Raw genomic sequence first — 56,582 nt, forward strand, 5'->3', positions numbered from 1 at the left:
CTCACGTGTGCTTCAAAGGATCGACGCGGTGCACCGTATGTCGCGTCCATGAGTATGTGGGTACCACAACTCAGCATCGTCTCGCTCGAAAGCGCGGTCCATGCCATTCGTATGAATGTGCTCCTCACTGATCTGCCGCTCAGGCCCCAGAAGAGCGAACGCACTCCCAATTCGTACAATCAGGGAGGTTTCACGCGGGCGGCCTGCGACCCTGAGAAGGTGGTGGCGAGCGTGACCATGGACAGTACCGGTGCCGAACTGGATCGCACACTCACCTTGGTGGCGGTCGATCTGCTACAGCACAAGCTGTATGCCACGCGCGCCAAGCGACAAGACACCGAGTGGTTTGGCATTGTGAGTGCCATTCACGGTCAAAGCGCGTTCATCGTGCAGCACACGGTTGCGGACTATCCGCGGGTGTACGAAGTCCGACTTGACCTGCGCGACGTAGATCAGACGAGTTCGGCAGCGCGACTATGAACGCAGTTCCCGGTCGCGCAGTGATCTGCATCGTGCTTGCCGCCTGCACATCTGGTGCCGACCCAGCGGTGCGGGACCCCTGGACCTGGCGTGATTTGCCGGAACCCACGCCGGTTTCGCTCAGTACGGCCGGCACGTTGAAGGTGACGCCTCTCGGGACCTTCGGTTCGGATACCGGCTCGGCGATGCTCGGGGTCATCAGTGCGGTGGCTGCGACGGACAAGGAACTGTTCGTGTTTGATCGTTCGACCTGTGAGGTCGTGGTCTTCGCGCGGTCTACGCGCAGCGTGACACGTCGATTCGGACGATGCGGACGCGGCCCGACGGATATGGAGTTCGCAACTTCGATGGCAGTGTCGAACGACACTCTCGTCCTGACAGATCGGGCGGAAGAGTGGATGGCGCTTTGGAGCACCAGCGGACAACCGTTGGGAACCAATCAGCTCAGTCTGGCCGATTCTGCCTGGCTCAACGCGTTCTACATTTCTTCAATCGATTCCGGACGATACGGCATTTCAGTTGATCTTCTGTCAAATCGAGGCACACCGAACGGAAGGCAGTTTCGCGGACAAGGAGCGGCACATTTTCGCATTGTAGATCGGTCAGGTCGACAGATACAGCCCGGTCTGTTCGTGGATGGACAAGGACCTGAGCGCCAGACAGAGGCGCTCCACCGAGGGCTTGCGACCTGCGCGTCCGTTGACCGAAAGGAAAAACCCTACGTCACCTCGATCAACGGGTGGGTTTCGCAGCTGGCCACCGTGTCGCTAGAAAACGAGGAGCGACCTGTACGCTTCAACCATGTCTATCGGGATTCTCCGATTCGGCCGAAACCCAAGGCCAACTCGAACGGCACTTTCGTCAAAGGAGGCATGTCAGCGATCGTTTGCGATCGGGACCGTGTAATTGCGAGCATGCTGATCGACAGTTCATCAACCATTGGTGAACGACAGGTGACTTGGCTGATGGTAGAACTGGAGGATTTCGAGACTTTCACGGCCAAGGGCACCGTCAGGGACACCGAGTGGTTCGGCGCTCCAAGTGCAATTCGTGGCAACAGCGCCTTTGTCGTCCAGAATCACGTTGCTGACTATCCGCGCGTCTTCGAAGTGCGCATCGAGACCGGCGCACACAACGAAATGCGGGTTCGTCCGTGAGGACAGGGGAACGGCGGCTCGTTTGTATTACCGCGCCGCCACCGCCGGGCCACCCAGTTCGAGCAGCATGGCCACTGCATCCACCGGCAGGCCCGTCTTCCATGCGATTTCGGTGGGCTCGGCACCAGCCGCCGCGAGTGCCTGCACCGCACGCGGCGTGCGCGCGGCACGGCCGGTCATCTTCACGGCCGGCAGGTTGCCGGTCACGGGACGCGTAGCCAGCGACGAGCGAGTGCTGCGTGCGCGACGCGCCGTGATGGCACGCGACATCGCGCGCACCCCGAGGCTCAACACCCAGAGCAGCAGGCCCGCCGCCACCGCGGCGCCGGCATACAGCTTGTACATGAGGGGCACGGCCGGCGAAACCGCCGCGGCGCCCACCACCAGACCCACCAGCGTCACCAGCAGGCTGAGAGCCACGAGCTTGAACGTCTCCCGCATGTTCAAGCCACCTGATCGCGCAGCGGCTTGAGCTCCACGCGCAACTTGCTGAGGGCCTTGCTGCGAATCTGCGACACGCGCGACTCGGTGAGCTCGAGCACCTTGGCAATCTCGTGCAGCTTGAGCTCTTCGAAGTAATACAGCGACAGCACCACGCGCTCCTGCTCCTTGAGACGCAGAATGGCGTCCTTGAGGTGCGACACTTCCTGCTCGTGCGTGAGGCTGTCCTCGACGCCCTGCTCGTCATGCGACGTCAGCGTTTCCGCCGGCACGGGCGTGGTGTTCTCGCGCTCGCCGGGCGCGCGGTCGAGCGGAATGTGGTGCGCGCCTTCCACGTCGGCCTGCCAACGCCACAGCGTGCCCATGTCCACCCCCAACTGCTCGGCCAGCTCACGGTCTTCCGGCGCGCGACCATGCAGACGCTGGAAGCTCTCGCGTGCGGCACCAATTTCGCGCGTCTTGCGGCGAATGCTGCGTGGCACGTGATCCTGCTTGCGCAGCTCGTCGAGAATGGCGCCGCGGATGCGCGGAGCGGCAAAGGTACTGAAGGCCAGGCCGCGCGCGGCGTCGAAGCCCTCGAGCGCGGTCATGAGGCCGATCGTGCCGGCACTCACCAGCTCGTCGAAGTCGGCCCGCACGGCCAGGGTGCGCGAGACCTGTCGCGCCACGTGATGCACCAGTCCGAGATGCTCCTCGAGGAGACGGTCACGGGCCATCTGATTGCCGGCCTGATACGATTGCCAGAGCTTCGCATGCATGGCGGATCCTGCAGAGGTCGCGAGAGTCACGATCAGACACCAGAACGGGAGGGGGAGCGAACTGACAGGGCGCGCATCACGACATCGTGAGCAGCAAGCGCCGCTGGGGAACCAGCCGCCGCGTCGGGGAAAGGCATGCCCCGGCGAAGTGCGGCGTCGAGCGTAGGATCGGCCGGAATGGCTCCGGCCAGGCGCAGCGAAAGTCCAAGGAACTGACGGGCACCGGCATCGATGGCGTCGAAGCAGCGGGCTGCCTCGCTCCCCTCATGCCGATTGACGAGCACGTCCACCGGAAGGGCACGGTGCCGGGTGTGCACCGCCTTGCAGAGGGCATAGGTGGCGGCCAGGGCCACCGGGTCACTGCCGGCCGAGACGGCCACGAGGCGTTCGTTGGCGTGCGGTGCGATGGCGGCGAGCACCGGATCGAGGCGCGCGCCACAGTCCACCACCACCAGATCGGCCTGTTCGGTCAGCGGTGACAGACGACGCATGCAGGCGCGGCGCTCCGCAGCCGTGATGGCCACAGCCGTCGCACCGTCGGCGTCTGCGCCCTGGCGCGGCGCACCGCCGGCCACCAGCGTGAGAGTACTGCTGACGGGAGTGGCCACCTGCGATGGCGTCACGCGGCCGCCACGCAGATCGGTCCAACTGGCCTGTGGTGTCACACCGAGAGTCATGGCCAGCGGTCCCACAAAATCGTCGGCGTCCACGAGCAGCACACGCACGCCGTCGCCGGCAGCGGCCACCGCCAGCAGCGCCGAGAGCAGCGTGGTGCCCGAGCCGCCACGGCCACTGGCCACGAGCAGCGTGGGTGTGCCACCGGCCGACGGGTTGGTTGCCGCGATGCCATCGCGGCCCACGGCATCACGCAGCGCGTCAGCCTGCGACGGAGAGGCGGGCACGGTTCCGCGCGGAGGACTCATGAGTGAGGTGACCATCAGGCCGGCGTCCAGTCAGGCTCGGCGTCGGCCGAGAGACCCCAAGCGCGCAGCAAGCGCGGCACACCGGGCTTGAGATCGGCGGGCACGTCCTGTCCATCGGCCACCCAGCGCGTGGGCATTTCGAGCGACAGTGCGAGATCGGTGATGCCGGTTTCGCGTGGCACTTCGTCGAGCTTGGAGAGCACGAGATGTGTGGCGCCGCAGTGCGTGCGCGTGGCGCGATAGGCGCGGCCGATGTCGATGGCGAGGTCGGCGCGCAGCGAGGCCGGCAGCACGAGATGCACTTCGTCTGGCGCGATGGCGTCGAGCAGTGTGCGCCAGCGCTCGGTGAGCTCGGCGCTGGCCGGGCTGCGGCCCGGCGTATCGATGATGACGACATCGCAGTCGGCCGAGAGCCGCTTGATGGCGGCATCCACTTCGCGCGCGTCGTACACGACTTCGAACGGCACGTCGGCGAGTTCGGCATAGGTGGCGAGCTGCTCCATGCCACCCACCCGATAGGTGTCGATGGTAAGCAGACCAGGACGCGCGGCGCCAAACATGCCGCGGCGCACCGCGAGCTTCGCGGCCGTGGTGGTCTTGCCGGCACCCGTGGGGCCGACGAGGGCAATGCAGTAGGGGCGCCCGTCCGCCTTGCGCAGCACACGCGGCAGCGGTGCGGGCTCGAGACGTGCGCGCACGCGTTCCACGGTGGTGCTGGGTGCAGCCATGACTTCCACCATGGGCACGCCGGCATCACGCACGGTGCGCGTGTGCAGAATCATGACGTCGTCGCCGAGGGTGCGACGGGCGCGATCGGCGACGTGCGACAGGTCGGCGCCGCGGAAGCGCTCGAGAGCGGGATAGTTGGTGTACTCAGGCATTCGGCATCTCCCACGTGGCGACGCTGCTCAGGGTGATCTGGGCGGGCAGCTCGGCCAACGAGACCACGGGCAGGCTGGGCAACACCGGTTCGATCAGGCGTCGCACACCCACGCGCAGTGAGGGCGGTGTGATGAGCGGCAGCGGACGACCATCCACCGCATAGGTGGTGGCGAGGTTGTTGAGATCGCGCAGCATGCCGGCGAGAGACTCCGGCGTGAGCACGGGTGCGGCGGGGTTTGCGCTGCGCGGCGAGAAGAGGCCCACGAGCGCACTCTCGAGCCGTGCCCCGATGGTGATGCCCCGCACGGTGCCGGTGTTGTCGGCGAAGAGTCGCGCGATGACGTTGGTGAGCGCCTTGCGCACCACTTCGGTGAGCGCTTCGGGGTCCTTGGTGCTTTCGGCACCATCGCCCAGGGCTTCGAGAATGGTGACGAGATCGCGAATGGGCACGCGCTCGCGCAGCAGACGCTGCAGCACGCGGTGCAGCACACTGAGCGACACCTTGCCCGGGATGATTTCTTCCACGAGGGCGGGGTGCGACTTCTTGAGCGTCTCCACCATCTCCTGCACTTCCTGACGGCCAAGCAGTTCGGCGGCGCTGCCCTTGAGCGTTTCGAGCAGGTGCGTGGCGACAACGGTGGTCGGTTCGACCACGACGTAGCCGAGTGCTTCGGCCTCGCTGCGGCGTGCGGCGGCCACCCAACGTGCGGGCATGCCGAAGGACGGGTCCACGGTTTCCATCCCGTCGATTTCCGCGACCACGCCACCGGTGTTGAGCGCCATGAGGAAGCGCGGCAGCACTTCGGCGCGCGCCACTTCACTGCCACGCAGCTTGATGACGTACTCGTTGGCCGGCAGACGGATATCGTCGCGAATGCGGATGGGCGGCACGAGGATGCCAAGTTCGAGCGCGGCCTGCTTGCGCAGCAGCGAGATGCGCTCGAGCAGATCACCACCCTGGCCCTCGTCGACGAGCGGAATGAGCGCGTAGCCCACTTCGAGCTCGATGGGATCGATCTGCAGGAGGTCCTGCATGGGATCGGGCGCGGCGGGCGCGTCGGCGATCTCGGTGTCGCTGGGCACGGTGAGCAGCGCCAGTTCGGCGCGGCGCTTCTCGGCCTTGGTGGCCACCTGCGCCACGTAGGCGGCCACGGCCGCCATGGCGAGGAAGGGGAAGGTGGGCAGTGCGGGAATGAGACCGAAGGCGGCCAGCACACCGGCCACGATCCACATGGAACGCGGATGTGCGCCGAGCTGCTTGCTGAGCACCGCACCCATCTTGTCGGTGCTCGTGGCTGCGGTGACCATGAGGCCCGCCGCGGTCGAGATGATGAGCGCGGGCACCTGCGACACCAGGCCATCACCGACGGTGAGGATGGTGTAGGTGCTGGCGGCCTTGCCGATGTCCATGCCGCGCTGGATGACACCGATGAAGATGCCACCGACGACATTGATGATGACGACAAGGATGCCGAGGATGGCGTCGCCCTTCACGTACTTGGAGGCACCGTCCATGGCGCCGTAGAAGTCGGCGGTGCGCGCGATCTCGTCGCGGCGCTGACGCGCTTCCTTCTCGTCGATGAGGCCGGCCGAGAGGTCGGCGTCGATGGCCATCTGCTTGCCCGGCATCGCATCGAGGGTGAAGCGCGCCGCGACTTCGGCGATGCGCCCGGCACCCTTGGTGATGACGATGAAGTTGATGCCGATGAGAATCAGGAAGATGACGACGCCGACGGCGTAGTTGCCGCCGATGACGAACTTGCCGAACGCCTCGATGACCTTGCCCGCGTGCGCTTCGGTAAGAATGAGGCGCGTGGACGAGACATTGAGGCCGATACGGAACAGCGTCAGCAGCAGGATGAGGGCCGGGAAGCTGCTGAAGTCGAGCGGGTTGGTGGTGTAGAGCGCCACCAGCAGCACGGCCAGCGAGACACCGATGCTGGCGGCGAGGCAGAGGTCGAGCAGCGGTGCCGGCAGTGGCACCACGATGAGTGCCAGGATGAGCACGACGACCACGGCCACGCCGATTTCGGCAAGGCGGGCCTTGTTGGCACTGCCGGGCATGGGAAGCGCGGCGCTGGTCACAGTTCAGTCCTCAGCCGGTTCATGCCGCCGCCGTTCCGCGCCAGCCGTTGCCGTATCGCTGGCGCTGCCGCAGCACGAAGGCCAGCACTTCGGCCACCGCCAGATACATCTCCACAGGGATCATGGTGCCCACCTTGGCCACCTTGATGAGCGCGCGCGCCACCGGCTTGTTCTCGATGACGGGCACGCCGTGCTTGAACGCGAGTTCCTTGATGCGCTGCGCGATCTTGCGTTCGCCAAGGGCCACCACGTAGGGCGCCGGCGCGACGTCGGGATCGTACTTGATGGCGATGGCGATGTGCGTCGGGTTCACGATCACGACATCCGCCTTCTGGACCGCCGCAAACATCTGACGGCGAATGCGCTCACGCGCCACCTGACGGCGGCGACTCTTCACTTCCGCATTGCCTTCCTGCTGCTTGTGCTCATCCTTGACCTCCTGCTTGGTCATCTTGAGGTCTTCATTGGTCTTCCAGCGCTGGAAGCCGTAGTCGGCCGCGGCCAGCACGAGGAACATGATGCCGGCATTCTTGAGAATGGCCATGCCGTAGCGGCCCACCACATCGAGCAGCGCCGTGGGCGAAGACTCGAGGGCGAGGGCCTGAATGTCAGGCCAGGCGTTTTGCAGCGTGGCGTACACGGCGTAGCCCACGATGCCCATCTTGACCAGCGACTTGACGAGCTCCACCCACGACTGCTTGCCGAGAATCTGGCCGGCGTTCGAGAGGGGATTGAGGCGCGAGAACTTGGGCTCGAGGGTCTTGAGCGTGAACAGTCCACCAGTCTGCGCCGCCTGGATGGCCACGCCAATGACAGCCATGGCGCAGGTCACGCCGAGCATGGCCACGATGGTGCGGAAGCTGATCGTCTGCAGATGCGTGATCATGCCTTCGCCGCGAAGCACCGAGTCGCCGCTGGTGGCCAGCGTCTGCCCCATGGTGCCGACGAGGAACTGCCAGAGCTCTGGACCGGCAAAGCTGAAGACGAGAATGAAGCCGAGGAGAAAGGCCGCCGTGGCAAACTCGGGGCTCTTGGCGATCTGGCCCTTTTCGCGCGCTTCCTCGAGCCGTTTACCAGTCGGTTCTTCGGTCTTTTCGCCGGATTCGTTTTCCGCCATGGTCAGCGCCTCCCCGCCGGCACGGGCGCAGTGGTGGCACCCGGAGCGGGAGCCATCTGCGCGGCACGTGCAAAGGAGTCCATGGTGCGCGCGAACGGCTGCTGCCAATCGCTGAGCGCATGGGCGATGATGCCAACGGAGCCGGCAAACACGAAGAGGCCGAGTCCGATCTGCAAGGGGAAGGCGATGCTCATGACCTGCAGCTTGGGCGCGGCGCGGCCAAGCACGGCAAGCGCAATGTTTGCGAGCAGCACAGCGGCAATGACGGGCGCGGCAAACTGCACGCCGGCCGCGAAGATCTGCGAGGCGGCCTGGACCAGCACGAGAAAGCCCTGGTCGAGGGCCACCGGCGCGCCGAGCGGCAGCGCCACCAAGCTCATGGCGACGGCCTTGAGCATGAGAATGTGTCCGCCGCTGATGAGCAGCAGCGTGAGCGCCATCAACTGCATGAAGGGCCCCATGACGGCGCCCTGAGTGTTGTTGATGGGATCGAAGATCGCGGCGCCGGAAAGACCAATGGTGGTGGTGATGAGCTCACCGGCGAACTCCGCGCCGGCCACCACGAGTGCGGCGGCATAGCCGAGGGCAAAGCCCATGGCGGTTTCGGCGAGGAAGGTGGCCGGCGTGATGCGCAGCGAGGTGGTGTCGGTCGTAGCCAGCGCCGAGGGCAGCAGGATGACGGCAAACACCACAAGCAGTGCAGTGCGCAGCTGCATGGGCACGGTCTTGGCCGACCACGCCGGGGCAATGAGCAGCAGCCCGCCCACACGCAGCGCGGTGAGCACGAAGGCCGTGGCCACGCCGGGGGCGAAGAAATCGGGGAGACCGAAGAGCAGGCTGCCGTCGTTCACTGGGCGGTGTCCGGTCGGCGGCTCAGGCGACCATCGCGGGAATGCCGCGGATGATCTGGGTGGTGAACTTGATGAGGATCTGGAGCAGCCAGGGCATGCCGACGATGAAGGCGCCGCCGACGAGCACGAGCTTGGGGACGAAGGAGAGCGTCTGCTCCTGGATCTGCGTGACTGACTGGATGATGGAGACCAGCAACCCGATACCCAGCGCGATGAGCAGCAGGGGCGCGGCGACCATGAGGGCGGTCAGGATCGCGTCGCGGGTGAGGTCGATGACGAGTTGGTGAGACATCCGGTCGGTCTGAGAGAGGTGTGACGGGTCGACCGGACATAGAGCAGGGACTGTGCCAGCTTTTTCTGGCTTTGGTTTGATTGGCTAAGTTGTTGAAAGGATTAGTTTTGGGTTCTGAGTTCAGGTTTTGAGTTTTGGGTTTCTGGCCTCGTCAGGCGGCACGAATTGCCGGGGGCGAATTGTCGGCGGGATCACCAAATTGGTGGGCGGCAAGAATTGCACATCGCGGTCTGATGGGGGCCTGGAGTCGAACAGAAGCCGAAAATCGAGGATATGCCGCCGGGAGGCTACATGCTGGGGCGATGGATGCGTGCGCTGTGCCTCGGGATCCTGACGCCGATCGTGCAGCTGGCTGCCCAGTCTGACACGTCCGCGGTGCTCGAACTGCGGGTGCTCGACGCCAGCGATCAGGCGGTGGTCGGCGCCGAGATCCGCGTCGAGTCCTCGAGGGGCAGGACCGTCATGCTGAGGACGGACACCCTCGGGTTGGTACGCTTCTCGGGGCTGACGCCCGGGGCCCTGCAGGTGCAGGCACGCCGCCTTGGAATGGACCGGGCTCGCGTGACCCTGCGTGTGGCGTCGGGGCACAACACCTACAGCCTCAGGCTCGAATCGGCGGCCATTCAGCTGGTCGGGGTGCGCGTCGTCGGCGATCAGGTTGTCAGCCCGCGCCTCGACGATTTCGAACGGCGCCGCGCCAGCGGCGCGGCAAGCGCCGTCATCAGCCGCGAAGACATCGAGCGCGTGAATCCACCGCGCCTCTCGCGCATGCTGCGTGGACTGGGCGGGCTGCAGCTCGCGGACTCCTCGGGATCGATTGTCGCGGTGTCGAGTCGCGGAGCCAAGCCGTCGCGCGCTGCCGATCGCGTCGGATTCGGGCTGGTTCAGTGTGTCATGCGTGTGGTCATCGACGGCATCCTGATGCCGCCGCTGTCGAATATCGACGCCCTCGTTCCGGCTGATGTGCACGGCGTGGAAGTGTTCAACGGCCCGGCGCGTTTGCCGCCCGAGCTTGCGGGGCTGCGCACCGACAACTGGTGCGGCGTCATCGCCATCTGGACGCGCGCGCATTGAACGCGCATTGAACGCGCATTGAGCGCGCATTGAGCGCGCCCGGCTGCATTACTACGGCGAGGTCTCGCCCAATGGCAGGTGCAGCTGTGCGGCGGCAGCCCAGCGCCGCCGCACCTGCAGTTTTTCGAGGATGTTGTGCACGTGATGCTTTACCGTAGCCACGCTGATGTGCAGCGCGGCGCCGATTTCCTTGTTGCTCATGCCGCGGTCAACGAGCGCCAGCACCTGACGCTCACGCGCCGTCAGCCGCGTTGGCGTTGGCGTCGGTGTACTGTCTGATGCCGACGCCCTGACGGTGGATGACAATCCGGTGTGGGCGGCAACGCGCGCCGCGCGACGAAGCAGCGCCGCCGCAACGCGGGGCGAGCAGATCAGCTCGTCACGAATGACGCTGTCGATCGCGAGTCGCAGATCGGCAGGGCCGCTCTCACGCACGAGAAACCCGGCGGCTCCGGCCTCGACACATGCCAGCACGTCGGCCTCGTTGTCGTCCACGCCAAAGGCGATGATGCGGGCGCGCGGAAACAGCGCCGACACCTGACGCATGCGCTCGAGCATCTGCGGGCTGCCGATATCAGCAAGCACGACATCGGGCGCCGTGTCGGCCCAGTCGTCAGGCAGGGTCAGCGGGGAGGCGAAACGCACGGCGCTGAATCCCTCGCCGTCGAGCGCTCTGGCGATGGCATCGCGCAGCAGACGCACGGCGCTCAGCACCAGAATGCGTGGCGGTGCGCTCCGCTCCAGTTCGGCATCTCGCGAGAAGACCATAGGCAGATCCATGTGGCGTGCGCGGCATTGGACGCCAGGAACGTCGCAGGCATTGGCTCATGCAGCGGGCGCAGGCGCGCGTCCCAATATGGGCGCGACCGACATCGACGCCAGCAAAGAATGCGTCACACATCACAGCCGCGATGCAGATCCGGTGCACAACGATCCACACCTTCAGGATCAGTTCGCGCCTCAATCCAAATTGGTGCTTTCGGATCATGGTGACAGCGCAATGGGTGACGAATGTTGTCGGCCCACTCAATTCAAATCGGAGGCAGGATGGCCACTACCACTCGAACTTCGCGTACACATGAGGCTGTGAACTCCAATACCGTCGCGGAAGACGACGGCGGATCCGCTTTTGTCAGTACCGCAACCGCGACCGCACCCTCGATGAGTACGCCCACCAATCGTCTGTCCACGACCTTCGCGCAGATGACCGGTGAAACGGCTGAGGAGATCACCGGCAGCTACACACCACCGTCTGTCGAGTCTGGCGCGAAGACGGTCGATGATTCGGCCGCGCATCGACCCGTGTCGGGAACCGGCAACGCCACGGAATTCGATCCGGCGCCCACCTCAACCGAATCGATGGGTGAGGAGTCGGGACTGGAATCGGTGGAGGGCGTCGATGCGCGCGCGCTCACGGAGTCGCGCGTCATGGACGAGAGCGCAATCCCCGACGCGTTCACCGCGGATGCCGCACTCGATGACAAGGAATTCCTTCCCATTCTGACCAAGCTCGCGCCGGTGTTGTTGTCCACGGTGCTGCCGGTCATCAAGAAGCGCGTGCTCAATCGCCGCACATTGGGGCGCGTGGCCTCCGTGGTTGGCACGGCCACGAAGTTGCTGGGCGGCAAGGCGCAGGAAAGCGAAGCGGTGGAGTCCGATGAGGATCTCGAAGCTGAAATGGAGGCCGCGGCGGAACAGCTCGAGGTCATCATCGGCACCGACGATCGCACCCGCATTCGCAACACCACCGACATTCCGTGGCGGCGGATCTGTCATCTCACCATTCGCGCGCGCAATGGCTCGCAGTATGTTGGCACCGGTTTCATGATCGGCAAGCGCACGGTCATCACGGCCGGGCACTGCGTATACATCCACTCGGCAGGTGGCTGGCCCTCGTACATCGACGTGGCGCCTGGACGCAATGGCGGACTCCGCCCCTACGGCTCAGTGCGCGCGGTAACCTTCCGCTCGGTCACCGGTTGGGTGAGCAATTCGAGTCGTGACTACGACTATGGCGCGATCATTCTTCCCGCGAATACGCCCGCACCAATCCAGGCGCTTGGTGGATTCGGGTTCGGGCACTGGAACGATGCGTCGCTGCTCAATCGCATGGTGAACCTGTCAGGGTATCCGGGCGATGGTGGCAAGCTCGGGCCCGAACGGGAGACGGGCAGCCAATGGTGGATGGCCCGCGCCATCAAGTCGGTATCGGCGCGCAGCTTCGCGTATGACATCGATACGGTTGGTGGTCAGAGCGGCTCGCCCGTGTGGACGGTCATCAACGGTCAGCGCATTGCGCTGGGTATTCACACCAACGGTTACGTTGGTGGCAACTCGGCCACGCGCATCACGCAGCCGGTGTTCGAGAATCTCAAGGCCTGGCGGACGCAGGGCGGATCGTGAGTGATCCGGTATCATCGTCGCTGATGGACGACTCGCAACGAGCCGGCATGGTCATTGGCCGCGTTTTGGCTGATGGCCATGCCGCCGTGGAGGCGACGGTGATGATTGTCGAAGGCGACACGCCTCATCCGGACATTGCCTCCATCACTGATGAAACCGGCGCATTTCAACTCGGTGGTCTTGCGGCGGGTTGGTACAATCTCGAGGCCCGACTCGGGCCGTTCACCGGACGCCGCAGTGTGCAACTCGGCGCCGGTGAATCCGCATGGGTGGAATTTGAGTTGCGTTGAGTGCACGCAACCGCCGTGCTACTTGAAGCTTTGCACCAGGCTGGTGATGGTGAGACTCCACCCGTCCACGAGCACAAAGAGCAGCAGCTTGAAGGGCAATGAAATCATGGCCGGCGGGAGCATGAACATGCCCATGCTCATGAGCACCGAGGCAACGACGGCGTCGATGATGATGAACGGCAGGTAAATGGCGAAGCCGATCTGAAAGGCCGTGCGCAACTCGCTCGCCACAAAGGCCGACATGAGCACATGCAGTGGCACGTCGTCGACCGTGGCGGGGCGTGGCATGCGGCTCATCTCGATGAAGGCCTTGAGGTCCGACTCACGCGTCTGCTTGAGCATGAAGGCTCTGAGCGGCTGCACACCGGTCTTCATCATCTCCACCTGCGTCATCTGCCCATCGAGCCAGGGCGTGACGGCCGTGCGATTCACTTCGGCGAGCGTGGGGCCCATGACAAAGCCTGTGAGCAGCAGCGCCATGCCGGCCAGCAACTGACCCGGCGGCGCCGTCTGTGTACCCATGGCCTGCTTGAGGAAGTGCAGTACGATGAGGATGCGGGTGAAACCCGTCATCATCAGGATCAGTGTGGGGAGCAGCGTGAGCAGCCCCATCATGACCACGATGCCCACCGTGCCATTGAGACGCAGGCCTTCGCCTTCGCCGTTGCCGCCCAGCTGGATGTCCATCTGCGGCATCATGCGCATGACGGCATCATCGGCAGCGATTGGCGCCGGCGTGGCCGCGGCCGCATTGCCATTGGGCGTGGCAGCGGGCGCGGTGACCATGTTGTTGGTGGGCCGCGTGCTGGCCGTGCCTTGATTGGCGACCGTCGCTCCGTTGCCGGTGCGCGGCTGGGTCTGCGCAGCGGTTTGTGCGGCGCCAGGGGCAGTCGCGGCGCGAGCCGGTGTGGCGGTGCGCAAGGGCTGACGCCCGGCGGCGGCCGGGATGGTGGGCGCGGCCGGCGCGACGGGCGGCTGCAATGCCGGCTGGGTCGCAGTCTGGGTCGCGGTCTGGGTCGCGGTCTGGGCGCTGAGGGCTGGTGCGGCGGTGAGCACCATCGCGCCCACGAGCACGGCCAGTTTGGTGGCGCCGCTCAGCGAGACGCCGAGCATGCTGCGGAAGTCGCGGTCGTTTGAACTGCGGGACGGAGCAGTGAGAAACCGAGGGATTTCGGCGTCTACAGAACTGCAAACTGCGATAGCCTTGACCACAGAAGCCGGTGCGACGGAAGCCATTGGGGCAGCAGCCTCGACGCGAACTGCAGTCGGGGTCGGGGTCGGGGTTTGGGTCTGGGTCTGAGTCGGGGTCACCGCCGACGCGGACATCCCCAATTCCCTGCGCAGCGACTGACCCAGCATCGCGCCGAAGTTCGTCGCGAACCCCGCGGGGGCGATGGGCGCAAACGCCGCCGTGGCCTCGGCGCTCGACTCGAGCGGCATGGGCACCAGGCTCGTCGCAATCACGCGCTGCCGATCGGCTTCATCCAACTCGAACAGCGGACGCACACCGCCGTCACCAACACTGAGTGCCATCACCTTCTCGCCCACGCGCACCACCGCGAGCCCCGTCTTGGGACCGAGTGGCACACGCTGCACGACTTCCACCGGCACTCGCGTGCGCGCGCGCAACGGCCCGGCTCCCCAGCGCTTGAGGCCCCAGAGGCACAAGGCCCCGAGCCCCAGCACAAAGGCCAGCGCAGCAACGACTCCGAGTCCGGCGATGAACATGCGAGCGAGATCCGTGGATCAGGTGGTAGGCGGGACGTAGTCGCTGACGAAGGTCGTCATGCGTGTCACGCCGCGTTGGCCGCGCCAGCGGCCGCAGGATTGGCCAGCACACGCGTGATGCGCACACCGAAATGCTCGCCAAGCACCACCACTTCGCCTTCCGCGAAGCGACGATCGCCGACGTAGATGTCGATGGGCTCACCGGCCAGGCGATCGAGCTGAATGACCGAGCCGCGACCGAGGCGGAGAATTTCCTGCACCGTCATGCTCGTGCGGCCGAGCTCGATGGACACGGGCAGTGTGAGATCGAGCAGCATGCCGATGGGCACCTCGGTGCTGCCGAGCATGGTCTGCTCGAAGTCGGTGAGTTGCGGCGCACGGGCGGTCGATGCCGAGAGCGGCGCGGCCGATTCTTCCTTGAGCGACGAGAGCGGCTGACCGGCAGCCTTGGCCGCCTGCGCGCTGGCCACCAGCGCGTCGATTTCAGCGGGATTCATGCGGAAGTCCGGGAGTCGGGGGTCGAAGCGGTGGGCAGGGCATCGACGATGCGCACTGCCAGGTTGCCGTTCACGCGGCCGGCGTGGCCGATGAAGCGTTCCTGCAGACCGGCACGCACGAGAACGCGGGCGTCCTTGGGAATGCCGGTGGGGATGATGCTGCCCTCGGCGATGTTCGCGAGGTCACGCATGGAGAGCTGGAAGTCGGGGAGGCGCGCGGTGAGCGGCACCTTGGTGGCGCGCAGCGCGGCTTCACTGCGCAGGCGCGTCGTTTCGCGCTCCTGCTCGTTGGTGGTGAGCAGCGCGAGACGCTGCTGACCACTCGAGGTGAAGAACTTGTCGAGCACCGAGAAGGGAAGGCAGAGCAGCAGCAGGCTGCTCACGTTGCCCGTGCTGAACTCCACGTTGGCCACCAGCACCGGATCTTCACGGTTGACGACCTGGAGGATTTCCGGCGACGATTCGAAGCCCGTGATGTTGATATCCATGGGCACATGGTCCTGCCAGATTTCCTGCAGAAGCGCGGCAACCTTGTCGGCCACGCTGCGCACGGCCATGCGCTCGATGGGCGTGAGGGCGCGCGTGAGGGCGCTGCCACCGCCTTCGCCACCGAAGAGCCGGTCCACGATGTAGGTGCTGAACTCGGGACCCACGTCGATGACGCCCTTCTGCCCCGTGCCCGCAATGTCGAAGATGAAGGACGAGCAGGGCATGGGCAGCGAGAGCGTGAACTCACCGAAGGAGAACTGCTCCACGCTCTGCAGGCGCACTTCGATCTGTCCGCGCACGCGCGAGATGAGCCAGGCTTCGAGGCCCTTCACCAGACGCTCGTACATGGCTTCCAGCGTGCGCAGGCGCTCCTTGGAGACGCGGTGCGGACGCCGGAAGTCGTAGACCTGCACATCGAGGCCCTGCGTGGCGAACGACGCCGTGTTGCGCGACGTGCCGCCGCCACCGAGCAGGCGGTCGATGTCGGTTTGTGAGAGGGTTTCCGAGCTCATCGCGGTATCGGGAGGAAGGGCCGCTTACTGAACGACGAACTGCGGGAAGTAGAGGCTCTTGACGGCCTTCTTGCCGAAGCGGGCGGTCACGGCCGTGTGCAATTCCTTCTTGAAGGCCTCACGCCGCGAGATGTCGGTGAGTTCGTCCACCGACTTGGTGCCCAGCGAGGTGAGGATGATGTCGCGCAATTCGGCGTCGCGATTCTTGAAGTCTTCGGCGGCCTTGGCCGAGCCGACTTCCATGGCCACGGTGAGCAGCAGGAAGCGGCTACCGCCTGAGCCGGCCGGGTTGAGCACCAGATTCTCGAGCAGGTGCACCGGGGTGGCGGCGCCTTCCGCGGTGGAGTCTTCTGCCGCCGCCTCGTCTTCGGCGCCGGCGGAATCGGCATGCGCGACCACGGGGGTGACTTCCTTGCCGAGCTTCTTGGCCACCATGGGGCCCAGGAAGGCGGCGCCGGTGCCACCACCGACGGCCAGGCCCACGGCCACCATGCCGATGAGCAGGGGCAGCTTGGGCTTGCTGGCGGGGGCGGCTTCTTCAGCGACCTGAGCGTCTTCGTTGGCCATGGGAACGTTCGGAAAAAGGGTGATCCTGACGTTCCCCCATAAAGCAGCCCCCGTGCCAGCGTGGAGCCGGCCCGGGGGCGAGATGTATAAGCTATTGAAATTGAACGCTTTAGCGCAACTTCCGGAGGGCGGTTTGGCGAGGGAACCTCCGGCCGGACACCCGGCAAAACCGGGCAGGTCTGGCGCGGTGCGGCACCTTTTGCCTAGTCGCCCTCAGTCCTTAGCGTTTGATCTGCATCAGCTCCTGCAGGATTTCGTCGGAGGTGGAGACCACCTTGCCGTTGGCCTGGAAGCCGCGCTGGGCCACGATCATGTTCGTGAATTCCTGCGCCAGGTCCACGTTCGACATTTCCAGGGCGCCGCTGGTCATCTGCGACTGGGAGCCTTCGAGGGCGAAGCCGAGCACGGCGCCGCCGGAGTTGGCCGACTCCTGGTACATGTTGTCGCCGATGCGCTGGAGACCGGACGGGTTGTTGAAGTCGGCGAGCACGATGCGGGCCAGCGGCGAGGTGGTGCCGTTGGTGAAGAAGCCCGTGATCAGACCGAAACGGTCGATGGAGAAGTTCTGCAGCGTACCGGCCGTGAAGCCGTTCTGGTCGCGCAGCACGGCGGTGGAGGCCGTGGAGGCGAACTGCGTCAGACCGTTCACGCCGCCGCCGAGCTTGAGGTCGATGCGCACGGCATTGGCACCCGGCACGGCGAAGTTCAGCGTGGCCGAGATGTTGGTGTTGAGGATACCGGCGTTGTCGAACGTGAACGTGCCGCTGTTCTCGCTGGCCGTGGCCGTGTCCGGGCTCATGAAGTAGCCGACCTTGATCTGCGAGTTGATCGGCATGTTGGCCGTGAACGTGATCTCGCCCGATCCCGGATCGAAGGTGAAGTCGGCCGGTGAGTTGTACTCAACGCCCGTGGTGCTGTACACCTTCACGTTGGCGGGCAGGATTTCGTAGCCGGCCGGCGGCGTGGGCAGCGCGATGTTGCTCGGCGGCGAGTTGCCGTCGGTCTGCACGTCGAACTGCTGCGACGACGCGATGGGATCAATGCGCCAGTCCCAGGAGTTCGGGCCGGTCTTCCACATCTGCAGCTTGATGTCGTGCTTGGTGCCCTGCGAGTCGTAGACGGCAATCTGCGATTCCGTCCAGGCCTTCTCGTTGATGGGCAGCGAGCGATCGAGCGGGTCGTTGAAGTCACCCTGGAAGATGGGCGCCGAGGCGTTCAGGTTGCCGGCGAGCGTCGCTTCCGTGGTGGGGTTGGCGGAGACCTTCTGGCCGAAGGGCAGCTTGATGTCCTGGATGCCGTCCTGGATCTGGCCGTTGTCGTACATGCGGCCCTGGACGATGAAGCCGTTGGCCGGCGAGACCAGCTGGCCGAGCGCGTCCACCTGGAAGTTGCCGGCGCGCGTGTAGAACGACTGGTTGCCCTTGCGCACGACGAAGAACGAGTCGCCCTGAATGGCGATGTCCGTGTTGAGACCGGTGGTCTCGAGATTGCCCTGGTTGAAGATCTGGTCGATGGACCCGATCTGCATGCCGAGACCGATCTGGATGGGGTTGATACCACCCTGATCGCCGGGCGGACGGCTGGCGCCCTGCAGGAGCTGGGCGAAGCCTTCCTTGAAGGTCACGCGGCCGGCCTTGAAGGCCACCGTGTTGACGTTGGCGATGTTGTTACCGATCACGTCCATGCGCACCTGGTTGTTGCGCAGGCCGGACACACCGGCGTAGAGGGAACGAAGCATGTTGTGGTCCTCGGGTCAGGCGCGATCAGGCGCGGATCTGGGTGAGTCGGGACATCGGAACCGACACCTTGTCGCCGATGGTCAGGATGGGGTTACCGTCTTGGTAGCGCATGCCGGTAATCCGTCCGGCGGTGTACGTCGTGGTTTCCGACCACGGGCCGCCATCCTTTGCGACCTGGAACTTGTAGGTGTAGGTGCCGGGCTCGAGCTTCGGGTCCCAGACATAGTCGCCCAGCTTGAACGAATGCTGCCCCGCCTTGATGTCACCCACGATGGCCATCCCGACGGTTTCGCCCTTGTCATTGGTCATCACGATGCGGCCCGTGCCGCTGCGTCCTGCGGTGTCAATGAAGATCTCGCCATTGCCATCCTTGTCGACGAAGGCGTTGTTGCCGGGCGTGACGCCCACCTTGCCGACGGTGGCCATGGCCATCTGGCCCTCGATGAGCTGCGCGAGTTCATCGGCCCGCTCGTTCTGCGTTTCCTCGAGCGATTCGATGGCATCGGTCATCGCCGCTTGCGCGGCCTTCGTCTCATCCATGGTCTTGTTCATGGCGATGAGCTGCTCGACGGTGGAGAACTGCGCGAGCTGCGCGGCCATGTCCTTGCCGTCCATGGGGTTGAGCGGGTCCTGATTCTTCAGCTGCGCCACCAGCATCTTGAGGAACTCATCGCGCCCCATGGTGCCGTTGGTGGGCAGCGACGTGCGCGGCGCGGAGGGCTCGGCCGGCTCCTTGGGGGGCTCGGCTCCGGGCACCGGCGACTGCGTCTGCTGCTTGTCGGTCTCCTCGTTGGCCGTGGTGTTGTAGGCCGGCGTGGAGAACATGCTGCGGACAGCGGTGATCATCACTCGTTTCCGAAGAGGGTGAACGCGGGACGCGGCGCTCCCTGCCGCTGCTGCTGCTGCTCCTGTCGATCATCACGGGCACGCGACGACGAATCGCGGCGGGCCTCGTCCTGGTACTCCCGGGCGGGTGTGCGCTCGCGCGCACTGTTGCCCGACTGCTGATCCGGCGTGCTGCTCTGGCCGGTGTGCCCAACCCGCTGTGCCTCACGCTCGCCGGAGACGGCGCGCGAGAGCTCCACGGAGTCGGTGCTGCCGTTGCTGCGGATACGCAGGCGATCGCTCTCGAGGCCGTGACGACCCAGAGCATCCTGCAGGTCGGCGGTGCGCAGCCGCATGCGGTCGGCCGTGCTCGCGTCGGTGGTGATCTGCGTCTGCACCGTGTTGCCGCGCACATCGATGGTGATGCGCTCCTCGATGCCGGGCGCACTCTCCACGTTGAGCGTCATGCGATTGAGTGGCGTGGCCGGGGCATCCGCGCGCATCTGCTGGATGTCGGAGACGCGCTCGGCCTGCGTGGACGCCGGGCTGCCACCCACCTGCGCGGCGCGGTCGGCGCCGGTCACGCCTGTGTGTCCGGGTGTGCCGGAAGGTCCGCCAAAGGCGCCGAAGGCTGCCTGGTCATTGCCGCGGCCTTCGCCAAGTTGTGCGTCCTTGCCCAGCGCCTTGCCGTTGTTGAGCGGCTTGCCCGATTCATCGCGCTCACCGCGGCCAAAGGCATGGCCGTGACCCTGATGACCATTTGAGGAGGCTGCCTGCAGCGTGGCCGTGCCCGAGGCAAACGCCTCCGCGCCCGTCGCCGCTGCGGCGCCCTGATCGGCCACCCGCGCCACGCCAGCGACACCGGCCACGCGGGCCACCGAGGCCACGCCGCGGCCATTGGCCGTGTCCTGCGGAATGCGCGCATCGACCTTCGCACGCGCTTCGGCGGCGCGATCCACCGGCGAGGAGGCCGAAGGCAACTCGAGATGCCCGGGGTCCTTCATGCCCAGCGTGCGCAGCCCTTCCTCACGCGCGATGCGCTGGAGGCGGGCAAAGCCGGCGGCGTTGTCCCACGAACCATCGATCATGACGTCCACGGCTTCGCCGCGCGTGTGCGCGGAGTCGCGGGTCCAGGTCACGACCGGGCCGGAACGCGTGCGACCCTGCGCAAACAACCAGTCCTGTCGCTCCTGCGACCGCGTGGTTTCCACGAGCGTCACGTCGTGTCCGTATTCGTTCTTCATGCGCTCCATGACGCGCTCCACACGCGCGCGCAGCTCGGGGCTCAGGCCCTCGAGCGAGCGGTCGGCGGTGGCCACGTCGAGCGAGGTGACTTCGGCGGCGGTGTCGGCGCGCAGGATGCCATTGCGCAGGGCCGCGGCGCGGCTGCTGGCAGCGGCGGGCAATGCGGCGTTGGTCCGGGCATCCGTCACCGGATCGAGTGCGGCCCCGGCTTCGTTCATGAGGGCGCGCGCGGCGAGGCGCGCGCCTTCTGGCGTGCCGGCCTTGGCAATGAGTGCATCGAGCTGTGCGCGTGTGTTTGCGCCGCGCGTGTCGCCGAGCGCCAGCAGTTGTTCGAGCGAACTGCCGCGGCTCGAGGCCACACGCGAGAGCACTTCGAGGGCCTTGTCGTTGTCCATGCCCTGCAGGCGCGACGCCGCACGGGCCAATCCATCGAGTGAACCCTGCACGCCCTCACGCGCCTCGTTTCCGCGGGCTTCGCGGGCGCGGGCGTAGGCCGGCAGGTCCACGACATCGCTCGTCGGGTCCGCATCGCTCTGCTTCTGCAGCATTCCGTAGCGCATGGCATCGCTGGCTGCGCCCGCACCACCAGAGGCCATGGCGGAGGCTGCGTCTGAGGCGTTGGCGGCCGTGCCGGGTTCAGCGACCTGCATGGCAACGGGCGACGCAATGTCCTGGGAGGGCGTATTGCCGGCCGCTTCTTCGAGCAGACGGTCGACGAGTGACGCACTCTCGTCGGGCAACTGTTGCAGGAACTCGTTCCGCACCTGCTGCCCGGCGCCCGCCAGCAGCGCGAGCAGCGCGGCAAACTCGGGGCTCTTGCTGCGGATGCGGCGGTCGCTGCCTTCCTCGCGATCATCGACGCGGGAGTCGCTGCCCGTGTCGTCCGAAGCGCGTACGTCAGTCGAACGGACGTCGTTGCCTGCCAGGTCACGCACACGCGCGTTGCGCGGTGCCGTCGCGCGCGCCGGCTCGGCGCTGCTGCGATTGGTGGCGGTGAAAATGTTCATGGCGCTCACGGCGTGACCGCTCCTGGCGCCTTGACAGCACCCTTGGTGATGGCGGCGGCGCGAGCTGCCGGAAACGCGGCGAGAATGGCGGCGGCCTGCCGGTCATTCATCATGGCCAGGATGGCGCGCACATCGCTGTCGGTCATCTGATCGAGCACCTTGGCGGCATCCTTGGCATTCATGGCGCCGAAGATCTTGGCCAGACGCTGCTCGGGCAGTGCGGTCTGCAGCGCGGCATCCCGCGCATCTTTCACGATGGTGGCGGCCCGCGTGGTGGACGCGGAGGGGGCGGCAGTGTTGGCAGCTGGTGCGCCAGCCGGTGCGCCAGCCGGCGTGCTTGCTGGCGGCGTTGAAGGCGCGGCAGCAGCGGTCTTTGCGGCCGCCATGCCCTGCGCCACGGTGTTGGGGGCCGGCTTGGCACCGGCGTTCTTGAGGGCCTCGCGGGCTTCAATGAGCGCGCGCAGTGAATCGGCCGGCGTCAGCGGCAGTGCGGCATGCGCGCTGTCGACCGCGGTGGAATCGGCCAGTACGCTATCCGCGTGCGCGGCGTCGTTGTGTGCGGCCTCCGCGTCGGCGGCCTTGGCCAGCGAGTCTGCCGGCAAGGTCTTCAGGCTGTCGGCAATTCGCGCCGAGTCGGCGGCGTACTTTGCCGAGGCCTGCATATAGGCGTAGCCCGACCCGCCGCCAAGGCCGGCCAGCACTCCGATGACAATGGGGATGAGCAACTGCTTCATCGCGCGGTTCCATCACGGTGGTTCGTGCCATCGGCGGAGGTGCCGGGAGGCGCGTCCTTCGTATCGAGCTTGCGAGCGAACTGCATCAGAGCGACTTCGTCCATCCGTACGCGGTCCTTCTGTGCCTCGTCCGATCGCCAGGCCTCGGCGTGCCGTTCCCTGAGGCGATCAAGCACGCGGCGATCACGTGCGGCTTCCTCGAGCAACGATTGGGCCTGGTGCACACCGGCGTCCGCGTGTTTCACCACGTCGTCGGCGACAATCAGTCGTTCATCGAGAGAAGCGAGAACCGTGCCAAGCTGGTGGAGGTGCCCGATACGGGGGGCGGCACGGGTCGTGGAATGCAGCTGGGCGTGTGAATCGGCGCGCAGCGAGGCAATGGCGTCCTTGGCACGCTGCGCTTCGTCCGCGGCGGCCTGGGCGGCCGCCAGTTCCCGCGCTTTGGCCTGCTCATGCTGCTCCCGCAGTTCGAGAATGCGCTGCAGGCGGAACTTGAAGCTCACGGACGTCTCCGCACGGCCGACTCGATCTGTTCGGCGATCTGGGCCAGCGCCTGGTAGGTGTCACCGTAGTGCGTGATCTCGTCCGGCCGCTGCTGCAGGAACTCCAGCACGTGCTGGCGATACACAATGGCCGCGTCCACGTAGGGATCGCTGCCACGCTGGTAGGCGCCCACCATGATGAGATCTTCCTTCTCGCGGTATGCGGCCTCGAGCCGCAGCATGGCACTGCCGGCGCGCTTCTGGACCTCATTGGTGATGAGGTCCTTCACACGACTCTTGGAGTCGAGCACGTCGATGGCGGGGAAGTGGTTCTGTGCCGCCAGGCGACGCGTGAGCACGATGTGCCCGTCGAGGATGGAGCGGGTGGCGTCGGCCACGGGCTCGTTGAAATCGTCGCCGTCCACCAGCACGGTGTAGATGCCCGTGATGCCGCCGCGCTCGCCGTTGCCGGCGCGCTCGAGCAGACGTGGCAGATTGGCAAACACGGACGGCGGATAGCCCTTGGTGGTGGGCGGTTCGCCGGTGGCGAGACCGATTTCACGCCAGGCCATGGCCACACGCGTGACGGAGTCCACCATGAGCAACACCTGCTTGCCCTGATCGCGGAAGTACTCGGCAATGGCCGTGGCCACGAGTGCACCACGGGCGCGCACGAGCGCGGCCTGATCGCCGGTGGCCACAATGACCACCGAGCGGGCCAAGCCTTCCGGACCCAGCGAGTGTTCGAGAAACTCACGCACTTCCCGACCACGTTCGCCGAGCAGCGCAATCACGTTCACGTCGGCCTGCGCGTGACGCGCAATCATGCCGAGCATGGTGGACTTGCCCACGCCGGAACCGGCGAAGATACCGACGCGCTGACCACGACCGATGGTGAGCAGGCCGTCGATGGCGCGCACACCGGTTTCGAGCGGACGATCGATGGTTTCGCGCACCAGCGGATTCGGCGGCTCGGCGCTGAGCGGCACACGCTCCACCGTGTCGACTTTGCCCTTGCCGTCGATGGGATGACCAAGGCCATTGAGCACGCGGCCCAGAAGACCGGGTCCCACATCCACGCCGAAGGTACGGCCAAGCGGCTGCACGCTGGCACCAGCATGCAGGCCGTCGAGTTCGCCGAGCGGCATGAGCAGCACGTGACGCTCGTTGAAGCCCACGACTTCGGCGAGCACGGAGCGATCGCGCGAATGACTGGTAATGCGGCAGAGTGAACCGAGGCCCACATCAATGCCGGTGGCTTCGACGACGAGGCCCACCACGCGGGTGACCTTGCCGTAGCTGCCGAAACGTTCGGTGCGCGCGAGGCGCTCGCTGAGTTCGTCGAGCGCGCTGGGTTCGCCGCGCAGATAGCTGGCAAAGGCGGCAGACATCAGGCCTGGATTCCGCCAAGGCTGCGGTAGGCGCGTTCGAGGGCCGTGTCCACGCGCCCATCGATGATGCGCTCACGGCCTTCGGTGAGACAGCCACCGCGGGCCACGTTGACGTCGGACATCCAGCGCAGGCCACGCTGCGTGCCGAACTCCTGTTCGATCACGCGGCGGCAGGCTGCAAAGTCGTCCGGATTGAGACGAATGGTGATTTCCTGATCGATCGGATACTGCTGCACCGCGTGCGACACGAGGTCGGCCACGAGCGACGGGTCGGCCTCGATCTCGCGTTGCAGCACATGCTGCGCCACAATGACCGCGAGCGCGGCAATGTTCTCTTCGATGTTCGACACCCAGCGCGCTTCGTGCATGGCAATCGACTCGGCCGCCTCGCGCACCGCTTGCAGTGCGGCGCCGATGGTGGGTTCGAGCGACGCACGCGCGGCCTGTTCGCCGTCGGCGCGACCACGCGCGTAGGCCTCGGCCTCGATGCGCGTGCGTTCCGCGGCCATGCGCATGGCGAAGCCGGCTTCGATGGCTTCGAGTGAGACCTGTGGTGCGGGCGCCGGTGCCTCGGGGGCCGGAGCGTCCGGCCCACCGAAGTACACATCGGCCGCAAATTCGTCGAGCGACCAGGGCGAAGCGTTGGCAGCAGCAGAGGGCATGCGCGGCGGCTCAGATGATGACATCGTCGGTGCCGGCGCTCAACACGATCTCGCCGGTCTCCTCGAGGGCGCGGACCTTGGACACGATGTCCGTCTGCGCCGCCTCGACGTCGCGCATCTTGACCGGGCCCAGGAACTCCATCTCTTCCTTGAGGCCGGCCACCGCACGCTGCGACATGGTGGCCATGATCTTCTGCTTGAGCTCGGGGCTGGCCGCCTTGAGTGCCAGCGCGAGCTGCTTGACATCGACTTCGCGCAGCAGGCGCTGCAGGGACTTGTCGTCGAGCGAGGTGAGATCCTCGAAGACGAACATGAGGTTCTTGATCTGATCGCTGAGGTGCGGATCCTTCTCGGCCACCAGGTCGAGCACTTCCTTCTCGAGCGACGAGCTGACGAGGTTGAGCACCGCGGCCACGGCCGCCGGTCCACCCACGCTGGACATGCCCTGCGAGAACGCGAGGTCCGCCTCGTTGCCGATGGCGCGCTCGACGAGCGAGATCATTTCGGGCGACACCTTCTCCATGCGCGCAATGCGGAACATCACCTCACCACCGAGTTCGGGTTCGAACTCGCGGATGATGGCGGCCACGTGCGAGGGGTCGAGGTGCGCCATGATGAGCGCAATGGTCTGCGGATGTTCACCGCGCAGCGTGTTGCCGAGCTGCTGCGGATCGGCGCGGCGCAGACGACCAAAGCGATCGCTGTCGGCCAACTGGCCCTGGATACGCTTGAGGATCTGCTGCGCTTTGGCCGGACCGAAAGCCTTTTCGAGCACGTCCTTGGCGAACTCCACCCCACCGGTGCTGATGGAGTCCACGCCCAGCGTGGTCTCGAGCCAGTCGGCGAGTACCGAGTCCACCGTGGAAGGCGGCACGCGGTCGAGCTGGGCCATTTCCAGGGCCACGATTTCCGCTTCTTCCGGATGCAGGCCCGACGTGAGCTTGGCGGCGTGTTCGGAGCCGATGGCCATGCAGAGAATGGCGACCTTCTGGCGTCCGGTGAGACGCTCAGGGGCCCAGCGATCGGCGTTGGCGTTCTTGGAGAGGGCGATCATGCTCATTACTGACGCAACCAGTTGCGGGTCACCCGCAGCGCCGCATCAGGACGCTGCTCGACGGTGGCGATGGCCTGCTCACGCTCGGGTGTGGTTGGTGGGGGCGGCAGGCGGATGGCGCGGCGCTGCTCCTCGACGTAGGCGTTCTCGTCCATCATGTCGGCCTCGTTGTTCATGCCCGAGGGCAATCCCTGCATGGCGGCCTGCATCTGCGTGCTGGCGGGCAGCTCTGCGTACTGCGGACCGGCGGGCAGGGTGGCCGCGTTGTTGCCGGCGAGCTTCTTGGACTTCTTGGGGCGGAGCGCCAGGACCATGACCAGCGCGACGAGGACGAGGCCAGCGATGGCCGCAATGGCCACAACGGGCTTGGGGTTGGCCTGAATGCGTCCCAGCATGTCCTGCGGCGCCGGCGTGCTGTCCACGCGCGCCACCACCGTCTTGGGCATGTCGAAGGGTGCACTCACCACGGACACCATGTCACCGCGCGCGGAATCGACACCGAGCGCCGTGCGCACCAGCGATTCGATCTGCGCGAGCTCTTCCGGCGTGCGCGGCGTGAACACCGGCTCGGCGGTGGCCGAGGTGTCGGCCGCGTTGCGCGTCATCTTGTCGGCCACGAGCACGGCGACGGTGAGCTTCTGCACGTTGCCGATGGCACCGCTGAAGGTCTCGACGCTCTTGGTGTTTTCGTAGGTGACGGCCGACTGCGTGTAGCCCGCGCCCTGCTGCGGCGTGCTGGGCGCCACTTCCGACTTCTGCTCAACCGCAATGGCCTGGCGGTCGGGATCGACGGCCTGAACGGTGCGCTCGACCTTGTCGAAGTTGATGCTGGCCGAGACCTGCACGCGCGCATTGCCCGAGCCCACGAGGCTCGTGAGCAGATCACGGGCCTTGGCTTCCATGTGCCCTTCAACTTCCTTCTGCACCGTGAGCTGGCGACTGGTGAGACCGGCGACCGAGCCTTCGTCCTGCATGGTGAGGGCGCGGCCGCGCTCGTCCACCACGGTGACGTGTTCCGGGGTGAGTCCGCCAACCGATGACGCGACGAGACTGGCGATGCCCTGCACGGTCTCCGGCGCCGGTGAGTTGCCGTTGCTCATGCGGAGCGTAACCGAGGCCTTGCTGGGGCGCTGGTTCTGCGTGAAGAGCTGTTCGTCCTCGAGGGCGAGGTGCACCTGCACCGTCTTCACGTTCTGCATCTTGCCAATGGTGCGCTCGAGTTCTCCCTCGAGAGCGCGGCGGTAATTGACCTTCTGCGTGAAGTCCGTCATGCCCCAGGAGGGCTTGTCGAACAACTCGAGGCCCGGACGACCACCGCCCGGCAATTCACCGGCGGCGAGATCCACGCGCGCGCGCGCCACGTCCTGGCTCTGCACGAAAATGGTGGTGCCGGAGGCGTCGAGTTCGTGCACGATGCCCGCTTCCTGCAGCTTGTCGGTCATGGCCTTCACACTCTCCACCGGCACATTGGCGAAGAGCGGCACCATGACGGGGCGCGTGGCCCACTGCGACACGTAGTACACACCGGCCGCGATGACGAGGCCAATGGCAATGATGGCCGTCTGCCGCGGGCCGCCGAAGCGGCTGGTGATCGATTCGAGGAGGGGATTCATCGCGGGTGGCTCAGGACTGCATGCTGATCACGGAGCGATACGCCTCGACGACCTTGTTGCGCAGCTCGATGAGCATGTCGAGGGCGATGCCGGCTTCTTCGCTGGCGGCCATGACCTGATGCAGCTCCACGTTTTCGCCATTGGCGAAGCGCTGCGTCAGATCGCCGGCGTTGTCGCGCGTGTCGGAGACTTCGTTGATGACGCGGGTGAGCGTCTTGCCGAAGGAGTTGTCGCTCGTGCCGGTGACCGGCACCTGCACACTCTGGCCGCGATCCTGCCCGAATTCGGGGAGGCTGCGGGTCAGGAGATCGAGACGGGTCTGCATGGTCGGGTCGAGGAAACGCGTGAGCGACGGAGAATCAGGCGCGGACGTCGAGACGGATGCCGCGGGCGGCGGGCGGAGCGGGCGGTTCGGCCGTGGCGGCCTTGTAGCGACCGTAGGTGAGCGGGCCCATGCTCGCCGTCTTGGCGAAGAAGTTCCGCTCTTCGGTGGTGAGCACGCTCCAGAACGCGGGGTCGGTGCCGGCCGGCGCTTCGGCCGACACGGGTGACTGCGTGGCCTGCTGACCGGCGATGGGCGTTTGCGGCTTGAGCGCGTTGGCGTTGGCCTGAGCGTTCGCGCGCGCGAGCCCCTGCTGCGAGGCGAGGGCTGCACGATCCAATCCCTGTCCATTCGCGGCGCCGCTGCGCGCGGCATCGCTGCGCGTGGCGCCGAGGTTGGGAAGCAGCGGAGAGTTGTTGATGCCGTTGATGCTCATGGGATCGTGACGAGTCGAAGCGGGAAGGAGACGTGTGGCGGACCGGGGACCGAAGTGCTGTCGGAGAGGAGGAGGAGGAGGTGACCCCACATCGATCCCCGGACCCGCTGCACGTGTCTACATCAGTGAGAAGTCGATCAGATATCGAGCGCCGCGCGGAGCATCGACTTGGCGGTCTGGAAGACGGCCGCGTTGGCTTCGTAGATGCGCTTGGCATCCATGAGCTTCACGAGCTCCTGCGTGGTATCGATGTCGGGGTAGCGCACATACCCGTTGGCGTCGGCGTCGGGATGACCGGGCTCGTACACGAGACGGCCTTCGCCCTGGTCTTCGGCCACACCGGCCACACGCACGCCGTATTCGCCGCCGAAAGCGCCGGGGCCTGTGCCGCCCGCCGTGGGCAGCACCGGCACTTCAATGGCGCGCGGGGCGTCGCCGGTCATCGCGGCCGCGCCGCTGCCCACCACACGCCCCGAGCCGCCGGGCGCGGTGGCATCCGGCAGACCGAGGTCGAAGGTGGCGTTCTGCGCCGTGGCGGCTTCGAGCACCACTTCGCGGCGCTTGTAGGGCTGACCGTCGGCGCCGCGCGTGACGTCGGCGTTGGCGATGTTCTGGGCAATCGTTTCCATGCGCTGCCGCTGGGCGCTGAGACCGCTGGCGGCAATGCCCATGCTGCGGAACATCGGGCGCATGACGGGCTGGTTGGGCACCGGGAGCAGGCCGGGCGCCTTGATCGGTCCAATCGGCATCAGCTGCCACCTCCGCCGCCCTTGATGGCGGTGCGCAGGCTGGCGTAGGTCTTTTCGAGCAGGCGCGACGTCGCGAGGAAACGCAACTGTTCGTCGGCCAGCGCGACCATCTCGTCTTCCACGTTGACCGGGTTGGCTGCCGTGGTGCCGTTGCCAGTGCGGGCTTCGAGGGCGAAGCCGTCACCGTTCTGAAGCGTCGCCTTGGAGACGCGATCGGCGATGCCCCGCGAACGTTCGACGCTCTGGTCGAGCGCCGACTTCAGCGAGGTCGCGCGGGTGGTGCGATCGATGAGTCCGAAGAGCATCAGCAGGTCCGGGTGAAAGAGCGAGGGAATCCGGACCTCTCAAAAGCAAACCCCAGGCCAAAGAACTGCGGCTTGGAGTTTTGAGTGTTGATGTTTGAGCTAAGTTGTTGTTTTTGTTGGGGTTGGGGTTCTGGTCGGGGTTGGGGTTGGGGGCGTTCCAGGGTTCAGGGGGCACGACAAAAACCGGCCGGCAGGAATTTTCTGCCGGTCGGTTGGTGACCCAAGTTGCCGATTTAGGTTGGGACTGGCGACGCGAGCCGCTCGCGCCGATCCGACGACCTATTCGTCGTCGCTTTCCTTGCCGGGGCCATTGAGCTTGTTGCGCAGGGTGCGCACGCTGATGCCCAGCAGTTCGGCGGCCTTCGTGCGGTTATTATCGGCAGCTGCCAGCGCATGCTGAATAAGCACCCGTTCGGCATCGGCCACATTGAGCGACGCGAGGGCAATGGAGCCCGACGCCGGCGTAGCCGTTCCGCCTGCCGTGCCGTTTGCGGCGGACGCGACGCCCGGAGCGCCGGGCGCGGCGGCGGCCCCACTGACAGCCAGTACCGGCACGGCACCCTGGCCGGGCGTGGCAAAGGCCCGGGGTCGCATGTTGGCCGACCCCAGGGAATGGGCCAGACCGAAGCGGGTGCCTTCGAGGCAGTGCGGCTGGATGATGGGGTCGGGGGTCAGGATGACCGCCCGTTCAATGACATGCTGCAGTTCACGCACATTACCGGGCCAGGGATAGGACTGCAGCGCAGCGAGTGCCTCAGGCGAGAGCCCCTCGATCTTCTTGCCCATTTCCGCAGCCACCCGCATGGCAAAGCGCAGAGCCAGCAGCGGGATATCCTCCGGCCGCTCGCGCAGGGGCGGAATGAGGACCGGGATGGTGGACAACCTATAATAGAGGTCCTGCCGGAAGGTTCCGTGATCCGCCTCCATGGCCAGATCGCGGTTCGTGGTGGCAATGATACGGACATCCACCTTGATGGGTGCCGTTCCACCAACCCGCTCAAACTCCTGTTCCTGCAGGACGCGCAGCAGTTTGGCCTGCAGGTCGAGCCGCATTTCGGAGATTTCGTCGAGCAGCAGCGTACCACGGTTGGCCCGCTCAAAGGCGCCTTCCACCCGCTTGATGGCACCGGTGAACGCGCCCTTTTCGTGACCAAAGAGCGCCGATTCCACGAGGCCTTCAGGCAAGGCCGCGCAGTTGAGCTTGATGAAGGGCTTGTCGCGGCGTTCCGACTGATCGTGAATGGCGCGGGCGAAGAGCTCCTTGCCGGTGCCCGACTCTCCCTGCAGCAGCACCGTGGCGCGGGTGGGCGCGGCCATGGACACGGTCTGCATGATGCGCCGGATGGCGGCCGAATCACCCAGAATCTGGCGCTCGTTGCGGAACTGCATGACCTCCTTGCGGAGGGCCTCGTTCTCGCGGCGCAGGCGGACAAACTCCAGCGCCTGGTCCACCGCCAGTTCAAGCTGCTGCGGGCGGACCGGCTTGGTGATGTAGTCAATCGCGCCGGCTTTGATGGAGGCGACGGCGTGCTCGATGCTGGCGTGTCCCGTCAGCATGATGAGCGGGATGTCGTAGCCTTCCCGGGTCAGGAGCTGAATGAACTCGAGACCGGTGAGCCCCGGCATACGGTAGTCCGAGATGATGAGGTCAACGCCTCCTCGTTCAAGGACTTGCAGGGCCTCGGGCACCGAGCGCGCCCCCACGGCGGTATGTCCGGCCTGCGCCAGCGAATCCTCGAGGATGAGGCCTACCGCTGGTTCGTCGTCGACGTACAGGATCGTGGCCATGCGCGGCGAATGGGGACGTTTTTGCCGAGCAGCCGCCGGGCGGCAGGGGAGGTCCCTGGCTCGGCGCACTGCACGTGAGGGCGGTGCCGGCGTGGTGACGTTGCCGCCGGTTGTGCGTCACTGCGATAGGAGTGCCAGCTTCGCACCCGGCAAAATTAGCCGCTTTACCTGAAAAACGCGAAAGGTGGGCCGAAGAGCTCGCTCAGATGCGTCCATTTATGGTCGAGACCGCTAAAGGGACGCGCTGGCCATCCGATACTCAGCAGGAGCGAGACGGTCTCGCGGGATGCCTCGACGGGGGCATTCGGCGGCCAATCCACCCGGGGTCGTATGCGCGTCACCAACACCATCATCACCCGCACCAGTCAGCTTCGCCTGCAGCAGGGTCTGCAGGGGATCGACCGCGTGCGTGACGACATTGCCACCGGCATTCGCATTCGGCGCATGTCCGACGATGCCACGGCCGGCGGCGAGCTGGTGCGCATTGGCAGTTCCATGCGCGCGCTCAATCAGTTCCGGCGCAATGCGCAGATGGGCTTTGCCCGCGCGACCGCCGAAGAAACCGTGCTCGGGCAGTTCTCCGACACGCTGACCCGCGCCGCCGAGCTGGGAGTCACCGCTGCCAACGGCACCACGGACAACTCCACGCGTCAGGTCATCAAGGCCGAGATCGATCAGCTGCTCGATCTGTCCGCGCGACTCGGCAACACGCGCTTTGGCGACGAGTATCTGTTTGGCGGCACCCGCTCCACCGAGAAGCCCTTCACCGAACCGCCCCCCGCCACCGGCTCCTTCTCGGCGCTGATGTTGGCCGGCAATCCCGTGGATCCAAGCGGCAACACGACGCTTGAAATCGGCGACAACAAGTTTGTCACGCCGAACCACAACGGTACGCAGGTGTTTCTCGACACGGACGCCCTGGCCGCGCTGCGCGAGATGTCCGACGCGATCGGTGCCAACGACGTCCCGCGCATCACCGCGGCCACGCAGCGCCTGCGCAACGCCCACTCGAGCGTGCAGGCGCTCATCGGCACGCAGGGCGCGCGCATCAACGAGATGGAAGATGCGCTGGTGAACATCGAAAACACCGAGTTCGACCTGAAGACCTTCCGCTCCGACCTGCGGGATACGGAAGTGGACAAGGCCATGGTGGAGCTCGTGGGCAAGCAGACTCTGTATCAGGCCGCCATGAGTGCCACGTCGCGCATTCTCGGGCTCAGCCTCGCCAATTACCTGTAAGGACATGGAATCCGCCGTCATGGTCGCTCCGCAGGATCTGGTCGCCATCGCGCACCCCTTCGGCACGATCGAAGTTTCCCGTGACGCCCTCATGACCTTCCCGGTCGGTGGGATGTTCGGCTTCGACAAGCTCACCACATTCGCGCTGGTCCCCGCCGCCCGTCAGGGGCTGTGGTGGCTGATGTCGCCCACCTCGCCGCCGACGACCTTCGTACTGGCCGACCCCTTCGTCTGCTTTCCCGACTATGCCCTCGACCTCGGCGATCTCGAGAAGTCGCAGCTCGAGATCGAGCGACCGGAGGATGTGCTGGCGCTGGTGATGCTCACGATTCCCGAGGGCGGCGCCCCCATCACGGCCAACCTGCGCGCCCCCATCGTGTTCAATGTGACGCGGCGTCTGGCGGCCCAGGTGCTGAGCCGCGACGAGTCGCACGGGCTGGCCACCGCCATCGACCTCACGGTCTATCCGCGCAGCACCAACGGTCTGGACATGACCTGAAGTCGGGTCCCGGATGTAGATTTGCGCCAACGCGCGTCCACCTCCGTCCCGCCGTCATGTCCGACACACTCCCGCCCCGACGCGAAGACTTCCGGGCATCCGATGCCCGTCTGGATGGTGCCAGCCTGCTGATCACCGGCGGCACCGGATCGTTCGGGGTGCAGTTTCTGCGCACGGTGCTCACGCGCTACGCGCCTCGCCGCGTGATCGTGTACAGCCGCGATGAGCTCAAGCAGTACATGATGCAGCAGGCCGAGCCCTTCAAGTCGCGGGCGTCCATCATGCGCTGGTTCATCGGCGATGTGCGCGATGCAGACCGCCTGCGCCGCGCCATGGAGGACGTGGATGTGGTGGTGCACGCCGCAGCGCTCAAGCAGGTGCCGGCCGCCGAGTACAATCCCTTCGAGGCCGTGAAGACGAATGTGCTGGGAGCCCAGCATGTGATCGATGCCTCGCTCGAAGCGCAGGTCTCGCGCGTGGTGGCGCTGAGCACCGACAAGGCGGCCGCCCCCATCAACCTGTATGGCGCCACCAAGCTCGTGTCGGACAAGCTGTTTGTGGCCGCCAACAACTATCGCGGCAAGCGTCCGAGTCGCTTCTCGGTCGTGCGCTACGGCAACGTGATGGGCAGCCGGGGCTCGGTCATTCCGCACTTTCTTGCGCAGCGCGCCAGTGGTGTGCTGCCGGTGACCCACGAAGACATGACCCGCTTCAGCATCTCGCTGCAGGAGGGCGTGGAGCATGTGCTGTACGCCCTCGCGCGCGCCTGGGGTGGTGAGGTCTTCGTGCCCAAGATTCCGAGCTATCGCATTCTGGATGTGGCACGCGCTATTGCGCCCGAGGCGCGGGTGGAGATCGTGGGCATCCGGCCGGGCGAAAAGCTGCACGAGGAGATGATCACGGCAAACGACGCGTTGGGCACCATCGAGTTCGATCGCTACTTCGTGATTCTGCCGTCCACCGAACTCTGGGACGTGGAGCAGTTCCGTCTCACGAGTGACAGCTCACCAGGTCGACGCTGCGAACTGGGCTTCAGCTATGACAGTGGTACCAATCCGCATTTCCTCACGGTGGAGGAGCTGCGGGCGCAAATTCTTGCCAGTGGGGCCCTGCATGGATGACGACAGCATTCCGTATGGGCGTCACGAGGTGGACGCGGACGATCTCGCCGCCGTGGCGGCGGTGCTGCAGGGCGACTGGCTGACGACGGGCCCGGCCGTCGAGCGCTTCGAACGGGCTTTCGCCGAATTTGTCGGGGTGGACCATGCGGTGGCGGTCAGTAGTGGAACCGCAGCGCTGCATCTGGCCATGCTGGCGGGTGGTATAGGCCCCGGGGATGAGGTCATCGTTCCGACGCTCACCTTTGCAGCCACGGCCAATTGCGTGCGCTATGTCGGTGGAACCGTCGTGTTCGCCGACATCGATGGTCACACGCTGACCGTCGACCCGGACCACGTGGCCTCGCTGATCACACCGCGTACGCGCGCCATCGTGGCAGTGGACTACGCGGGACTGCCGGCCGATCTCACCGCATTGCGTACCATGGCGGATCGGCATGGTCTCCTCTTTGTCGAAGACGGATGTCACGCGCTGGGGGCATGGTGCGACGGGCGGCGCGTTGGCAGTGTGGCGGACCTGACCTGCTTCAGCTTTCATCCGGTGAAGCACATCACCACCGCAGAAGGCGGCATGATCACGACGGCCAACCCCGAGATGGCCGCACTGCTGCGCACGCTGCGCAATCATGGCATCCCGACGGATCACCGGGCCCGTGAGCGGGCCGGCGTGTGGGAATACGACATGACGGCGCTGGGATACAACTATCGTCTGAGCGACCTGCAATGCGCCCTTGGCTTCAGTCAGCTCGCAAAACTGCCGGCGTGGCTGGCACGTCGTGCGACACTGGCGGCGCGCTACGATGAAGCCTTCGCCGAAGATCCTCGTGTTTTCCGTCAGTCTGCCGCTACCGGTCGCACACACGCACATCACCTGTATCCGCTGCGTGTGGCAGGGCGAGAGCCCGCCGACATGCGCGCGGCCGTGTTTCACGCGCTGCGCCAGCGTGGTGTGCGGGTGAACGTGCACTATCGACCCGTCTATCTGCATTCCTACTATCAGGCGTTGGGATATCGCGCTGGTCTTTGTCCGGTTGCTGAGCACGCTTACGCTGGTCTGCTGTCCTTGCCGATGTGGCATGGACTGCGCGATGTGCAGCAGGCGCAGGTCATCGACCGGGTCCGGGATGCGCTGACGTCGGTGCTGCATGCCGGAGTCTGAGCTCACTGCGGTTGCCGGCCAGCGACTCGCGGTCATTCCGGCACGCGGCGGCAGCCAGCGAATCCCGCGAAAGAACATCAGGGCGTTCTGCGGGCGGCCCATGATCGTGTGGGCCATCGAATCCGCACTGGCGAGCGGGTGCTTCGATCACGTGATCGTCTCGACTGACGATGAGGACATCGCGGAGGTGGCGCTGTCCGTCGGTGCGGAGGTCCCGTTCCGCCGACCCCCGGCACTGGCTGATCATCACACGCCCACCCGGCCCGTGGTGAATCACGCCATCGTCGAGGCACAACGCCTGTACGGCGAGATCCACCACGTTTGCTGTCTCTACGCCACGGCGCCCTTCGTTCGCGCGAGCGATCTGCAGCGCGGGCTCGCGTTGCTGCAGCAGTCGGACATGGATTTCGTCTTCACGGTGACAACGTTTCCCTTTCCCATCCAACGGGCGTTGCGACTCCTTCCCACTGGCGGAGTCGGCATGTGGCATCCGGAGCATGCCAACACGCGGTCCCAGGACCTGGAGACCGCCTATCATGACGCCGGACAGTTCTATTGGGGACAGGCGGCGGCGTTTCTCCAGGGCAGGGACATGTATGCGGCACGCGCGCTTCCCTTGGTGATGCCACGCTATCGTGTCGAAGACATCGACACCCCTGAGGATTGGCGGCGGGCGGAGTTGCTGATGCAGGCCATGCAGCAGGACCTCACCGCCTTTCCCTGACGGATCATCGTGTCGGATACCGCACAGGTTGGACTGCTGGTTGGTGCCGGGCCGGAGCAGCTGGCGGCGCTGTCCGTGGCCAGAGCGCAGGGCTGTCGGCTCGTGGCGGTTGATGGAGATCCACACGCACCCGGCCTGGCGCTGGCCGATGTTCCCGTAGTGGTCGATCTTCGGGACATTGACGCGGTGGTCGACGTGGCACGCCGCCATGCCGTGCAGTTCACGGTCCCCACACCAATCGGCGCACGTCTCGTCACCCAGGCAGCGGTGCACGATGCGCTCGGTCTCCGCGGGGTTGGCGTGCAGGCAGCGCGATTGTGCACGGACAAGCGGCAGTTTCACCAAGCCATGACGGCTGCACGGGTGGTCGTGCCCGCCCAGATCGCGCTGCCCAGCGCCGAAATGCTCGCAGAGGCGTCGTGGAGCGACCTGTGTGAGCAGCTCGGAACATCGGTGCTGGTGGTGAAACCGCCACGCGGTTCGGGCAGTCGTGATGTGCTGGTGGTGGAACACGAGTCCGATTGGCGATCCATGACGACGCAGGTCTGTGCGGCCTTCCCCGAGGACGGACTGCTGGTGCAGGCATTCGTCGACGGCCTGGTGCTTGGCGTGGATGGTGCGGTCATCGACGGTCGGGTGACGGTGACCCTGCTGCGCGAGAAGCGCATGAGTCCCTGGCCGCATCGCGTGGAGTTGGCATACCGCGGGCCGGCGAGGCTCGAGCCGTCCGTGGCGCAGCGCGTGGTTGCACTCGTGACGGCAGGCGTTGACGCGCTCGCGGTCCAGGATGCGCCCTTGCACGCGGATGTGGTTGTGACGCCGGCAGGTCAGCCGGTGCTCATCGAGATGGCCATGCGTCCGTCGGGTCTGCGAATCGCGAGCAGTCTCATTCCAGCCTGCACGGGCATATCGTTCCTCGGTGAAGCGCTGTCGCTGCACCGTTTCGGGTATGGGCGCTTCGCAGCGCAGGCCATGCGTCCCACGCTGCTGCACTACTGGCACCATCCGGGAGGACGCGTGCTGCGTGTGCCAACGCCGCGTGAGCTGCTCGATATCCCGCAGGTGCTCTCAGCCGAAGTAGGCTGGCAACCCGGGCAGCAGGTCATGATGCCGACCACAGTGGCCGAGTTGCTGCGCGGTGGCCATCTTCTGGTCGCCGCTGATGACTGGGCATCGGTCGAGGGCAGTCTGGCGGCGGCTCTGTCACTTTTCGAGGTAGCGGCCGATGGTTGAACTGAACGCGCGCGACGATGCCACGCGACGGGCCTGGGCCGGCGCGCTGCAGTCGCACCAATTGCTGTATCCGGATGAACGCGTGGTGTCGTTCCTCGCCCGCCGGTTCGCCGCCACGGCCGACAACCGGGCGCGGCACGCGCTCGATATCGGGTGCGGAAGTGGCCGGCACGTTCAACTGCTGCTCGACTATGGCTTCCAGACGGCAGGCATTGACTATACGCCTGACGCCGTCGCGATGGTGAACGCCGCGTTCGGTTCGCATCCGCAATTCCGCGGCGTGGTTCACGGTGATTTTCGTTCCCACTCGTTCGCGCAGAAATTTCACGCGATTGTGTCATGGGGGGTGGTGTTTCTCGTCCCCCCAAGTGAGATGGTCGCGGCACTACAGTCCATGGCCGCGCTGCTGGCACCGGAGGGGCGGCTATTGGTCAACTTCCGCACGCGGGAGAATTCGCACTACGGACTGGGTCAGGAGGTTGAGCCGGGCTGCTTCCTTCTCGACCACCGTGCAGGGGCATATGCTGGCATGTGCTACAGCTTTCTCGATCTGCCCGATGTGGAGTCGCTCGTGGACAAGGTCGGAACGCTCGACATTGTCCATGTCGAGCAGACCACATTCCGCAAGCGAAACCTGACCGAGCTGCATAGCTGGCTTCAGGTGGAGCTGGCGTCGCGCAGGCCCTGACATGATGCGCTGGCTGGCCTGCGTGGCGCTCTCCGATGCCATCGGCATCGGCCACCTCGTGCGTGTGCGTGCCCTGGCGGCCCAGCTGGACCTGCGCCTGGATCGTGTGCTGGTGTGGACAGATTGGTCGCGCGAGCGATTGCTGCGAGTTGCTCCCGACCTTCCGCTGGAGTGTGTCGACCTCGGCAACCTTGAGTGGCCCGGCGGTCCCATGCCCGATGGCATGGTGATGGACATGCCCGACCCGCCATTCTCCTTGCTGGCTGCCACGCAGCACGTGCCACGCAAGCTGCTGCTGGGTTGCCGCGACGCGCGCACACACTGGGCAGACTTGACGGTGAATGTGGCGGAGGGGGATGATCTCGTGCAGGCGGAGCCTGCCTGGCCTGACCCCATCTGGCGCGGTGCACGCTTTGCCATGCTGCGCGCACGCTTCCTGTCCGGACGGAAGCGCCCCTATACGCCATCCGGTGCAATCCTGGTGGCCATTGGCGGCACCGATGCGGCGCGTCTCACCTTGCCGCTGGTGGAGATGTTGCTGGAGCCCGCGTCACTTGCGACACACGCCATCGATGTGGTGTGCGCGGCCAGTCATCCGGACGCCGACGGGCTGGCGCACCTTGCCGCCACATCGTCTCGCGTACGCATTCTGGCCCCTGCCGAGGCCATCGCAGATTGGATGGAGCGGTCGGGGGCCGCGGTCGTAGCGCCGGGAAATCTGCTATTCGAATGTATGGCCCTCGAGGTGCCGGCGGTGGCCATTGCGCAGCATGCGCGACAGGCGGATGACTTTCGCGCCTATCCCTGGCTGGTCACTGGCGGAGACATCGGCCGGGTTCCGGGCATGCTGCACGATCTGTTGCAGGAGTCACGGACCGCGTGGACGCAGTACGCGCGCGCCGCCGCCGTCGGTCAGTCCCTGCCCATGCTGAAGCGCTGGATTCATGCTCCGTTGTTCCCCCTTCACTCCAACGCGCACAGCGCGGATTCCACGCCATGATACTCGCCGGGCGCAGCATCGGCCCTGACAACTCGCCGTACATCATTGCCGAGATGTCGGGCAATCACAACCAGTCGCTGGACCGGGCCCTCGCCATCGTGGATGCGGCGGCAGCGGCAGGTGCGCACGCCATCAAGCTGCAGACCTATACCGCCGACACGATGACGCTCGATCTCGCAGCCGGCGAGTTCACCATTCGCGATCCCAATTCGTTGTGGGTCGGGCGTTCGCTGCATGATCTGTATCAGGAGGCACACACGCCATGGGACTGGCACGCGCCCATCATGGCGCGGGCCAAGGCAAAGGGATTGGCGTGCTTCAGTTCGCCATTTGATGAATCGGCCGTCGACTTTCTCGAGACGCTCGACGCCCCGGCGTACAAGATCGCCTCCTTCGAGTGTATTGATCTGCCCCTCATCCGTCGGGCGGCGTCGACGGGAAAGCCTCTCATCATCTCCACAGGCATGGCCACTGTTTCGGAAGTGGCCGAAGCCGTGGACACGGCACGTGCAGCCGGTTGCACCGAACTGGCACTGCTGCGCTGCACCAGCACCTATCCTGCCTCCCCCGAGCACTCGCATCTGCGCAGCATTCCGCATCTTCGCGCGCTCTTTGGCTGTGAGGTGGGACTGAGTGATCACACACTCGGCATCGGGGTCGCGGTGGCCTCAGTGGCTTGCGGCGCGACCGTTATTGAGAAGCATTTCACGCTCGCCCGTGCAGACGGCGGAGTGGATGCGGTCTTCTCGCTGGAACCATCGGAACTGCAGCAGTTGGTGGTGGAAACCGAGCGCGCGTGGCAGGCGCTCGGGCAAGTGCACTACGGACCCACTCCGGCGGAGGTCGGGGCACGCAGCCGCCGGCGCTCGCTGTACGTCGCCGCGGATCTTGTCGCCGGCTCGATACTCACGCCGGAGAACCTGCGCCGGGTGCGACCGGGGCTCGGTCTTGCGCCGCGATACTACGATCAGGTGCTGGGGCGCCGGGTCAACCGCGATGTGGCCAAGGGCACGCCGCTGCAGTGGGATCTGCTGGACTGACACGTCAGCGATGCGCCGACGAGCGGCGCAGCACTTCGCGCCGTTCCGCAGACTGCAGGGCGTGGCGCAGCAGTGGAATCGGCAGTTTTCTCGCGGCACCGATGAAGTCCAGTGCCGTCCGGCGTGCGGCGAGATCGTCACGTCTGGCGCCATCCGCGAACAGTGTCTCGAATATGGCGCTGTAGCTGGGTGGCGCGTACACCACCCAGTCCTCGTAGCCGGGATCGGTTCGACACTGCAGATTGCCCGCCGACCAGTAGGTGAATGAGCATCCGGTGTACATGGCGTAGGCCATGTGGGTGCCGTGCGAGTTGCTCATGACGTGCTCGTGCGAGCTGAGCAGGTGCCACAGCCGAAGGAGAAAGAGCGGATCGTGCTGGTGACCCGCTGAAACAACCTCGATGCCGCGCTCGAGAAACGGACGGTGATGTCCACGCAAGATGTCGAGATAGTAGCAGCAGGCACGGGTGGGACCGAAGTGCGCGGGCAGCCGCGCGAGATGATCGGCGATGATGTCGTACTCGGCTTCGGCAGTGGAGAAGCGCGTGGAGTGTGAGGGGAAGTAGAGGGTCCCACTGCGCGGGCCGGATACGGCTCCCACGAGATCCGGCGCATAAGTGAATGGCGCCGCGCCGCGGATCAGCGCACGTTGTCCGCTGCGTGAGAGGGCGTCGTCGTACTCCCGCTGGTACGAGTAGGCTGTGGCAATGTCGGCGGACGTCTCCGCCTGATTGGGCGTGCCCCGGTAGGTCACGCCGTGTGGCAACGTGATGCAAAGCGGTCGATCAGGCGCGAGGCCAGTGACCGCCTTGAGTAGCGCGGCGTGTCCGTAGAATCCGTTCCATGGGAACAGCTCGATCGTGTCTGCTTCGCGCTCCGCACAGAGGCGCGAAAGGTCCCGCTGATCCTGCCATGCGGCTTCACGCGTCAACACGATGCGCCTCCGTGAGCAGCAGATGGGCCCGCGGTGCCTCGGGTATAGGCAATCGGACATACTGCCGATCGCCCCACATCAGGGCCGTGATGTGGAGCTCTCTGGGCTTCGTGGCTTCGATCATCTGTTGAAAGCCTGGCTCGGACCATAGGCTGGGCACGTCCGTGCCCGACCAGAGAATCGCGCAGGGGGTTTGGCTGGACGAAAGCGCGTCCATGCATGACATGGCATCCGCCACCCCCATCAGAGTGAGCGGCGCGTGCAGCAGCACCGGACTGACCTGGCGCGTCACCACGCGGCGGAGCTCGAGGAAATGTTGGACAACGTGCAGACGGGATGCGGACGGACCCGCCGCGCGCTGCCATTGCGCACAGTGGAGGGCCGTGGGGGCCATCGCGGCCACGGCAGCACAGTGCGGCACCTGCAAGGCCTGCATGAGACGACGACCATCGTCGGGATGGAGATCCACGAAAACCTGCGGTGCCTCGAGTTGTTCGAGGTACTGCACCACGCGTGCATCGGCGACGGGGTCGAGCAGCAACTCGTGAAGCCAGCGCTCGAACGCTCCATCCTCAAGCTGCTGGGCATTGGGCTCGAGGAAACCAGCCGCTGCGCCATCTGGCCCCGGACGCAGTACCGGCGCCAGGAGGGTCCGCCGTTCGGCGAGCGCGCGACGCAGGTCCCGATCGATGGCGTCGAGCCATGGCCAGGGCTCACCAGCGCTCCCTGGCCGAGTGCGGTCTTCCGACGATTGCGGCGTTGCTTCAATGGGGTTGGTCGCCAGATCTCGCGCCAGTCTGGCCGCCTGCGTGAGGCCAAGCACCGAATAGGCCCGTGAGGCCTCGTGCCAGTGTTCGACATCTACGGGCAGATCGGTCAACCATTCCGGCGCGCCGATGGTGCCCTCTGTGGCATGCCGACGCGTCACACCCGAGAGAGCCATGACGGACCTCGGATCCGGAAGCTCGACATCCAGCAGCGCGACCACCTGTTCGGCGGCTGTGGTGTTGTCCAGGCGGCGCAGCGCTGCGACCAACTCGCTGGCCTGGACCACATCAAGCGGAAACTCACCCGACTGGCTTCGCAGTACCACGCCCATGGGATTGTCGAGACCGCGCTCAGTGGCCAGCAGAGCGTGATGCAGACTGAGGTCACGCAGCCCCACTTCGCGTGCCCGATCCAACAGGTTCCGCAGTGCCAGGAGGTCTGCCCGTTGCCCGTAGTCGAGAGTGGCGTCGGCGATTTGCCCAAGCATCGAGGCAAGACGGGGAGGCGTGGTTGCGTCCCGCAGTGGTGTCAGCCCGTCGCTGAGCGTGCGCCACAGACTTTCGCGCATTGCCCGTTGGTGTCGGGGTGCCCGTGGCAGAGCGTGGGCCAATGGACCGGCAAGGTGGTGCAGGCGGAGCATGTCGCACAACACTGCTGGCAGCAGGTCCAGCGAGAGTTCGCGTTCGAGCCCGTCGGGCGTGGCCGTCGAGAGCACCGGCAGGTGTCGCTGCAGCATGCGCAAGGCGCGGGCCCAGGTATCGCACAGGGCGAAGGGCAGCCCTCTCATGTGATCCGTGTCGAACGCCGCGCGGGTGCACACGAGCGTGGAGACGGCGGCTCCTTCCTCAACGCAGAGTGCGGCGAGTGCATGAGCGGGCGCGCTGGTCGAAGCTGTCGGAGTCGGAATTGCGCTGGCGGTCACTCCGATATGCACATCGCGCGCCGTGTCACGCAGACCTGCAATCGCCTCCGTCAGGTGGGTCATGGGCCACACGGCCCCACTCGCGATCCACGCGACATGGCGCCCACGCACCGCCTCGCGAAGCCGCTGCTCGTCTTTTACTGCCGAACCCGTTCGGTCCAGCAGGCGAATGCGCGCATCGGCGAGAAAGGAGGCCAGCGTGGCAGCCTGAACAGGGTCGCGCCACAGCAGCAACTCCCAGCGCTGTTCCGATTGTGCCAGAATGCTTGCCACCGTCGCTGGCGCGGCGGCCGACGGAACCGAGGAGTCGAGGATCACGGAAACCTGTGGTTGGTTGTCCGTCATGGCTGGCTGTACATGGCGAGTCGTGGAGTGTGGACGTTGCAAAGTACGAGCCGAATCGCCCCCAGGCGACCAGCCGAACACGCGCTGCCCGCGTATCTTTGAGATTCACCCACTCGAGGCCATGTACCGTGTCATCCATCCCCTCCGCCCAGGTCAACGCCGACGGCCAGCCGCGCTTCCACCTGCCGGCGCCCACTGCCACGGATGGCTGGGCTGAAGCCGTGGCCGAGGAGGCCGACGGAGGCGTGGCCGCCGACATACGCATTTTCCTCGATGCGCAGTTGGGCGAGGGTGACGTGTTGGTGGATCTCGACCCGGGCTTCGGATTTGTGGCGCTTGGCGCCGCGACCGCGCCCGGTGGCCTGCCCACGGTGCTGGTGCGGACAGCCGACAGCGATCGGCTGACGCAGTTGCGGGCTGCGGCGGACGAGGTGGCGGCGGTGATCGAGGACGCGCCGGCCGATCGGGCGGCGCTCGTGAAGCTGGTGGACACGCGGCTCGACGAGCAGGGCCGATTGTTTGTGCATGTCAACAGCGCCGAGGCGGCATCCACGCTGACCACCTTCCGCGAGCACGCCGAGAGCGGCCGGCTGGTGGCGCTGTGCATCGGCGACGCGCACCGCAGCCCGTCGTGGGCGAACGCGCGGCAGGCACTCACTAAGGCCGGCTATGTCGCCTGCGGTATCGTGGAACAGCAGGGGCAGGCCGTGCTCACGCCGCAGGGTGATCGACCCACGGCGCCGGTGATTGCGCTGCCGTCGGAACTCGTGAATGGCGGCTGAGGCGGACGTGCGGGCGCGCCGGACGCCCGGCGTGTCGTTCTGTCTGATCACGGATGGCCGGCGACCAGCAATGCTAGCCGAGGCCATCGCCAGCATTCGGGCGCTGGAGCTGCCGCAGTACGAGGTGCTGGTGGCCGGCAATGTCCCGGAGGGTCTCGGTGACGACGTGCGCGTGCTCATGGCCCCGGCGCTTGCTGCCGAAGGCAAGCTGGGCGCCATGCGCAATCTCGCCTGCCGCGCCGCAGGCTTCGATCAGCTCGTGGTGAGCGACGATGACATGCTGTTCCATCCCGAGATGGCCGTCGTATTGCGCGAGCGCGATCCGGCCGTCGATGTGCTCTGCGTACGATTGCTCAATCCCGATGGCACACGCTACTGGGACTGGGCCACGCATGGCGGGCCATCGGGGCATCGACTGCTCGCGTATGACGAAGTGGACGACCACGTCTACGTGACGGGTGGTTTCGCCATCCTCTGGGCGCGGGTGCACGACCAGGTGCCGTGGGACGACGCACGTGGCTTCTACCAGGGGGAGGACCTCGATTGGTCGGCGCGTGTGCGGGCGGCAGGTTTCCGCATTGGTCTCGATACGCGCGGCCAGGTAACGCACCGTGATGCGCGGTATACGCGCGCAGGCGACCACGTGGTGTTTCGCCAGGACTTCAGCCTCCGCGAGCGCCTGGCGCCCGGCATCGAAGTCAATGGCGTCTTTCGCGAAGATGCGGGTGGCCAGCGCGGCTGCAAATGGATGAGCACGCAGGCTGAGGTGCATGCGCCGCCCCGATCAGCAGATCGTCAGGTGGTGCAGTTCGTGGTGTCGTCGTTGGCCCCCGGCCTCACGGACACGCCGTTTGGCGTGCTGGTCGAGGTGAACGGGCAGGCACAGGGTGTGCTGACGTTCTCCGGCGTGCAGTCGGTGCCGGTGCGCATCGCGTTGCGGGACGATCAGCCGACGGTCGTGCGCCTGACGAGCGAAAAGGGCGTGGCGGCCACCGCTGTGGGGATTCCCGATCCGCGACCGGCGAGTGTTCTGCTGCACGACGCATCGTTCACGGCGCGCTGAACTCTGCAGACGTCGGTGGGGCCGCACGGTCTATCGCGCGCAGCGCAGCGGGTGAGACCGGCGAAACCACCGCCACGCCAACCGCGGCGGCGCGGGCATGCGTGGCGATATCCCGTGCCGCCACCAGCACCCGATCCGCCGCCCGCAGCAGCGAGGCGATGACCGCCTCGTCGAGCATGTCGGGAACGAGCAGCACATCCATGGCGTCGGCGTCGGCGAGGCCGAGTTCCTTCCGGAGGGCGGCGAGCTCGTGGCCTACCCGATCGGCCGCAAATCCCTGCGCCGGATCGAGCGCGAGCACCAGCGACACGTCGTCCGATTGACGATAGGCCTGCAGACAGGCGCGCACTAAATCGCGCCACTCATCACTGTGCCACTGCGGCTGAAAAAACAGCACCGTGCCGCGCGGCTGATCGAGCGGAAAGACCGGGCCGTCCTTGGAGAATGCAGCCGAAGCGGCAAAGCGTGCGGGGGCGTGTCCCGTCAGTGCCCTGACATGCTGCTGCACCGCCCGCGCGCTGTGATCGTAGCTGAAATGGTCCACGATGCGTTGCCGCGCGCGCGCGCCCATGGCCCGCGCTTCGTCAGGCGACGCCACCAGCTCGCGCATGTGGCGTGCGAGGACCTCGGTGTCCGGCTCCGCCCACCAGAACGGCGCCAGGCCCGGCTCGGCGCCGACAATGTGCGCCGGCACCTCCGCGCGCGTGTAAGGAATGAAGCGGGCCGTGTGCTCGTCACAGAGATCAAGCATGGGCCCCACCTGCGTGACAATGACCGGCAGGCCGCTGGCCATGGCTTCGGCAATCGGCAGGCCAAATCCCTCACCGCGAAACGGCGCCACGAACACATCGCACGCGCGATACAGCGCCGCCACCGCGTCGTCATCGAGCGTATCCCCGATGAACTCGATTTCGGGTCCACCGGTGGCCGCGACCAGCGCCGGCAGTTCGGCAAAGTCCTTCTGCCCCTGATTGCCGTGATACGCCCAGCGCGCGCTCAAGCCCTTGATGACCAGGCACACATCATCAGCCTGCGTGAATGTGCGCAGGTACGTTTGCACGAGGACATCCATGCCCTTGCGCGGGATGATGCCGCCCACGGCCAGCAATTTCGTGCGCTTGCGCGTCTGCAGCGGAAAGCGCGGACCGTCCGGAGTGAAGCGCTGGCTGTCCACACCGAGCGGCACCACCTGCACCTTCTCTGGCGGCACGCCGCTCGCAATGGCACACTCGCGCTGCCAGGAGCAGTACACCCAGAGCGCATCCGCCTGATCGCGCAGCACCGGAATCCACTCGGCGGGAAGTCCAGCGTACTCCCAGGGTTGCATGAGCACCCACGCGCCCTCGCTTGGCGCGTGCAGCACGGGAGGCCATTGATGCGCCACATGCACATCGGCGGGGCGCGGAGCCGGTGCTCCCATGCGGGCCGCGAGTGCCGCATGCGCCGAGGTCGGCGCGATGTCGGGCAGAAAGTCGTGGCGATACGTCGGGCGTGGTACGAGAGTCATGCCGCCCTGTCGCAACAGGGCCGACCCGACCTCGCGATTGACCACCCCAAGACTCGAGTGCGTGAAGAATGGGCCTTCCCAGCGTACCACGGGGCCTGTGGACGCAGCAGGCTGAGTGGCCAGGGCACGCTGCGGCGTGCGGACTGCGGCCAGGCTGGGGCGTGCCGACAGCTCCACCAGCCGCTCCTGCACTGCCGCTCCCACCCGATCCCAGGTCCACTGCGTGGTCATGTCTTCGCGCGCCCGACGACCGAGTTGCGCGGCACGTTCCGGATCATCCACCACGATCCGCAGCAAGGCGCTCAGGTGTCGCGCATCGGGTCTCGCCCAACGCTGGCCGGACAGATCGCCGACAAAGGGATCCACGGCGGGCACCATGCGCTCGACCTCGCACAATAGACTGTTCTCGTCATGCATGAAATCGAGGTGGGCGCTCCAGCGTGTGGCGATGGTGAGCAGGCCCGCGGCCATCGCCTCCATGTAGGGGTAGCCCCAGCCTTCACCGCTGGTGGCCGCGACATAGGCGTGGGCCGCCGCGTAGAGGCGCGGCATGTCGCTCTCCGGCAGCGCGTGGCCAATCACGAGAATGGGGGCCAGCTCGCGCCGCGTACGACCAATGGACGCCAGAAACTCGTCGATGTCGTGATTGATGGCCGGTCCGTGGTCGCGCTCGCTGCTGCCGGGCACCGAACTGCGGAACACCAGGCACACATCGTCCTGGGCGGTGAAGGCGTCGGCCCAGGCGCGGAGCAGCGTCTGCCACTCCTTTCGCGGCTTCCACTCGATGGTGGACAGGAACACGGTGCGGCGGGCGTCGGCAATTGCGAGCGGCGCCACGGGGGTGCTGAAGCGCGTGGTGTCGATGGCGCCGGGAATGCGAACCAGTCGCGCCCGCACACCCGCCTTGCGAAACGTCTGCTCGTTGAAGGACGACGGCACCCAGATCTCGTCCATCTGATTGCAGCGCGCCACCATGCTCGCCGGCAAGCCATCGGTCTCGAACATCGTGCGCGCGACCATGTAGTCGGCGGCCGTGAGGCGCTCGAGAAACATCGGCGGCAGGTGCAGCACCCCAATGCAGTGCTCGGGGTCGGGCAGGGCCAGCAGGTGATCGACCCGGTCGCGCAGGGCGGCCGGCGAGGCCGCACGAAATCGTTCGGAGTGGTTGCCCACGCGGCGCAGCAGCGGGGCGATGCCGCGTTGATCAAGGGCGCGCACGAACCCCCGTGCTTCCGTCCCGTAGCCGCTCGGATCGTAGAACGCACCCGCCCACAGCACCGGCGCAACGGACGGCACGTCTACCATCCCGACTGGCGCATCGGCTGTCAGAGTCTTTGACTCGATCCCTGGCAGATCGTCAAGCGGAGGCGCCGCCGGCATCGCGCGAATGGCAAACTCACGCGTCGTGCGCGCGGCCCGCTCGCCTTCCCGCGGCGTCGCACCGCGCGACGGCTTTGCATCGGTCTGCTTACCGATCTGCCTGTCAATCTGTTTGATGACGAGCGCATCAGCCAACGGATAGGCGTGCGCCCATCCCGCCGCCTCGAGCGCGTACAACAGCAGTTGCAGTGCCGCCTCGTCGCCCATTGGGGCGGCGCCCTCCGGCAACTGCCAGGCATCAACGGGCATCTGCTGGCGCAGCGCCCGCAGCAAACCGGCGCGCACTGCGAGTGGCGCGAACTCGCCAATCAGTGATGGCAGCTGACGAAACCGTCGCTCGGTCCACAGGCGAGGCGGAAACGAGGCCTGGGGCCACGAGGGCGTGCGTGGTTCGGTGAGACAGGCCCCGAAGGTGACCCACACATCGGGCTGTTCGCCAAAGACGTGCGCGAGCCGCGTGAGCACGCCGGCATGGGCCAGTCGTTCCTGCACGCCGAGCGGAATCACAATGTCGTCGGCGCCCAGTTGCAGGGCCGCGTGTCGCGCGAGTGGTGAGCTGGCGAGATCGGGGAGAAGATTCCGCGTGGCGCCTGCCTCACGTGCCCCCGCGCCGCGATGCAGCCGCACACGTGCATCCTGTTCGGCGGCCTTGCTCAGCGCCCGGCGCAGCTTGTCGTTGCTGGAGTGGTCGTCGAGCAGCAACAGGGCATTGCCGTATCGCTGCTCGCGAAAGGCATTCAAAAATGCGGACAGCTGCGGCTGATCGTCGTCCTCCACTCGCGTCACGATGACAAAGCGCTCGCGCCAGCTGCCTCCCTGCGCGGCATTGCGTGGCGAGTGCTGGCCCGGCCCGCGGCAGATGACCACCAGCGTATCGTCGATCGCGCCCTGCACCGGATGCCGCGACCAGTACTCGCGGTCCTCGTTGGGCGGTTCTCCCCACGTGGGCGTGAGCGTTTCGCGTCGCGCCATGGTGCCCTGCGGCAGGGGATGATGTGCGGCACTCGGGCGGCCGGTGCAGTCTGGCCCGGCCATGCCACAGGTCTGAATCCGGCACCGGACCGACTGCAGACCAAGATCGAGCGCGCCGGCGAGCCTCTCGATGTAGTCGGGGGCGTAGTCGTCGTCGTCGTCCACGAAGGCCACATAGTCACCCGTGGCCATGCGGAGCCCGTGATTGCGCGCGGCGCCCTGGCGACCGGTGGTGCAACTGGTGACCCGGATGCGCGGATCCGCTGGCAGCGTCGCGCGCACTGCGTCCTCGGCGCCTGCAGCGGGGTCGTTGTTCACCACAATCAGCTCGAACGGCGGGCGTGTCTGGCCGGTGGTCAGCTGACGCACCGTTTCCGGCAGGCAGTGCAGCCGTCGGAAGCTGGCCATGATCAGGCTGACTCGGCCCGGCCCGTTCGACAGGGCCGGCGCGGGAGGCGTGGGAGCGGTGGGCGAGGTGGGCGAGGTGGGCGAGGTGGGCGTCACGGCAAACCGGCGTGATGGGGGGGACGGCGGGCTCAGCGCCCCGTCGTTGGGCCGTAAGCAAACAGGGTCTCGCGGCGCCACAAGGCCAGCAGCTCCGGAACTCGTGCCACAACCGCTGGCCAGCTGGCGGGTGTGGACTCCCGCAGCAGCCGCATCGAGGGGTACCAGGCCGACCGCTCGCCGGATGGGCCCCAGCGCCAGTCGGGCGTGTAGGGCAGCAGCACCAGGGTTGGAAGGCCAAGCGCCCCGGCCAGGTGGGCCCCACCCGTGTCTACGGAAACCACCCCATCCAATTGCGACATCAAGAGTGCGGTATCAAGCCAGTTATACGACAACTGTGGCACAGCCAGCGAAAAACCGGCGATTGGCGGCTTGTCCGGCAGCAGCCAGGTCCACTGCACATCGGGCAGCTCGAGCAGTGCCGCCAGGGCCGGCTGGTCCAGGTCCCGGAGGTTGGTGGCCAGAAAATCCGGATTTCCTGAGGGAATGAGGCCGAGGCGCAGCGGTCGATTCTCCGCCGGTCGAGGCTCACCCGAGGTTTTGTGAGGTGCGTCGTTGAGGGAGGTCCGCAGATAGGGGACCCGCCCGGCCAGAGTCTCTCCCTCGGTTCCCAGCCGTAACGGCAGGGAGAGCAGCGGCACGGCGAGCTCGGTGGCCGGCCCCGCTCCGGGGGCAAACGCCGGAAGTCCCGAGGCCTGCAACAGGGACAGCGTGGATTCCGGCGCCTCGAGCACGACCTCGCCCGCACCGCGTTCGGCCAGCAGCGGCACGAATCGTACAAAATGAAAGAGGTCGCCCACCCCCTGCTCCATGAGCACGCGGATGGAGCGGCCCGCGAGCGCCTCGCCGCGCCACCAACTGCAACCAGATGAAAGCGGGGGCACCCCGCGGTGCTCAAAGTCCTCCCAGCCGTGACGGGTGGGACCCTGAATGAGCCGGGTAAGGGCGCGCTGCATTCGAGTCGGGCCATGCAGGGGCCGCACGGCTTCCGCCTTCTTGAGCCAGGCCAGTGCCTCATCGAATCGCAGCTGGGCGTGACGCACCTGCGCGGCCGTCAGCAGCAGCGCCGGATTCTTCCTGTCCTTGGCCACTGCCTGCTCAGCCAGTCGCCACGCCTGGTCCAGCGCGCCAAGTGCGCGATGGGCCGATGCCATGGCGCCCAGCATCGCCGGATGCCCGGGGCGAGTGCGCGCCACCACCTCCAGCAGGGTCAGGGCCTCGGCGGGTGCGCCCACATCCAGGCAAAGGGCCGCGAGTTCGTAAGCGACGGTGTCCGTCGTGGCGGCAAGATTGGCCACCGCCAGGGATCGCTGCAGCACGGCGCGCGCGCGCGCGCGGCGACCTGCCAGTTGCCAGGCCGCTGCCGCCAGACGGGCCACGCCGAGGTCCTGCGGCAGCAGGTCGGATACGGTCTCGAAAGCCCGCGCCGCGTCCTGATGGCGGCCGGCGCTCATGGCCGATTCGCCCGCCGCCAGCTGCGCGGCAAGCTCCGGTGGGCTGGCGGCCGCAGCGTTCATGGCCACCGGCGTGATGGACCGGGCCACCGGCGGCAGGACGGTGCCGACGGTGTGAGGGAAAGGGCCGGAACGACCGGAAAAAAGCGGAGCGCTCTCAAGTTCTGCGGGCCTCGGACGACACTGAAAACCGACCGCGATTCGATAGTCGGATCCGGAGAGGCACGGATGCCTCAGATATCAACATCACGGAGGATAGACTCATGCGTATCAACACCAACGTCGGCGCCCTCACGGCTTCCCGCAACGCGTTCGTGAACAACATGGCCACCGAGAGCAGCATGCGTAAGCTGAGCTCGGGTCTGCGCATCAGCCGTGCGGCTGACGACGCGGCCGGTCTGGCCATCGCGAACAAGCTGCGCGCGCAGTCCCGTGGTCTTTCGGCCGCGGCGACGAACGCCGAGCAGGGCAACGCCATGTTGCAGATCGCCGAAGGTGCCGCCCAGACCATCGAGCGCATCATCGAGCGTCAGAAGGAACTGCTCGTGCAGGCGGCCTCGGGCCAGAACGCCTCGGTGTCCTCGACGCTGACCACGGAGGTCTCGACCCTCTCCAGCGAAATCACCCGTATCCGTGGTGCCGCCACGTTCCAGGGCACCAACGTGTTCGCCAGCGTTTCGCTGGCTGTGGATGACACCGGCGCGGCGTTCTCGGTGAACGCCACGCTGGGCGCGACGGCCAACCCGACCACGGTGGCCAACGCGGACTCGAACCTGGACACGGTCAACAGCACGCTGGCCGCGATCGGTGCCGGTCAGAACCGTCTCGACTACACGGTGCAGAACCTCAAGTCGGCGATTGTGAATGTGAAGGCAGCCGAGTCGGTCATCCGCGACGTCGACATGGCAGAAGAAATGGCCAACTTCACGAAGAACAACATCCTCACGCAGGCGGCGCAGGCCATGCTGTCGCAGGCGAACCAGGGTGCTCAGAGCGTGCTCAGCATCCTCCGCTAATAGCGGAACCACGCACTGAATCGTGATGGACCCCGGGGTCGGCGTAACAGCCGGCCCCGGGGATTGGCCATAGCAGGGCCTTACGCGTCACCAGGAAGGAACCATGACCACCCCGCTCAATTTCGGTGGACTCAGCAGCGGCGTTCAGTGGAACAACATCGTCGATACGACGATCAAGGCCCTGGAAGCCCGAACGGTCACACCAATCACCGATCGGATCACGCTCCGGAACAAGCAGAAGGACGCGTGGACCAAGCTGCAGTCGCTCGTCGAAACGCTCAACAGCGCCGCCCTCGGTGTCCGACGGGCGGGATTTGGCGGTTATGCGACCACCGTCCCGACCAGCGCCACCAGCGGACGCAGTCTGCTGACGGCGGCGGCCAGCGCCTCGGCCACTCCGGGCCGCTATCGCGTGGAAGTGGTACAGCTGGCCGATACGGCCAAGCTCTCCGGCGGCTCGGTGGCCGACACCTCGGCTGCTCGCAATCTGAGTGGCACCTTCGCCATCAACGGGGTCAATGTCAGCATTGACGCAGCAGATTCGCTGGCGGGCATAAGAGACAAGATCAATGCGGCCAATGCCGGTGTCACCGCTTCTGTGGTGTCGGAAGGGGGGACGTCCGGTCGCCTCGTGCTTACGGCCAACACCGCGGGGGCCACAGGCCTCACGGTCACCGATGGCACCGGGGCCCTGGGCCGTGAACTTGGTTTCCTCGATTCCCGATCCAAGCCCATATCGTCAGCCACCGTGGCCGCGGCGGCGGCACTGGGTCTGGCCGTGTCGCCTCCCCCCGCGTCCATTCGTGTGGGGAACGTCACCATCACGGCGGATCTTCAGAACGAGTCCATTGCCACCATTGCCGCCAAGATCAACGCGGCCGGTGGCTCGGCGTCGGTTGAGCAGGAACAGTACGGCGACGAAACGCGCTACCGCCTCGTGACCGACGGCAACGTGCGGGCGGTGGACGGCGACGCCAATTCGCAGGCCGTCATTGATGCGCTGGGCATGGCGGCGGGCGCCTATGGTTCCATCCGGCAGACGGTGCAGTCGGCGGCGTTCACCGATGGCGCAGACGCAGCCGTCACCTCGGCCACGTCGCTCACGGCCCTCAAGGTGAACGGCGTCTCGGCAGGTCTCGCGGCCGGCGATGCCATCAACATCCGCGGCACACGCGGGGACGGCACGGCCGTCACCTACGGTCTGGTCATCCAGCCCGGTGACACCATGCAGACCCTGCTCGATCGCATCAACGATGCCACGAGCGGCTTTGGCTCGGGCACGCGCACCGCCACGGCCGGCCTCGGCCCCGATGGACGCATCCGTCTCACGGACGATACCGGCGGCACCTCGCGTCTGTCCCTGTCGCTCTCGGTAACCAAGGCGGATGGTTCCACCGCCACACTGGGCACCAGCAGCACCGCCGTCGCGGGCCGCACCCGTGAAGCGCAGCAGGGCCGCGACGCTGTCATTCGCGTGGACGGCCAGGAGTACACGCGCACCAGCAACAGCATCACGGATGCAATTGCGGGTGTCACGCTCACGCTGCAGAACTCCGAGCCGGGCACCTTCATCGACGTGGAGGTGGCGCGCGATGAGAAGGGCGCCGTGGACGCAGCCAAGAAGCTGGTGGACGGCTACAACGCCATCAAGGACTTCTTCGACGAGCAGCGGGTGCCCGACGCACCGCTGTACGCCGACGGGTCGCTGCGCCGCGTCATGAATTCCTTCACTGACGCCCTGCGGACCCAGGCGTCCGGCAACGGCACCTACACCAGCGCCACGCTGGCGGGTCTGGTGCTCGATCGCACCGGCAAGCTGACCTTCAACGAAGACACCTTCAAGAAGGCCTACACCGAGAAGCCGGCGGAAATCGAAACGCTCTTCGGCATCGGCGGACTGGGCACCGCCTTCGTGACCGCCACCGACAACGCCACCCGCTTCGGCGAAGGCGCGATCAGCGTCAACATCCAGAACATCATCGAGAACGTCGCGTCGCTGAAGGACAGGGAAGTACTGGCGACCCGCCGCCTGGATGACCGGCGCCTGCGTCTCATTGAGCAGTACACGCGCATGGAAGAGGCGATGTCCCGCCTGCAGTCCCAGAGCAATTCGCTGATTGCCAGTGTACAGGGACTTCAGGGCGGCCAGCGCTAGCCGATACTAGTAGGGGAAGGGCAGCTCGCCCACCGTCGTTTCACCTTGCTTCCGCCACGCGTCACATGTCATACGGCACCATGCAGGCGAACTACCGCGAGATGGAGATTCACGCCGCCTCGCCCGAGAAGTTGCTCTGCATCGTCTTCGAACAGCTGGTCGTGAACCTCGAGCGCGCGCGCATCGCCATTGAGCGCAAGGACATCGAATTGCGGGTGGTGTCGTTGCGCCGCGCCCGCGAACTGGTGACCGAGCTCCTCACCACACTCGACGTGGAGAAGGGTGGCCAGTTGGGTGTGGATCTCGCCGGGATCTACCAGGTCATGCTCTATGAGCTGGTGGACGTGGGCATCCGCGGCGACCTCAAGGTCATGAAGCAGCTCATCAACATTGCCACGGCGTTGCGCGACGGGTTCACCGGCGCCGCGCAGCAACTGGCAGCGCAGCGGCTCAAGACGGCCTGATGCGCCCCGACTTTCAGCAGGCCCTGCTGGCCATGCAAAGCGCCCGCAACGCCAGTCCGGCGCCATCACGTCGTAGGGAGGCCGCGCGCGAGGCGCTGGCCCTTTGCGCCGGTGCCGACGCGCTGGCGCGGGAGGCGGCCGCCACGGCGCTGGCTGATGAACACCGCCTGCTGGCCCTGCTCGAGCAACGCGACGAAATGCTGCAGGACCTGGCCGAGCAGTTGCTCATCCTGCGCACGGAACGTCCCACCGCCGACAGTATGCTCTACGCCGCCACCGAGCGGGTGGTGGACGATGCCGACGCGCTGATCGCGGAGGTTTGTTCGGCCGTGAGCACGTCGCACCAGGTGACGCTGGACCTCGCGGCCAAGGTGGCGCGCCGCACCGAGGAGATCCGCGCCGAGCTGGACGCCGTGCAGCGCACCTCGGTGGCGAGCGTCGGCTACGGGGCCGTGGCCGCCCCGCGCCTCGTGGACCGGTTCCGCTAAGGCGCTCGCTGAGCCTTCAGCCTGCGTGACCACCCTCCTCCTCCCTCGAGGGCGGTCAGGCAGACGGAGATCCGACCATGACCCACGATCCGGACGTCTTTGGACAGCTGTTGCAGGAGAAGTTGCAGGAACTCGACAACGCGGCGGCCGAGGAAGCGGCGCTGGCGGTCGATGAGATTGAGCAGTTGCGGTTGCAGGCCGCGCACCTCGTCACAGGGGTGACCGGCCACCCGTGGCCCACCGGGGCCGCGGTGCACTACCAGCAGGACCCGGGGGCGCCCACCGCGGCGCCGCCAACCCTCGATATCCGTTGGCCGGCCCGTCCCCCGCGACCGCGGTGACGGACTGGAGATGTCGAGATCTCGTCGGGCGACAGGGACGTCGCGTTCCGCACAACGGAAAACTGGTTCAAGGTAAAGTTACGGACCGACGCTGCCGATAGTCCCCAGTAGGAGGAGGAACCCCTATGAAGATCAACAGCTACATCGACTCTCTGCGCATTACGCCGACGAGCTCCCCGGCCGTCCAGCGTCCCGTTCAGGAAGTCCAGCAGGTCCCGGCCCCCAAGCCGGTGAAGTCGGACTCGGTCCAGATCTCGGACGAAGCGCGGCGCATGAGCGCGGCGCCCCGCGAGTCGCTCGATCCCGAGCGCATCGCCGAGCTTCGGCAGAAAGTCTATTCGGGCGCCTACAACACCCTGGATGTGGTGGACCAGGTCGCCCGACGCATCCTGACCCGCGGCGATCTCTAACGCCGCTCCCTTGATTCCGGCGACCCCAGGAGATTGGCGGTTATGAAGTTCCTCGTCGTAGACGACTCGGCGACCATGCGTCGCATCGTCATCAACTCGCTGCAGCGCATCGGCTACAACGACACCGTCGAAGCCGGCGACGGTCAGGAAGCCCTGGCCAAGTTCGACGCGTCCATCGCGTTCGTCATCACCGACTGGAACATGCCGAACATGAGCGGGACGGAGTTTACCAAGGTGCTGCGTTCGCGGGACGATGGACGTTCGGTGCCCGTGTTGATGGTGACGGCGCGTTCGGTCAAGGAGGACATCCTCACGGCCATGGAAGCGGGCGTCAACAACTACATCGTCAAGCCCTTCACGCCGCAGGTGCTCAAGGAGAAGATCGATGCGCTCCTGCCTGCTGCGGCCGCCTGAGGATCGATCAATGTCCAGTCCCCGCGCCCATGAAGTGCTGTACGAATCGGAGGCGGCCCTCCGCCTCGTCGATCAGGAATTGAGCGGTATGCACGACGCGCGCGATGCAGCGCCGCCGCCGACTCCCACTATTTCGCTTTCGGACTTGCCCAACATCCTGGAGCAGGCCAACGCGCAGATTCTGAATGTGCTCGCCCGTCTCCGGGAGAGCCGCGCGGCCCTGCAAACGACGGCGCTCGAGCGCCTGCAGACCACTCATGAGAAGATCCGCGAAGTCACCTCGGCCACCGAGGACGCCGCGATCAACATCATGGACGCCTGTGACCGGGCGACGCAGATGGTGGACGAACTCGACACCATCGATCAGGCGGAGACTCCTGATCGCGACAAGGCCACCGGCATCCGCGCGAACCTGCGTGACGAGCTGTTCCTCATGATGGGCGCGCTGCAGTTCCAGGACATCACGTCCCAGCAGCTGGCGCATGCGTCGTCGGTGCTGGTGGACATGGAGCAGCGTCTGCTCGACGTGGCGCGCCTGTTCGACCACAACGTGGACACGGGCCGCATCTCGCTGCGCAAGGACGCGGTGGACGAAGCGACCTTCGATCCGAACGCGACCACGCGCAACGCCGAAGGGCGTCAGGCGCTGGCCGACGAAATCTTCACCGCAGTGAAGGCTCCCGCGGCGTGATCCCCCCGGTCATGCCCGGGTGACACGGCCCGCACTCTTCCGAGAGTGCGGGCCGTTCACTTTTTGTGCACCTGGGCCTCCCCCGCGGCGTCCACATATTGGACGGTAAACCTGTGTGGGGGCGCGACCGATACTGCAATGCAGAGACGCCGCGTCCGAATGGACGTCGGCACGGCCCCCTTTGCAGGCAAGCGTCCGTGTCCCCACTGAACCTCGATGATGCCGCCACGCTGCTGATGCAGCTGGAGGCAACCGACACCGCCGATCTCGCAGTTCTGCGTGATGCGCTCACCGATCTCGCATTCGAGAATCGTGTGCCGCTGCGCGCGCAGCCTCACGTGGCCAAGGCGGCGCGTGTGCTCGGCACGATCGTG

The 56,582-nt window shown here is 66.2% G+C and carries 56 protein-coding genes (1 of these 56 running past the window's edge); 25 read left to right on the forward strand and 31 right to left on the reverse strand.

Annotation, left to right across the window (positions count from 1 at the left end; all coding sequences use genetic code 11):
* The first annotated feature begins 48 nt into the window (after nt 1–48).
* The gene (locus B2747_RS14600; RefSeq protein WP_291162446.1) at nt 49–480 is read left to right on the forward strand and encodes a hypothetical protein; all 432 of its coding nucleotides are present in this window, start codon (nt 49–51) and stop codon (nt 478–480) included.
* The gene (locus B2747_RS14605) at nt 477–1,637 is read left to right on the forward strand and encodes a hypothetical protein (protein WP_291162449.1); all 1,161 of its coding nucleotides are present in this window, start codon (nt 477–479) and stop codon (nt 1,635–1,637) included. Before B2747_RS14600 ends, B2747_RS14605 begins: the two co-directional genes overlap by 4 nt.
* A gap of 27 nt (nt 1,638–1,664) precedes the next feature.
* On the opposite strand, the gene B2747_RS14610 is transcribed toward B2747_RS14605, so the two are convergent.
* Genes B2747_RS14610 through B2747_RS14645 form a run of 8 tightly spaced genes read right to left on the reverse strand, consistent with a single transcriptional unit; the run spans nt 1,665 to nt 8,986 of the window.
* The gene (locus B2747_RS14610) at nt 1,665–2,078 is read right to left on the reverse strand and encodes a hypothetical protein (RefSeq protein ID WP_291162452.1); all 414 of its coding nucleotides are present in this window, start codon (nt 2,076–2,078) and stop codon (nt 1,665–1,667) included.
* Between the two features lie 2 nt (nt 2,079–2,080).
* On the reverse strand, nt 2,081–2,836 hold the full coding sequence (locus B2747_RS14615) for a FliA/WhiG family RNA polymerase sigma factor (protein ID WP_291162455.1): 756 nt from the start codon (nt 2,834–2,836) through the stop codon (nt 2,081–2,083).
* 32 nt (nt 2,837–2,868) lie between these two features.
* The gene (locus B2747_RS14620) at nt 2,869–3,738 is read right to left on the reverse strand and encodes a MinD/ParA family ATP-binding protein (protein WP_291162458.1); all 870 of its coding nucleotides are present in this window, start codon (nt 3,736–3,738) and stop codon (nt 2,869–2,871) included.
* Nucleotides 3,739–3,773: 35 nt separating this feature from the next.
* Complete coding sequence (locus B2747_RS14625) at nt 3,774–4,640, reverse strand: hypothetical protein (RefSeq protein WP_291162461.1); 867 nt, start codon at nt 4,638–4,640, stop codon at nt 3,774–3,776.
* On the reverse strand, nt 4,633–6,726 hold the full coding sequence (flhA, locus tag B2747_RS14630; protein ID WP_291162464.1) for a flagellar biosynthesis protein FlhA: 2,094 nt from the start codon (nt 6,724–6,726) through the stop codon (nt 4,633–4,635). The genes B2747_RS14625 and flhA overlap by 8 nt, the downstream gene beginning before the upstream one ends.
* A gap of 19 nt (nt 6,727–6,745) precedes the next feature.
* The gene (locus B2747_RS14635) at nt 6,746–7,843 is read right to left on the reverse strand and encodes an EscU/YscU/HrcU family type III secretion system export apparatus switch protein (RefSeq protein ID WP_291162467.1); all 1,098 of its coding nucleotides are present in this window, start codon (nt 7,841–7,843) and stop codon (nt 6,746–6,748) included.
* 2 nt (nt 7,844–7,845) lie between these two features.
* Nucleotides 7,846–8,694 (reverse strand): flagellar biosynthetic protein FliR, encoded by an 849-nt coding sequence (locus B2747_RS14640; protein WP_291162470.1) that lies wholly within the window; start codon nt 8,692–8,694, stop codon nt 7,846–7,848.
* Nucleotides 8,695–8,716: 22 nt separating this feature from the next.
* The gene (locus tag B2747_RS14645) at nt 8,717–8,986 is read right to left on the reverse strand and encodes a flagellar biosynthetic protein FliQ (protein WP_291162473.1); all 270 of its coding nucleotides are present in this window, start codon (nt 8,984–8,986) and stop codon (nt 8,717–8,719) included.
* A 291-nt stretch (nt 8,987–9,277) separates the two neighbouring features.
* On the opposite strand from B2747_RS14645, the gene B2747_RS14650 reads away from it, so the two are divergent.
* The gene (locus B2747_RS14650) at nt 9,278–10,060 is read left to right on the forward strand and encodes a carboxypeptidase-like regulatory domain-containing protein (protein ID WP_291162475.1); all 783 of its coding nucleotides are present in this window, start codon (nt 9,278–9,280) and stop codon (nt 10,058–10,060) included.
* A 51-nt stretch (nt 10,061–10,111) separates the two neighbouring features.
* Here B2747_RS14650 and B2747_RS14655 read toward each other — a convergent pair whose 3' ends face one another.
* Entirely contained in the window at nt 10,112–10,828 is a 717-nt protein-coding gene (locus B2747_RS14655) for a response regulator transcription factor (RefSeq protein WP_291162477.1), read from the reverse strand.
* Nucleotides 10,829–11,221: 393 nt separating this feature from the next.
* On the opposite strand from B2747_RS14655, the gene B2747_RS14660 reads away from it, so the two are divergent.
* A complete protein-coding gene (locus tag B2747_RS14660; protein ID WP_291162480.1) occupies nt 11,222–12,463 on the forward strand; it encodes a trypsin-like serine peptidase in 1,242 nt (413 codons plus the stop codon).
* Nucleotides 12,460–12,753 (forward strand): carboxypeptidase-like regulatory domain-containing protein, encoded by a 294-nt coding sequence (locus B2747_RS14665; RefSeq protein WP_291162483.1) that lies wholly within the window; start codon nt 12,460–12,462, stop codon nt 12,751–12,753. The genes B2747_RS14660 and B2747_RS14665 overlap by 4 nt, the downstream gene beginning before the upstream one ends.
* Before the next feature lie 18 nt (nt 12,754–12,771).
* On the opposite strand, the gene fliP is transcribed toward B2747_RS14665, so the two are convergent.
* The 18 genes from fliP to B2747_RS14755 form a co-directional block, all read right to left on the reverse strand.
* Nucleotides 12,772–14,481 carry a flagellar type III secretion system pore protein FliP gene (fliP, locus tag B2747_RS14670; RefSeq protein ID WP_291162486.1) on the reverse strand — a complete coding sequence of 570 codons (1,710 nt, stop codon included), beginning with the start codon at nt 14,479–14,481 and terminating at the stop codon, nt 12,772–12,774.
* 65 nt (nt 14,482–14,546) lie between these two features.
* Nucleotides 14,547–14,978: a flagellar motor switch protein FliN gene (fliN, locus tag B2747_RS14675; RefSeq protein WP_291162488.1), complete on the reverse strand. Its 432-nt coding sequence runs from the start codon at nt 14,976–14,978 to the stop codon at nt 14,547–14,549.
* Nucleotides 14,975–15,979 (reverse strand): flagellar motor switch protein FliM, encoded by a 1,005-nt coding sequence (locus tag B2747_RS14680; RefSeq protein WP_291162490.1) that lies wholly within the window; start codon nt 15,977–15,979, stop codon nt 14,975–14,977. The genes fliN and B2747_RS14680 overlap by 4 nt, the downstream gene beginning before the upstream one ends.
* Before the next feature lie 24 nt (nt 15,980–16,003).
* A complete protein-coding gene (locus tag B2747_RS14685) occupies nt 16,004–16,546 on the reverse strand; it encodes a flagellar basal body-associated FliL family protein (protein ID WP_291162492.1) in 543 nt (180 codons plus the stop codon).
* A gap of 220 nt (nt 16,547–16,766) precedes the next feature.
* Nucleotides 16,767–18,284, reverse strand: a complete 1,518-nt coding sequence (locus tag B2747_RS14690) for a flagellar hook protein FlgE (RefSeq protein ID WP_291162494.1) — start codon at nt 18,282–18,284, stop codon at nt 16,767–16,769.
* A gap of 25 nt (nt 18,285–18,309) precedes the next feature.
* Nucleotides 18,310–19,131, reverse strand: coding sequence for a flagellar hook assembly protein FlgD (locus tag B2747_RS14695; protein WP_291162498.1), 822 nt, complete (start codon nt 19,129–19,131; stop codon nt 18,310–18,312).
* A complete protein-coding gene (locus tag B2747_RS14700) occupies nt 19,131–21,362 on the reverse strand; it encodes a M15 family metallopeptidase (protein ID WP_291162501.1) in 2,232 nt (743 codons plus the stop codon). The genes B2747_RS14695 and B2747_RS14700 overlap by 1 nt, the downstream gene beginning before the upstream one ends.
* Nucleotides 21,363–21,367: 5 nt before the next feature.
* Nucleotides 21,368–22,096, reverse strand: a complete 729-nt coding sequence (locus B2747_RS14705) for a magnesium transporter MgtE N-terminal domain-containing protein (protein WP_291162504.1) — start codon at nt 22,094–22,096, stop codon at nt 21,368–21,370.
* Nucleotides 22,093–22,599, reverse strand: coding sequence for a flagellar export protein FliJ (gene fliJ, locus B2747_RS14710; RefSeq protein ID WP_291162507.1), 507 nt, complete (start codon nt 22,597–22,599; stop codon nt 22,093–22,095). Before fliJ ends, B2747_RS14705 begins: the two co-directional genes overlap by 4 nt.
* The gene (locus B2747_RS14715) at nt 22,596–23,969 is read right to left on the reverse strand and encodes a FliI/YscN family ATPase (protein WP_291162510.1); all 1,374 of its coding nucleotides are present in this window, start codon (nt 23,967–23,969) and stop codon (nt 22,596–22,598) included. The genes fliJ and B2747_RS14715 overlap by 4 nt, the downstream gene beginning before the upstream one ends.
* Complete coding sequence (locus tag B2747_RS14720) at nt 23,969–24,631, reverse strand: FliH/SctL family protein (protein ID WP_291162513.1); 663 nt, start codon at nt 24,629–24,631, stop codon at nt 23,969–23,971. The genes B2747_RS14715 and B2747_RS14720 overlap by 1 nt, the downstream gene beginning before the upstream one ends.
* A 10-nt stretch (nt 24,632–24,641) precedes the next feature.
* A complete protein-coding gene (gene fliG / locus B2747_RS14725) occupies nt 24,642–25,685 on the reverse strand; it encodes a flagellar motor switch protein FliG (protein WP_291162515.1) in 1,044 nt (347 codons plus the stop codon).
* Nucleotides 25,686–25,690: 5 nt separating this feature from the next.
* A complete protein-coding gene (gene fliF / locus B2747_RS14730; RefSeq protein ID WP_291162517.1) occupies nt 25,691–27,298 on the reverse strand; it encodes a flagellar basal-body MS-ring/collar protein FliF in 1,608 nt (535 codons plus the stop codon).
* Nucleotides 27,299–27,308: 10 nt separating this feature from the next.
* Nucleotides 27,309–27,623 carry a flagellar hook-basal body complex protein FliE gene (fliE, locus tag B2747_RS14735; protein WP_291162520.1) on the reverse strand — a complete coding sequence of 105 codons (315 nt, stop codon included), beginning with the start codon at nt 27,621–27,623 and terminating at the stop codon, nt 27,309–27,311.
* A gap of 34 nt (nt 27,624–27,657) precedes the next feature.
* The gene (locus B2747_RS14740; RefSeq protein ID WP_291162524.1) at nt 27,658–28,056 is read right to left on the reverse strand and encodes a hypothetical protein; all 399 of its coding nucleotides are present in this window, start codon (nt 28,054–28,056) and stop codon (nt 27,658–27,660) included.
* A 137-nt stretch (nt 28,057–28,193) separates the two neighbouring features.
* Nucleotides 28,194–28,805, reverse strand: a complete 612-nt coding sequence (locus B2747_RS14745; protein ID WP_291162525.1) for a flagellar basal body rod protein FlgC — start codon at nt 28,803–28,805, stop codon at nt 28,194–28,196.
* A complete protein-coding gene (locus B2747_RS14750) occupies nt 28,805–29,110 on the reverse strand; it encodes a hypothetical protein (RefSeq protein WP_291162528.1) in 306 nt (101 codons plus the stop codon). The genes B2747_RS14745 and B2747_RS14750 overlap by 1 nt, the downstream gene beginning before the upstream one ends.
* 279 nt (nt 29,111–29,389) lie before the next feature.
* Nucleotides 29,390–30,898 carry a sigma-54-dependent transcriptional regulator gene (locus B2747_RS14755; protein WP_291162531.1) on the reverse strand — a complete coding sequence of 503 codons (1,509 nt, stop codon included), beginning with the start codon at nt 30,896–30,898 and terminating at the stop codon, nt 29,390–29,392.
* A gap of 330 nt (nt 30,899–31,228) precedes the next feature.
* Here B2747_RS14755 and flgL point away from each other — a divergent pair, with 330 nt between their 5' ends.
* The 9 genes from flgL to pseI are packed head-to-tail and all read left to right on the forward strand — an operon-like array spanning nt 31,229 to nt 39,598.
* On the forward strand, nt 31,229–32,137 hold the full coding sequence (flgL, locus tag B2747_RS14760; protein WP_291162534.1) for a flagellar hook-associated protein FlgL: 909 nt from the start codon (nt 31,229–31,231) through the stop codon (nt 32,135–32,137).
* A gap of 4 nt (nt 32,138–32,141) precedes the next feature.
* Entirely contained in the window at nt 32,142–32,636 is a 495-nt protein-coding gene (gene fliW, locus B2747_RS14765) for a flagellar assembly protein FliW (protein WP_291162537.1), read from the forward strand.
* Between the two features lie 56 nt (nt 32,637–32,692).
* Nucleotides 32,693–33,757, forward strand: a complete 1,065-nt coding sequence (pseB, locus tag B2747_RS14770; protein WP_291162539.1) for a UDP-N-acetylglucosamine 4,6-dehydratase (inverting) — start codon at nt 32,693–32,695, stop codon at nt 33,755–33,757.
* Nucleotides 33,750–34,913: a UDP-4-amino-4,6-dideoxy-N-acetyl-beta-L-altrosamine transaminase gene (gene pseC, locus B2747_RS14775; RefSeq protein WP_291162542.1), complete on the forward strand. Its 1,164-nt coding sequence runs from the start codon at nt 33,750–33,752 to the stop codon at nt 34,911–34,913. Before pseB ends, pseC begins: the two co-directional genes overlap by 8 nt.
* The gene (gene pseF, locus B2747_RS14780; RefSeq protein WP_291162545.1) at nt 34,900–35,637 is read left to right on the forward strand and encodes a pseudaminic acid cytidylyltransferase; all 738 of its coding nucleotides are present in this window, start codon (nt 34,900–34,902) and stop codon (nt 35,635–35,637) included. The genes pseC and pseF overlap by 14 nt, the downstream gene beginning before the upstream one ends.
* Before the next feature lie 9 nt (nt 35,638–35,646).
* Entirely contained in the window at nt 35,647–36,870 is a 1,224-nt protein-coding gene (locus B2747_RS14785; RefSeq protein ID WP_291162548.1) for an ATP-grasp domain-containing protein, read from the forward strand.
* Nucleotides 36,863–37,558 carry a class I SAM-dependent methyltransferase gene (locus B2747_RS14790; protein WP_291162551.1) on the forward strand — a complete coding sequence of 232 codons (696 nt, stop codon included), beginning with the start codon at nt 36,863–36,865 and terminating at the stop codon, nt 37,556–37,558. The genes B2747_RS14785 and B2747_RS14790 overlap by 8 nt, the downstream gene beginning before the upstream one ends.
* Before the next feature lies 1 nt (nt 37,559).
* The gene (locus tag B2747_RS14795) at nt 37,560–38,558 is read left to right on the forward strand and encodes a hypothetical protein (RefSeq protein ID WP_291162554.1); all 999 of its coding nucleotides are present in this window, start codon (nt 37,560–37,562) and stop codon (nt 38,556–38,558) included.
* Nucleotides 38,555–39,598, forward strand: coding sequence for a pseudaminic acid synthase (pseI, locus tag B2747_RS14800; protein WP_291162556.1), 1,044 nt, complete (start codon nt 38,555–38,557; stop codon nt 39,596–39,598). The genes B2747_RS14795 and pseI overlap by 4 nt, the downstream gene beginning before the upstream one ends.
* 4 nt (nt 39,599–39,602) lie before the next feature.
* Here pseI and B2747_RS14805 read toward each other — a convergent pair whose 3' ends face one another.
* Nucleotides 39,603–40,532, reverse strand: coding sequence for a hypothetical protein (locus B2747_RS14805; RefSeq protein ID WP_291162559.1), 930 nt, complete (start codon nt 40,530–40,532; stop codon nt 39,603–39,605).
* Entirely contained in the window at nt 40,519–42,540 is a 2,022-nt protein-coding gene (locus tag B2747_RS14810) for a hypothetical protein (RefSeq protein ID WP_291162562.1), read from the reverse strand. Before B2747_RS14810 ends, B2747_RS14805 begins: the two co-directional genes overlap by 14 nt.
* Nucleotides 42,541–42,695: 155 nt before the next feature.
* On the opposite strand from B2747_RS14810, the gene B2747_RS14815 reads away from it, so the two are divergent.
* Both B2747_RS14815 and B2747_RS14820 read left to right on the forward strand, forming a co-directional pair.
* Nucleotides 42,696–43,349, forward strand: a complete 654-nt coding sequence (locus B2747_RS14815) for a hypothetical protein (protein ID WP_291162565.1) — start codon at nt 42,696–42,698, stop codon at nt 43,347–43,349.
* A gap of 70 nt (nt 43,350–43,419) precedes the next feature.
* Entirely contained in the window at nt 43,420–44,412 is a 993-nt protein-coding gene (locus tag B2747_RS14820; protein WP_291162567.1) for a glycosyltransferase family 2 protein, read from the forward strand.
* Here B2747_RS14820 and B2747_RS14825 read toward each other — a convergent pair.
* The gene (locus B2747_RS14825; RefSeq protein WP_291162570.1) at nt 44,399–48,775 is read right to left on the reverse strand and encodes a glycosyltransferase; all 4,377 of its coding nucleotides are present in this window, start codon (nt 48,773–48,775) and stop codon (nt 44,399–44,401) included. The two genes, B2747_RS14820 and B2747_RS14825, sit on opposite strands and share 14 nt — an antisense overlap.
* A gap of 32 nt (nt 48,776–48,807) precedes the next feature.
* Nucleotides 48,808–50,319, reverse strand: coding sequence for a tetratricopeptide repeat-containing glycosyltransferase family protein (locus tag B2747_RS14830; protein WP_291162572.1), 1,512 nt, complete (start codon nt 50,317–50,319; stop codon nt 48,808–48,810).
* A gap of 173 nt (nt 50,320–50,492) precedes the next feature.
* Between B2747_RS14830 and B2747_RS14835 the strand changes: the two genes are divergently transcribed.
* The 9 genes from B2747_RS14835 to B2747_RS14875 all read left to right on the forward strand — a co-directional run.
* On the forward strand, nt 50,493–51,245 hold the full coding sequence (locus B2747_RS14835; RefSeq protein ID WP_291162575.1) for a flagellin: 753 nt from the start codon (nt 50,493–50,495) through the stop codon (nt 51,243–51,245).
* A 103-nt stretch (nt 51,246–51,348) separates the two neighbouring features.
* On the forward strand, nt 51,349–53,400 hold the full coding sequence (gene fliD / locus B2747_RS14840) for a flagellar filament capping protein FliD (protein WP_291162578.1): 2,052 nt from the start codon (nt 51,349–51,351) through the stop codon (nt 53,398–53,400).
* A 65-nt stretch (nt 53,401–53,465) separates the two neighbouring features.
* Complete coding sequence (gene fliS, locus B2747_RS14845) at nt 53,466–53,864, forward strand: flagellar export chaperone FliS (RefSeq protein ID WP_291162581.1); 399 nt, start codon at nt 53,466–53,468, stop codon at nt 53,862–53,864.
* The gene (locus B2747_RS14850; RefSeq protein ID WP_291162583.1) at nt 53,864–54,352 is read left to right on the forward strand and encodes a hypothetical protein; all 489 of its coding nucleotides are present in this window, start codon (nt 53,864–53,866) and stop codon (nt 54,350–54,352) included. Before fliS ends, B2747_RS14850 begins: the two co-directional genes overlap by 1 nt.
* A gap of 77 nt (nt 54,353–54,429) precedes the next feature.
* A complete protein-coding gene (locus B2747_RS14855) occupies nt 54,430–54,693 on the forward strand; it encodes a hypothetical protein (RefSeq protein ID WP_291162586.1) in 264 nt (87 codons plus the stop codon).
* 125 nt (nt 54,694–54,818) lie between these two features.
* On the forward strand, nt 54,819–55,103 hold the full coding sequence (locus B2747_RS14860; RefSeq protein WP_291162589.1) for a flagellar biosynthesis anti-sigma factor FlgM: 285 nt from the start codon (nt 54,819–54,821) through the stop codon (nt 55,101–55,103).
* A 42-nt stretch (nt 55,104–55,145) separates the two neighbouring features.
* Complete coding sequence (locus tag B2747_RS14865) at nt 55,146–55,517, forward strand: response regulator (protein WP_291162593.1); 372 nt, start codon at nt 55,146–55,148, stop codon at nt 55,515–55,517.
* Between the two features lie 10 nt (nt 55,518–55,527).
* Complete coding sequence (locus tag B2747_RS14870) at nt 55,528–56,208, forward strand: hypothetical protein (protein WP_291162596.1); 681 nt, start codon at nt 55,528–55,530, stop codon at nt 56,206–56,208.
* A gap of 197 nt (nt 56,209–56,405) precedes the next feature.
* Nucleotides 56,406–56,582 carry the 5' end (the start) of a chemotaxis protein CheA gene (locus B2747_RS14875; RefSeq protein WP_291162599.1) on the forward strand. 2,133 nt of this gene lie beyond the right edge of the window, so the window shows 177 of its 2,310 coding nt (coding positions 1–177); the start codon lies at nt 56,406–56,408; the stop codon falls past the right edge of the window.

Origin of the sequence: Gemmatimonas sp. UBA7669, from assembly GCF_002483225.1 — a bacterium.
In the GTDB taxonomy this organism is placed as follows: Bacteria; Gemmatimonadota; Gemmatimonadetes; order Gemmatimonadales; family Gemmatimonadaceae; genus Gemmatimonas.

What these genes read in the sequence shown, in the direction of transcription:
- B2747_RS14600 (WP_291162446.1), top strand. Translation starts at nt 49, where the DNA reads ATGAGTATGTGGGTACCACAACTCAGCATCGTCTCGCTCGAAAGCGCG.
- B2747_RS14605 (WP_291162449.1), top strand. Translation starts at nt 477, where the DNA reads ATGAACGCAGTTCCCGGTCGCGCAGTGATCTGCATCGTGCTTGCCGCC.
- B2747_RS14610 (WP_291162452.1), bottom strand. Translation starts at nt 2,078, where the DNA reads ATGCGGGAGACGTTCAAGCTCGTGGCTCTCAGCCTGCTGGTGACGCTG.
- B2747_RS14615 (WP_291162455.1), bottom strand. Translation starts at nt 2,836, where the DNA reads ATGCATGCGAAGCTCTGGCAATCGTATCAGGCCGGCAATCAGATGGCC.
- B2747_RS14625 (WP_291162461.1), bottom strand. Translation starts at nt 4,640, where the DNA reads ATGCCTGAGTACACCAACTATCCCGCTCTCGAGCGCTTCCGCGGCGCC.
- B2747_RS14635 (WP_291162467.1), bottom strand. Translation starts at nt 7,843, where the DNA reads ATGGCGGAAAACGAATCCGGCGAAAAGACCGAAGAACCGACTGGTAAA.
- B2747_RS14645 (WP_291162473.1), bottom strand. Translation starts at nt 8,986, where the DNA reads ATGTCTCACCAACTCGTCATCGACCTCACCCGCGACGCGATCCTGACC.
- B2747_RS14650 (WP_291162475.1), top strand. Translation starts at nt 9,278, where the DNA reads ATGCTGGGGCGATGGATGCGTGCGCTGTGCCTCGGGATCCTGACGCCG.
- B2747_RS14655 (WP_291162477.1), bottom strand. Translation starts at nt 10,828, where the DNA reads ATGGTCTTCTCGCGAGATGCCGAACTGGAGCGGAGCGCACCGCCACGC.
- B2747_RS14660 (WP_291162480.1), top strand. Translation starts at nt 11,222, where the DNA reads ATGAGTACGCCCACCAATCGTCTGTCCACGACCTTCGCGCAGATGACC.
- fliP (WP_291162486.1), bottom strand. Translation starts at nt 14,481, where the DNA reads ATGTTCATCGCCGGACTCGGAGTCGTTGCTGCGCTGGCCTTTGTGCTG.
- fliN (WP_291162488.1), bottom strand. Translation starts at nt 14,978, where the DNA reads ATGAATCCCGCTGAAATCGACGCGCTGGTGGCCAGCGCGCAGGCGGCC.
- B2747_RS14680 (WP_291162490.1), bottom strand. Translation starts at nt 15,979, where the DNA reads ATGAGCTCGGAAACCCTCTCACAAACCGACATCGACCGCCTGCTCGGT.
- B2747_RS14685 (WP_291162492.1), bottom strand. Translation starts at nt 16,546, where the DNA reads ATGGCCAACGAAGACGCTCAGGTCGCTGAAGAAGCCGCCCCCGCCAGC.
- B2747_RS14690 (WP_291162494.1), bottom strand. Translation starts at nt 18,284, where the DNA reads ATGCTTCGTTCCCTCTACGCCGGTGTGTCCGGCCTGCGCAACAACCAG.
- B2747_RS14695 (WP_291162498.1), bottom strand. Translation starts at nt 19,131, where the DNA reads ATGATCACCGCTGTCCGCAGCATGTTCTCCACGCCGGCCTACAACACC.
- B2747_RS14700 (WP_291162501.1), bottom strand. Translation starts at nt 21,362, where the DNA reads ATGAACATTTTCACCGCCACCAATCGCAGCAGCGCCGAGCCGGCGCGC.
- B2747_RS14705 (WP_291162504.1), bottom strand. Translation starts at nt 22,096, where the DNA reads ATGAAGCAGTTGCTCATCCCCATTGTCATCGGAGTGCTGGCCGGCCTT.
- B2747_RS14715 (WP_291162510.1), bottom strand. Translation starts at nt 23,969, where the DNA reads ATGTCTGCCGCCTTTGCCAGCTATCTGCGCGGCGAACCCAGCGCGCTC.
- B2747_RS14720 (WP_291162513.1), bottom strand. Translation starts at nt 24,631, where the DNA reads ATGCCCTCTGCTGCTGCCAACGCTTCGCCCTGGTCGCTCGACGAATTT.
- fliG (WP_291162515.1), bottom strand. Translation starts at nt 25,685, where the DNA reads ATGATCGCCCTCTCCAAGAACGCCAACGCCGATCGCTGGGCCCCTGAG.
- fliF (WP_291162517.1), bottom strand. Translation starts at nt 27,298, where the DNA reads ATGAATCCCCTCCTCGAATCGATCACCAGCCGCTTCGGCGGCCCGCGG.
- fliE (WP_291162520.1), bottom strand. Translation starts at nt 27,623, where the DNA reads ATGCAGACCCGTCTCGATCTCCTGACCCGCAGCCTCCCCGAATTCGGG.
- B2747_RS14740 (WP_291162524.1), bottom strand. Translation starts at nt 28,056, where the DNA reads ATGAGCATCAACGGCATCAACAACTCTCCGCTGCTTCCCAACCTCGGC.
- B2747_RS14745 (WP_291162525.1), bottom strand. Translation starts at nt 28,805, where the DNA reads ATGCCGATTGGACCGATCAAGGCGCCCGGCCTGCTCCCGGTGCCCAAC.
- B2747_RS14750 (WP_291162528.1), bottom strand. Translation starts at nt 29,110, where the DNA reads ATGCTCTTCGGACTCATCGATCGCACCACCCGCGCGACCTCGCTGAAG.
- B2747_RS14755 (WP_291162531.1), bottom strand. Translation starts at nt 30,898, where the DNA reads ATGGCCACGATCCTGTACGTCGACGACGAACCAGCGGTAGGCCTCATC.
- flgL (WP_291162534.1), top strand. Translation starts at nt 31,229, where the DNA reads ATGCGCGTCACCAACACCATCATCACCCGCACCAGTCAGCTTCGCCTG.
- fliW (WP_291162537.1), top strand. Translation starts at nt 32,142, where the DNA reads ATGGAATCCGCCGTCATGGTCGCTCCGCAGGATCTGGTCGCCATCGCG.
- pseB (WP_291162539.1), top strand. Translation starts at nt 32,693, where the DNA reads ATGTCCGACACACTCCCGCCCCGACGCGAAGACTTCCGGGCATCCGAT.
- pseC (WP_291162542.1), top strand. Translation starts at nt 33,750, where the DNA reads ATGGATGACGACAGCATTCCGTATGGGCGTCACGAGGTGGACGCGGAC.
- pseF (WP_291162545.1), top strand. Translation starts at nt 34,900, where the DNA reads ATGCCGGAGTCTGAGCTCACTGCGGTTGCCGGCCAGCGACTCGCGGTC.
- B2747_RS14790 (WP_291162551.1), top strand. Translation starts at nt 36,863, where the DNA reads ATGGTTGAACTGAACGCGCGCGACGATGCCACGCGACGGGCCTGGGCC.
- B2747_RS14795 (WP_291162554.1), top strand. Translation starts at nt 37,560, where the DNA reads ATGATGCGCTGGCTGGCCTGCGTGGCGCTCTCCGATGCCATCGGCATC.
- pseI (WP_291162556.1), top strand. Translation starts at nt 38,555, where the DNA reads ATGATACTCGCCGGGCGCAGCATCGGCCCTGACAACTCGCCGTACATC.
- B2747_RS14820 (WP_291162567.1), top strand. Translation starts at nt 43,420, where the DNA reads ATGCTAGCCGAGGCCATCGCCAGCATTCGGGCGCTGGAGCTGCCGCAG.
- B2747_RS14835 (WP_291162575.1), top strand. Translation starts at nt 50,493, where the DNA reads ATGCGTATCAACACCAACGTCGGCGCCCTCACGGCTTCCCGCAACGCG.
- fliD (WP_291162578.1), top strand. Translation starts at nt 51,349, where the DNA reads ATGACCACCCCGCTCAATTTCGGTGGACTCAGCAGCGGCGTTCAGTGG.
- fliS (WP_291162581.1), top strand. Translation starts at nt 53,466, where the DNA reads ATGTCATACGGCACCATGCAGGCGAACTACCGCGAGATGGAGATTCAC.
- B2747_RS14850 (WP_291162583.1), top strand. Translation starts at nt 53,864, where the DNA reads ATGCGCCCCGACTTTCAGCAGGCCCTGCTGGCCATGCAAAGCGCCCGC.
- B2747_RS14855 (WP_291162586.1), top strand. Translation starts at nt 54,430, where the DNA reads ATGACCCACGATCCGGACGTCTTTGGACAGCTGTTGCAGGAGAAGTTG.
- B2747_RS14860 (WP_291162589.1), top strand. Translation starts at nt 54,819, where the DNA reads ATGAAGATCAACAGCTACATCGACTCTCTGCGCATTACGCCGACGAGC.
- B2747_RS14865 (WP_291162593.1), top strand. Translation starts at nt 55,146, where the DNA reads ATGAAGTTCCTCGTCGTAGACGACTCGGCGACCATGCGTCGCATCGTC.
- B2747_RS14870 (WP_291162596.1), top strand. Translation starts at nt 55,528, where the DNA reads ATGTCCAGTCCCCGCGCCCATGAAGTGCTGTACGAATCGGAGGCGGCC.